The organism is Paramagnetospirillum marisnigri, assembly GCF_001650715.1.
GTDB lineage: Bacteria > Pseudomonadota > Alphaproteobacteria > Rhodospirillales > Magnetospirillaceae > Phaeospirillum > Phaeospirillum marisnigri.
Map to the genome: position 1 here is coordinate 1 of NZ_LWQT01000044.1, position 57,671 is coordinate 57,671.

Annotated in this window: 46 protein-coding genes, 2 tRNA genes and 1 pseudogene (1 of these 49 running past the window's edge); 25 read left to right on the forward strand and 24 right to left on the reverse strand. The window is 65.8% G+C overall.

Features of this window, described 5'->3' with window-relative positions:
* On the forward strand, nt 1-414 hold a 414-nt coding region (locus A6A04_RS05850), incomplete at its 5' end, for a hypothetical protein (RefSeq protein WP_216636081.1).
* A 346-nt stretch (nt 415-760) separates the two neighbouring features.
* Here A6A04_RS05850 and A6A04_RS05860 read toward each other — a convergent pair.
* The 6 genes from A6A04_RS05860 to A6A04_RS05885 form a co-directional block, all read right to left on the reverse strand.
* Nucleotides 761-836: transfer RNA gene (locus tag A6A04_RS05860), tRNA-Glu, on the reverse strand.
* Between the two features lie 71 nt (nt 837-907).
* Nucleotides 908-2,683, reverse strand: a complete 1,776-nt coding sequence (gene recJ, locus A6A04_RS05865) for a single-stranded-DNA-specific exonuclease RecJ (RefSeq protein ID WP_068490873.1) — start codon at nt 2,681-2,683, stop codon at nt 908-910.
* Complete coding sequence (gene glpX, locus A6A04_RS05870; RefSeq protein ID WP_068490875.1) at nt 2,680-3,663, reverse strand: class II fructose-bisphosphatase; 984 nt, start codon at nt 3,661-3,663, stop codon at nt 2,680-2,682. The genes recJ and glpX overlap by 4 nt, the downstream gene beginning before the upstream one ends.
* A gap of 14 nt (nt 3,664-3,677) precedes the next feature.
* A complete protein-coding gene (locus A6A04_RS05875; RefSeq protein WP_068490877.1) occupies nt 3,678-4,964 on the reverse strand; it encodes a homoserine dehydrogenase in 1,287 nt (428 codons plus the stop codon).
* Nucleotides 4,961-6,187 carry an LL-diaminopimelate aminotransferase gene (locus A6A04_RS05880; RefSeq protein WP_068490879.1) on the reverse strand — a complete coding sequence of 409 codons (1,227 nt, stop codon included), beginning with the start codon at nt 6,185-6,187 and terminating at the stop codon, nt 4,961-4,963. Before A6A04_RS05880 ends, A6A04_RS05875 begins: the two co-directional genes overlap by 4 nt.
* Nucleotides 6,188-6,215: 28 nt before the next feature.
* Nucleotides 6,216-7,268 carry an OmpA family protein gene (locus A6A04_RS05885; protein WP_068490881.1) on the reverse strand — a complete coding sequence of 351 codons (1,053 nt, stop codon included), beginning with the start codon at nt 7,266-7,268 and terminating at the stop codon, nt 6,216-6,218.
* Between the two features lie 216 nt (nt 7,269-7,484).
* On the opposite strand from A6A04_RS05885, the gene A6A04_RS05890 reads away from it, so the two are divergent.
* Together A6A04_RS05890 and A6A04_RS05895 are read left to right on the forward strand one after the other, a co-directional pair.
* Entirely contained in the window at nt 7,485-9,281 is a 1,797-nt protein-coding gene (locus A6A04_RS05890; RefSeq protein ID WP_068490883.1) for a PHA/PHB synthase family protein, read from the forward strand.
* Between the two features lie 72 nt (nt 9,282-9,353).
* Complete coding sequence (locus tag A6A04_RS05895; protein WP_068490885.1) at nt 9,354-10,259, forward strand: patatin-like phospholipase family protein; 906 nt, start codon at nt 9,354-9,356, stop codon at nt 10,257-10,259.
* A 154-nt stretch (nt 10,260-10,413) separates the two neighbouring features.
* Here the strand turns inward: A6A04_RS05895 and A6A04_RS22665 are convergent, their stop codons facing one another.
* Nucleotides 10,414-11,568, reverse strand: a complete 1,155-nt coding sequence (locus A6A04_RS22665) for a sensor histidine kinase (RefSeq protein ID WP_082914734.1) — start codon at nt 11,566-11,568, stop codon at nt 10,414-10,416.
* Nucleotides 11,569-11,850: 282 nt separating this feature from the next.
* On the opposite strand from A6A04_RS22665, the gene A6A04_RS05905 reads away from it, so the two are divergent.
* Both A6A04_RS05905 and A6A04_RS05910 read left to right on the forward strand, forming a co-directional pair.
* Nucleotides 11,851-12,339: a YchJ family protein gene (locus tag A6A04_RS05905; protein WP_068490889.1), complete on the forward strand. Its 489-nt coding sequence runs from the start codon at nt 11,851-11,853 to the stop codon at nt 12,337-12,339.
* 13 nt (nt 12,340-12,352) lie between these two features.
* A complete protein-coding gene (locus tag A6A04_RS05910; protein WP_068490891.1) occupies nt 12,353-13,105 on the forward strand; it encodes a YkgJ family cysteine cluster protein in 753 nt (250 codons plus the stop codon).
* Between the two features lie 931 nt (nt 13,106-14,036).
* Here A6A04_RS05910 and A6A04_RS22220 read toward each other — a convergent pair.
* The 4 genes from A6A04_RS22220 to A6A04_RS22230 form a co-directional block, all read right to left on the reverse strand.
* On the reverse strand, nt 14,037-14,825 hold the full coding sequence (locus A6A04_RS22220) for a hypothetical protein (protein WP_156612489.1): 789 nt from the start codon (nt 14,823-14,825) through the stop codon (nt 14,037-14,039).
* Between the two features lie 17 nt (nt 14,826-14,842).
* Complete coding sequence (locus tag A6A04_RS22225; RefSeq protein WP_156612490.1) at nt 14,843-15,280, reverse strand: hypothetical protein; 438 nt, start codon at nt 15,278-15,280, stop codon at nt 14,843-14,845.
* Nucleotides 15,281-16,009 carry a glycine zipper 2TM domain-containing protein gene (locus A6A04_RS21540; protein ID WP_082914735.1) on the reverse strand — a complete coding sequence of 243 codons (729 nt, stop codon included), beginning with the start codon at nt 16,007-16,009 and terminating at the stop codon, nt 15,281-15,283.
* Between the two features lie 101 nt (nt 16,010-16,110).
* The gene (locus A6A04_RS22230) at nt 16,111-16,710 is read right to left on the reverse strand and encodes a hypothetical protein (RefSeq protein ID WP_156612491.1); all 600 of its coding nucleotides are present in this window, start codon (nt 16,708-16,710) and stop codon (nt 16,111-16,113) included.
* Between the two features lie 263 nt (nt 16,711-16,973).
* Between A6A04_RS22230 and A6A04_RS05915 the strand changes: the two genes are divergently transcribed.
* The 3 genes from A6A04_RS05915 to A6A04_RS05925 all read left to right on the forward strand — a co-directional run bounded on the left by A6A04_RS05915 (nt 16,974) and on the right by A6A04_RS05925 (nt 20,848).
* On the forward strand, nt 16,974-18,110 hold the full coding sequence (locus tag A6A04_RS05915) for a MobA/MobL family protein (RefSeq protein WP_068490892.1): 1,137 nt from the start codon (nt 16,974-16,976) through the stop codon (nt 18,108-18,110).
* 682 nt (nt 18,111-18,792) lie between these two features.
* Nucleotides 18,793-19,314 carry a hypothetical protein gene (locus A6A04_RS05920; RefSeq protein WP_068490895.1) on the forward strand — a complete coding sequence of 174 codons (522 nt, stop codon included), beginning with the start codon at nt 18,793-18,795 and terminating at the stop codon, nt 19,312-19,314.
* 253 nt (nt 19,315-19,567) lie between these two features.
* Nucleotides 19,568-20,848, forward strand: coding sequence for a DUF3987 domain-containing protein (locus A6A04_RS05925; protein WP_068490897.1), 1,281 nt, complete (start codon nt 19,568-19,570; stop codon nt 20,846-20,848).
* A gap of 20 nt (nt 20,849-20,868) precedes the next feature.
* Here A6A04_RS05925 and A6A04_RS05930 read toward each other — a convergent pair whose 3' ends face one another.
* The 6 genes and pseudogenes from A6A04_RS05930 to A6A04_RS05950 form a co-directional block, all read right to left on the reverse strand.
* Complete coding sequence (locus A6A04_RS05930) at nt 20,869-22,389, reverse strand: site-specific integrase (protein ID WP_156612492.1); 1,521 nt, start codon at nt 22,387-22,389, stop codon at nt 20,869-20,871.
* A 15-nt stretch (nt 22,390-22,404) separates the two neighbouring features.
* Nucleotides 22,405-22,584, reverse strand: a pseudogene (locus A6A04_RS23575) (DUF6538 domain-containing protein); the annotation flags it as partial.
* A 100-nt stretch (nt 22,585-22,684) separates the two neighbouring features.
* Nucleotides 22,685-22,759 (reverse strand) — tRNA-Gln (locus A6A04_RS05935).
* Between the two features lie 48 nt (nt 22,760-22,807).
* Nucleotides 22,808-23,662 carry a 4-(cytidine 5'-diphospho)-2-C-methyl-D-erythritol kinase gene (locus A6A04_RS05940; RefSeq protein WP_068490900.1) on the reverse strand — a complete coding sequence of 285 codons (855 nt, stop codon included), beginning with the start codon at nt 23,660-23,662 and terminating at the stop codon, nt 22,808-22,810.
* 6 nt (nt 23,663-23,668) lie between these two features.
* Nucleotides 23,669-25,381, reverse strand: coding sequence for a tetratricopeptide repeat protein (locus tag A6A04_RS05945; RefSeq protein WP_068491378.1), 1,713 nt, complete (start codon nt 25,379-25,381; stop codon nt 23,669-23,671).
* Nucleotides 25,382-25,445: 64 nt separating this feature from the next.
* A complete protein-coding gene (locus A6A04_RS05950) occupies nt 25,446-27,068 on the reverse strand; it encodes an electron transfer flavoprotein-ubiquinone oxidoreductase (protein WP_068490902.1) in 1,623 nt (540 codons plus the stop codon).
* Nucleotides 27,069-27,247: 179 nt separating this feature from the next.
* Here A6A04_RS05950 and A6A04_RS05955 point away from each other — a divergent pair, with 179 nt between their 5' ends.
* The 4 genes from A6A04_RS05955 to dnaJ all read left to right on the forward strand — a co-directional run bounded on the left by A6A04_RS05955 (nt 27,248) and on the right by dnaJ (nt 33,370).
* Nucleotides 27,248-28,048, forward strand: a complete 801-nt coding sequence (locus A6A04_RS05955; RefSeq protein WP_068490905.1) for a uracil-DNA glycosylase — start codon at nt 27,248-27,250, stop codon at nt 28,046-28,048.
* Nucleotides 28,045-30,000, forward strand: a complete 1,956-nt coding sequence (locus A6A04_RS05960; RefSeq protein WP_068490907.1) for an O-linked N-acetylglucosamine transferase, SPINDLY family protein — start codon at nt 28,045-28,047, stop codon at nt 29,998-30,000. Before A6A04_RS05955 ends, A6A04_RS05960 begins: the two co-directional genes overlap by 4 nt.
* 141 nt (nt 30,001-30,141) lie before the next feature.
* Entirely contained in the window at nt 30,142-32,067 is a 1,926-nt protein-coding gene (gene dnaK / locus A6A04_RS05965; RefSeq protein ID WP_068490909.1) for a molecular chaperone DnaK, read from the forward strand.
* Nucleotides 32,068-32,227: 160 nt separating this feature from the next.
* Nucleotides 32,228-33,370 (forward strand): molecular chaperone DnaJ, encoded by a 1,143-nt coding sequence (dnaJ, locus tag A6A04_RS05970; RefSeq protein ID WP_068490910.1) that lies wholly within the window; start codon nt 32,228-32,230, stop codon nt 33,368-33,370.
* A gap of 27 nt (nt 33,371-33,397) precedes the next feature.
* Here dnaJ and A6A04_RS05975 read toward each other — a convergent pair whose 3' ends face one another.
* The 3 genes from A6A04_RS05975 to A6A04_RS05985 form a co-directional block, all read right to left on the reverse strand.
* Nucleotides 33,398-34,474, reverse strand: a complete 1,077-nt coding sequence (locus tag A6A04_RS05975; RefSeq protein WP_068490912.1) for a site-specific DNA-methyltransferase — start codon at nt 34,472-34,474, stop codon at nt 33,398-33,400.
* A gap of 114 nt (nt 34,475-34,588) precedes the next feature.
* Nucleotides 34,589-35,194: a ribonuclease HII gene (locus A6A04_RS05980; RefSeq protein WP_068490914.1), complete on the reverse strand. Its 606-nt coding sequence runs from the start codon at nt 35,192-35,194 to the stop codon at nt 34,589-34,591.
* The gene (locus A6A04_RS05985; RefSeq protein ID WP_068490917.1) at nt 35,187-36,461 is read right to left on the reverse strand and encodes a cation:proton antiporter domain-containing protein; all 1,275 of its coding nucleotides are present in this window, start codon (nt 36,459-36,461) and stop codon (nt 35,187-35,189) included. Before A6A04_RS05985 ends, A6A04_RS05980 begins: the two co-directional genes overlap by 8 nt.
* A gap of 189 nt (nt 36,462-36,650) precedes the next feature.
* Between A6A04_RS05985 and A6A04_RS05990 the strand changes: the two genes are divergently transcribed.
* The 5 genes from A6A04_RS05990 to A6A04_RS06010 all read left to right on the forward strand — a co-directional run bounded on the left by A6A04_RS05990 (nt 36,651) and on the right by A6A04_RS06010 (nt 41,743).
* Nucleotides 36,651-38,351, forward strand: coding sequence for a methyl-accepting chemotaxis protein (locus A6A04_RS05990; RefSeq protein WP_068490919.1), 1,701 nt, complete (start codon nt 36,651-36,653; stop codon nt 38,349-38,351).
* Nucleotides 38,352-38,430: 79 nt separating this feature from the next.
* Nucleotides 38,431-38,715 carry an acylphosphatase gene (locus A6A04_RS05995; protein ID WP_068490921.1) on the forward strand — a complete coding sequence of 95 codons (285 nt, stop codon included), beginning with the start codon at nt 38,431-38,433 and terminating at the stop codon, nt 38,713-38,715.
* Nucleotides 38,716-38,759: 44 nt separating this feature from the next.
* On the forward strand, nt 38,760-40,112 hold the full coding sequence (locus A6A04_RS06000) for a GH1 family beta-glucosidase (protein WP_068490923.1): 1,353 nt from the start codon (nt 38,760-38,762) through the stop codon (nt 40,110-40,112).
* A gap of 210 nt (nt 40,113-40,322) precedes the next feature.
* Nucleotides 40,323-41,210, forward strand: a complete 888-nt coding sequence (locus A6A04_RS06005) for an MlaA family lipoprotein (RefSeq protein WP_068490925.1) — start codon at nt 40,323-40,325, stop codon at nt 41,208-41,210.
* Between the two features lie 119 nt (nt 41,211-41,329).
* The gene (locus A6A04_RS06010) at nt 41,330-41,743 is read left to right on the forward strand and encodes a Fur family transcriptional regulator (protein WP_068490927.1); all 414 of its coding nucleotides are present in this window, start codon (nt 41,330-41,332) and stop codon (nt 41,741-41,743) included.
* 21 nt (nt 41,744-41,764) lie between these two features.
* Here the strand turns inward: A6A04_RS06010 and A6A04_RS06015 are convergent, their stop codons facing one another.
* The 4 genes from A6A04_RS06015 to cobB all read right to left on the reverse strand — a co-directional run bounded on the left by A6A04_RS06015 (nt 41,765) and on the right by cobB (nt 48,586).
* On the reverse strand, nt 41,765-43,861 hold the full coding sequence (locus A6A04_RS06015; RefSeq protein WP_245651091.1) for a protein-disulfide reductase DsbD family protein: 2,097 nt from the start codon (nt 43,859-43,861) through the stop codon (nt 41,765-41,767).
* A gap of 151 nt (nt 43,862-44,012) precedes the next feature.
* Nucleotides 44,013-45,905, reverse strand: a complete 1,893-nt coding sequence (locus A6A04_RS06020; RefSeq protein WP_068490929.1) for a potassium transporter Kup — start codon at nt 45,903-45,905, stop codon at nt 44,013-44,015.
* A gap of 3 nt (nt 45,906-45,908) precedes the next feature.
* Nucleotides 45,909-47,798, reverse strand: coding sequence for a potassium transporter Kup (locus A6A04_RS06025; RefSeq protein WP_068490931.1), 1,890 nt, complete (start codon nt 47,796-47,798; stop codon nt 45,909-45,911).
* Nucleotides 47,799-47,854: 56 nt separating this feature from the next.
* Entirely contained in the window at nt 47,855-48,586 is a 732-nt protein-coding gene (gene cobB, locus A6A04_RS06030; RefSeq protein WP_068490933.1) for a Sir2 family NAD+-dependent deacetylase, read from the reverse strand.
* Nucleotides 48,587-48,712: 126 nt separating this feature from the next.
* Here cobB and A6A04_RS06035 point away from each other — a divergent pair, with 126 nt between their 5' ends.
* From A6A04_RS06035 to A6A04_RS06070, 8 genes are all read left to right on the forward strand, one after another.
* A complete protein-coding gene (locus tag A6A04_RS06035; RefSeq protein WP_068490935.1) occupies nt 48,713-48,904 on the forward strand; it encodes a hypothetical protein in 192 nt (63 codons plus the stop codon).
* A gap of 56 nt (nt 48,905-48,960) precedes the next feature.
* Nucleotides 48,961-49,434, forward strand: a complete 474-nt coding sequence (locus A6A04_RS06040) for a low molecular weight protein-tyrosine-phosphatase (RefSeq protein WP_068490937.1) — start codon at nt 48,961-48,963, stop codon at nt 49,432-49,434.
* A 154-nt stretch (nt 49,435-49,588) separates the two neighbouring features.
* Complete coding sequence (locus A6A04_RS06045) at nt 49,589-50,428, forward strand: DUF58 domain-containing protein (RefSeq protein WP_068490939.1); 840 nt, start codon at nt 49,589-49,591, stop codon at nt 50,426-50,428.
* Complete coding sequence (locus A6A04_RS06050; RefSeq protein WP_068490940.1) at nt 50,425-53,154, forward strand: DUF4159 domain-containing protein; 2,730 nt, start codon at nt 50,425-50,427, stop codon at nt 53,152-53,154. Before A6A04_RS06045 ends, A6A04_RS06050 begins: the two co-directional genes overlap by 4 nt.
* Nucleotides 53,155-53,290: 136 nt before the next feature.
* A complete protein-coding gene (locus A6A04_RS06055; RefSeq protein ID WP_068490942.1) occupies nt 53,291-55,366 on the forward strand; it encodes a hypothetical protein in 2,076 nt (691 codons plus the stop codon).
* 167 nt (nt 55,367-55,533) lie between these two features.
* The gene (locus A6A04_RS06060; protein WP_245651092.1) at nt 55,534-56,724 is read left to right on the forward strand and encodes a M23 family metallopeptidase; all 1,191 of its coding nucleotides are present in this window, start codon (nt 55,534-55,536) and stop codon (nt 56,722-56,724) included.
* Nucleotides 56,705-57,208 (forward strand): bactofilin family protein, encoded by a 504-nt coding sequence (locus A6A04_RS06065; protein WP_068490946.1) that lies wholly within the window; start codon nt 56,705-56,707, stop codon nt 57,206-57,208. Before A6A04_RS06060 ends, A6A04_RS06065 begins: the two co-directional genes overlap by 20 nt.
* Before the next feature lie 74 nt (nt 57,209-57,282).
* Nucleotides 57,283-57,671 carry the 5' portion of a carbonic anhydrase gene (locus A6A04_RS06070; protein ID WP_068490947.1) on the forward strand. It continues 382 nt past the right edge of the window, so 389 of the gene's 771 nt are visible here — the first part of the coding sequence; its start codon is at nt 57,283-57,285; its stop codon lies off the right edge, out of view.

A 57,671-nucleotide genomic window follows, 5' to 3' on the forward strand; every position in this document is an offset into this window, starting at 1 on the left:
CGCCCCCGCGCCGTCCTGGCCGGGGGTTTTTCTTTGTATGGAGGACACATGAACCCGAAACGTAAAACCACCTTCGACCATGACGCCCTCGGGCGGGAGATTGCCCTTGTGGACCTCACCCGTGGCATGACCGCTGTCATTCTCAAAGCCGACTATGACGCCATCACGGCGGATGGCTGGTGTAACTGGCTCGCTAACAGTGACGGGAAGGGGAGGCTCTATCCCTCTATCGGTGTCAGCTTGAGACCCGGTGGTGGACAAGCTCTCATCAGTGTGGCCCGCTTGATCACTAAGGCTCGCCCTGGTGACCGGGTGACCTATAAGGATAGGAACCCGATGAACTTGCTTCCTGAGAACCTGAGGGTGGAACTCCGCAGGGAGAGGCGGGCACAGGATCGACGTATGGATTGCTAGAGGGTTTTCGCATGGGTAGAGAATAACTAGGCCCATCACCCTCGGAACTTAGCCATGCTATCAGCCCCCCATAGCCATCCCACGGCAAACACCCAGCTAATCACCCAGGCCCGCTATGACGTGGATATCCGCTATGACGGAGGAAGCGAAGGGGAGGTGAGTGGCTGGGGTATGTTGCTGTGGATCGGTCTATGGGTGGGCGCGTGGTTCATATGGGGCAGAAAGGGGAGGTAAGCCCAGAGAGACCCGCGAAGGGTCTGGCCTATGTGGAAGACCTATGTGGAAGTCGCATTTCCACATCGTCCATCATACTGATATTGCTAGATTTTTTGGAGTCTCTAGCGCATGGCGTCCCCAGGGGGATTCGAACCCCCGTCGCCGCCGTGAAAGGGCGGTGTCCTAGGCCTCTAGACGATGGGGACGTCGAGGCGCGAGGGCGACTTGATAGCCGCCCTGGGCGGGAAAATCAAGGACGCTTTCAAGGAATTCGGCATCAGCGCGCGAAATCGGCATCATCGATGACCAGTTGCACGCTGGCATTGCCCTGCCAGGTATCGACCCGAAGCGCTCCGGCCAGGTGAAAAGGCTCGCCGCGCGAGGCCAGCAGGGCGTGCCCCAGCTCGCTGTCGGCGGCGCGGAAGGCGATGGCTTTCAAGCGCTTGCCGCCCGCTCCCGCCAGCATGACCCGCACATGGCCCGATCCTACCACATCGGCCTTGACCACCCGGGCGGCGGCGATGGCGAAGCGGGGTTCCGGATTGCCCGAGCCGAACGGCCCCACCTGGGCCAGGGTTTCCACCAGGTCCACCGTGGCGGCTCCGGCGTCCAGGGCGCCGTCCAGTTCCAGCAAGGGCACCAGCTCGCCCTCCAACTGGGCCTGAAGCCGGTCGGAGACGAAGGCGTGGAACTCGGCCAGACGCTCGCGGGCGACGGTGAAGCCTGCCGCCATGGCATGGCCGCCCCCCGCCACCAGCAGCCCCGCCTGGCGGGCCGCGATCACCGCCGCGCCCAGGTCGAGCCCGGTGACCGAGCGGCCCGAACCCTTGCCGGTATCGCCGTCCATCGCCACCACGCAGGCGGCGCGGCCATAGCGTTCCTTCAGCCGTCCGGCGACGATGCCGATCACGCCGGGATGCCAGCCCTCGCCCGCCGCCAGCAACAACGGCCGTCCGTCGTCGGGGCGGCCTTCCACCTGCTCGATGGCGTCCAACAGCACGGCGGCCTCGATCTCCTGGCGGTCCTTGTTGTAGCCGTCCAGCCGCCGGGCGAATTCGGCGGCCTCGGCAGGATCGGCGGTGGAGAGCAGGCTGGTGCCCAGTTCGGCCTCGCCCACCCGGCCACCGGCATTGACTCGGGGACCGAGCACATAGCCCAGGTGGTAGGCGCCGGGCGCTTCCTTGATCCCGGCCACGTCGCTCAGCGCCGCCAGCCCCACATTGGCGCGGCGCGCCATCACCTTCAGCCCCTGGGTGACCAGGGCGCGGTTGATGCCCACCAGCGGCACCACATCGCAGACGGTGCCCAGCGCCACCAGATCGAGCCAGCGCAGCAGGTCGGGGGCGGGGTGGTCCTGGTACCAGCCCGCCTGTTTGAGGCCGCGGTTGAGCCCCACCGCCAGCAGGAAGGCCACTCCCACCGCCGCCAGATGGCCGTGGGGGCTGTTCTCGTCCAGTCGGTTGGGATTGACCACCGCAAGGGCCGGGGGCAGTGCCGCCTCGCCCACATGATGGTCGACCACGATGACGTCCAGCCCGGCCTCGGCCGCCGCCCGCAGCGGCTCGAAGGCGGTGGCGCCGCAATCCACCGTCACCACCACGCCGACACCTTCCGCCTTCAGGCGCAGCAGCGCCGGGGCGTTGGGGCCATAGCCCTCCTTGATGCGGTCGGGGATATAGACCCGCACCCGGGCGCCGAGGGCGTCGAGGAAATTGCGCAGCAGCGCCGAGGAGGTGGCGCCGTCCACGTCGTAATCGCCGAAGATGCCGATGGTCTCGCCCGAAGTCACGGCCGCCACCAGCCGCGCCACCGCCTTGTCCATGTCCTTCAGATGGCTGGGATCGGGCAGCAGGTCGCGGAGTGTCGGGTTGAGGAAGCTTTCGGCCTCGTCCAGGCCGATTCCCCGCGCCGCCAGGACCCGGCCCACCAGTTCCGGCAGACCGAGGCGCTGGGCCAGCGCCAGGGCCTGGCGTTCGTCCCCCGCCCGTGACACCCAGCGTCGCCCCGACAGCGAGCGCTCGACGCCAAGGAAGGGGGCAAGGGCGTGGCTCATATCAGCGGCGGGCTGCGGTCGAGATCGTGCCGGGCGGTCATGTAGCGGATGGTGCCGGTGACCGAGCGCATCACCAGGGAATGGCTGGTGGCGCGGTTGCCCGCCAGCAGCCGGGCGCCTTTCAGCACATGGCCGTCGGTGATGCCGGTGGCGGCGAACATCACCTCGCCCTTCACCATCTCGTCCAGGTCCCATTTGCGCTTGGGGTCGCCGAGTCCGGCATTGCGGGCCGCCATGAACTCGCCTTCCGAGCGGATCAGCAACCGACACTGCATGCGCCCGCCCAGGCATTTCAGCCCGGCGGCGGCCAGCACGCCCTGGGCGGCACCGCCCGAGCCCAGATAGACGTCGACGCCGGTTTCCTCCAGCCCCGCCGCCAGGGCGCCCGACACGTCGCCATCGTCGAACAGCATCACCCGGGCGCCGGTGGCGTAAAGGCGCTCGATCAGGTCGGAATGGCGGGGGCGGTCCAGAATACTGACCGTCAGATCGGCCACCGAGCCCCCCTTGGCCTCCGCGATGCGGGCCAGATTGTCCTCGGGCGACAGGTCCAGATCGATGACGCCATCGGGGATGCCGGGGCCGACCGCGATCTTTTCCATGTAGGAATGCTGGGGCACCTTGAGGAAGCTGCCTTCCTCGGTCAGCGCCACCACCGACAGGGCGTTATGGGCTCCCCGGGCGCAGATGGAACGGCCTTCCAGGGCGGTCAGCACGATGTCCACCTTGGGACCGCAGCCGTTGCCCACCCTCTCGCCGGTATGCAGCGGCTGGCCCTCGTCGTCGCCCTCGCCGTTGACGATGACGCCGTCCATGGACAGGCGGTTGAGCGCCCGACGCATGGCGCCGCAGGCGGCCTCGTCGGCGGCCTTTTCGTCGCCGCGCCCGGCATGGCGGGCGGCGGCCAGGGCGCTGGCTTCGGTGACGCGCACCACTTCCAGGGCGAGATTGCGGTCGGTGACCGCCTTTGGGTCGGACATGGCGCCCCCCGTGATTACAGGTTCTCGATACGGATCAACTGGAGATCGGCCACCGAGCCCAGGGCCTTCAGCCGCTCCACCGCCCGCAGCATGGAGGATTCGACGGTCTCGTGCACCGTCATCACCACCGGCACGGTTTCCTCTGGCGCCCGGCCACGCTGGATGACCTGCTCCATGGAGACCTGCTCGTCGCGCAGCGCGGCGGCGATGTCGGCGAAGACGCCGGGCTGGTCCTTGACCATCAGGCGGATGTAATAGGCGCTGCGATGCGCCCCCGAGGCGGCGGCGGGCTGGGCCTTGAGGGCCGCCACCGGCACGCCGAAGGTGGGAATGGTCCGACCCAAGGCCAGGTCCATCAGGTCGGCCACCACGGCGGAAGCGGTGGGACGCGCCCCGGCGCCGCGGCCTTCCAGCACGGTGCGGCCGACGAAGTCGCCCTCGGTGACGATGGCATTGAACGGGCCGCTGACATGGGCCAGAGGGAAGGACAGCGGCACCATGGCGGGATAGACCCGGGCCTCGATTCCGGTGTCGGTCTGGGCGGCGACGCCCAGCAGCTTGATGCGATAGCCCAACTCGTCGGCATAGCGGATGTCCAGCGCCGAGACGTGGCGGATGCCCTCGCACGATACCCCATCCAGGTCGATGGGGGCCGAGAAGGCCAGGCTGACCAGGATGGCCAGCTTGTGGGCGGTGTCGATGCCGTCGATGTCGAAGGTGGGATCGGCCTCGGCATAGCCCAGCTTCTGCGCCTCGGCCAGCACGTCGGCGAAGTCGCGGCCCGACTCCCGCATGGTGGTCAGGATATAGTTGCAGGTGCCGTTGAGGATGCCCATCACCTTGGTCACCCGGTTGGCCGCCAGGCCTTCGCGCAGGGACTTGATGATGGGGATGCCGCCACCCACAGAGGCCTCGAAGCCGATAGTGCCGCCCTTGGCCTCGGCGATCTGCGCCAGTTCGGTGCCGTGATGGGCGATCATGGCCTTGTTGGCGGTGACCACCGACCGGCCGCGCTCCAGGGCGGTGCGGACCACGTCCAGCGCGATGCCGCCCGCGCCGCCGATCAGCTCCACCAGCACGTCATAGTCGCAGTCCCGGGCCATCACCCTTGCGTCGGTGAAGAACGGAACGCCGTCCAGCGGCAGGCCAGTGGGCTTTTCCAGGGCGGCGGCACCCACCAGGGTCAGCGGGCGCCCGGCGCGGGCGGCCAGCAACTGGGCCTGGTCATGCAGCAACTGGACGGTGCCGCCGCCGACGGTACCCAGTCCGGCGATGGCGATTTTCAAGGAGGATTTGCTCATGAAGAGGAACTCGCGCGCTGTTTCTCGGAATCCTCCAACACCTTGCCGGTGTTGCCGAGGAAAGTCTTGATGTTGCGGACCGCCTGGCGGGTGCGGTGGCGGTTTTCCACCAGTCCGATGCGGACATGGCCGTCGCCGTATTCGCCGAAGCCGATGCCCGGCGCCACCGCCACCTGGGCTTCCCGCATCAGCAGCTTGGAGAATTCCAGTGAACCGAGATGGGCGAAGGCCTTGGGGATCGGGGCCCAGGCGAACATGGTGGCGGGCGGGCTGGGGACGTCCCAACCGGCGGCCTGCAATCCCTCGATCAGCACGTCGCGGCGGTCCTTGTACATGGCCCGGATCTCGTCGACGCAGTCCTGCGGCCCGTTCAGGGCGGCGGCGGCGGCCACCTGGATGGGGGTGAAGGCGCCGTAGTCGAGATAGCTCTTGATGCGGCCCAGGGCGGCGATGAGCTTCTTGTTGCCCGCCGCGAAGCCGATGCGCCAGCCCGGCATGTTGTAGGTCTTGCTCATGGAGGTGAACTCCACCGCGATCTCCCGGGCTCCCGGAACCTGGAGGATGGAGGGCGGCGGCGTCACGTCGAAATAGATTTCCGAATAGGCCAAATCCGACAAAATCCAGATGCCGTGATGGCGGCAGAACTCCACCACCTGGCCATAGAAATCCAGATCGGCCAGCAAGGCGGTGGGATTGCTGGGATAATTCAGCACCAGGGCGATGGGCTTGGGCACCGAATGGCGCACGGCGCGGTCAAGGGCGCGCAGGAATTCGGCATCGGGCGTCACCGGCACATAGCGGCACGATCCGCCCGCGATGATGAAGCCATAGGGATGGATGGGATAGCTGGGATTGGGCACCAGCACCACGTCGCCGGGGCTGGTGATGGCATTGGCCAGATTGGCCAGCCCCTCCTTGGAGCCCAGGGTGACGATGCATTCGGTTTCCGGGTCGATATCGACGGCGAAGCGGCGAAGGTAATAGGCCGACAGCGCCTTTCTCAGGCCGGGGATGCCCCGGCTCATGGAATAGCGATGGGCGCGCGGGTTACGCGCCGCCTCCACCAGCTTGTCGACGATATGATCCGGCGTCGGCTGGTCGGGATTGCCCATGCCGAAGTCGATGATGTCTTCCCCGGCGGCCCGCGCCCGGGCCTTCATGGCGTTCACTTCCGCGAAAACATAGGGCGGAAGCCGCTTGATCCGGTGGAACTCCTGGTCCATGGCCCTAAAATCCGTCAGTCGCCGTCCGTCAGTATTCGATGGAAACCCTGGCGCCGCTGTCGTCATAGCCGCCCGAGGACGGGTCGGCGGCCACCAGCACCTTGCGGGCGGGAACGCCCAGGCCGGTCAGGGCCTTGGCCACTGTCTGGGCGCGCCGCGACGCCACCACCTGATCATCCTCGCCGGCGAAGGAGATGGCCCCCGATGGCGCCTGGCCCAGAACGCGGACCACGCCGCCGGTCTGCTTCTGCAGGCGGGCGACCTCGCGCAGCGCGGCGCGGTCGGTGGCGGTCAGGCCGCCATCGGCACCGAACTGCAGGGCCGCGACCTCGAACGAGGCGGCGGGTGAGCGGGGCACGCTGCTGCCCTTGGGGCCGCGCACCGACTTGGGCGCTACCAACTGGGGCGTGCCGTAATCCACATCGGCGGCATAGGCGGGCCGGGCGGCGTAGGCGGCAGGGGCCACGGCGGGCACGGCATAGGTGTGGACCGGCTGGTTGTACGAGGCCTCGCTGCGCGGCGGCGGCACCGTGGCGAAGGGGTCGTTCTTGTTGGTGGCCGCCTGGGATTCACTCAGGCGGCGCTGGTAATGGTCGGACAGCAGGGTGCGCCGGGTGGGCACCTGATCGGGAATGTCGGCGCGGGGCGGCGGTCCACCGGCCACGGCCTGGGGCGGGGCGGCGGGGCCCTCGTCGCGGGCGGGCTGCAGACGGCCGCTCGGCGCCGCCTCGGCCACCTTGGTCTCGGCGGGCGGGTTCTTGCGGGCCAATTGCTTGGTCGGGTTGGGCTCGCGCTTGACCGAGTCGGCGTAGCGGGGGCCGGACGCGTCGGAATTCAAGCCGCGGGCGGGCTGCCGGCGCGCTTCCGCGCTGGCGTCGGCCACGGCGCGCTTGGGGGTGGCGACCTCGGGGGCCTCGTCGTCGCTGAAGACTCCGGCGACCCCCTTGTACCACTCCACCGGGTTCACCGCGTCGGGAACATAGGAGCACCCGGTGATCAGGGCAGCGGCGACAACCGTCTTGCCGACGATGATCGCGTGGCGTTCATGGCGACGGCGCCAAGCCTCGATGCAATCCAACATGGACGAAACGGAGCCCCCGTGTGCAAGAATATGTTTTGATCAAACCGGATTTTACGGCAAGTTCACGTTTATCAGGCCAAGGAACGAAAGTATATAGGACTGTGGCACGGATCAGACGGGAGAGGGCGGTGCGCCTCTTCCCCCTGGTCGATACCCGGAAGGCGGCGAACCGTCCGCCGGGGTTGCACTCTGGATGCACCGTAATGAGGGGTACTTATGGCTGAACAATCGGGCGCGGACACCAAGTCGATCGATCCGGCTGAGCTTTCGAAGGCGATGACCAGCATCGCTGAGCGCAGCCAGCGTATCGTCGCCGATTTCCTCACGCGCCAAGCGTCGGACCCCAAGTTCGGGTCCGCCGATCCGCTCAATATCGGCAACGCCTTCATGGAAATGACGGCCAAGCTGATGAGCGACCCGGCCAAGGTGGTCGAGGCCAATCTCAACCTGTGGCAGGACTACATGACGCTGTGGCAGAACGCCGCCCGGCGCATGATGGGCGAGACGCCCGAGCCGGTGGTCAAGCCCGACGCGGCCGATCGCCGCTTCAAGGACGAGATGTGGGAAGAAAACGAGATCTTCGATTTCATCAAGCAGTCCTATCTGCTGTCGGCCCGCTGGATGCAGGGCGTGGTGAAGGATGTGGAAGGTCTCGACGACCACACCGCCAAGAAGGTGGATTTCTATACCCGTCAGTTCGTCGACGCCATGGCGCCGACCAATTTCGTCGCCACCAACCCGGAAGTGCTGCGCGCCACCGTGGAGACCCGGGGCGAGAACCTGCTGAAGGGCCTCAACAACCTGCTGGACGATCTTGAGCGCGGCAAGGGCAACCTGGCCATCAAGATGACCGACTACGACGCCTTCAAGGTGGGCGACAACATCGCCGTCACCCCGGGCAAGGTGGTCTATCAGAACGACCTGATCCAGTTGCTGCAATACACCCCGTCCACCGAGCAGGTGTTCGAGAAGCCGCTGCTGATCGTGCCGCCGTGGATCAACAAGTTCTACATCCTGGACCTGCGTCCCAAGAACTCGTTCATCAAATGGGCGGTGGACCAGGGCCACACCGTGTTCGTCATCTCCTGGGTCAATCCGGACGAGTCGCTGGCCAACAAGGGCTTCGATTCGTATCTGAAGGACGGCACCCTGGCGGCGCTGGACGCCATCGAGAAGGCCACCGGGCAAAAGCAGGTGGACGCCATCGGTTATTGCCTGGGCGGCACCCTGCTGGCCTGCACCCTGGCCTATCTGGCGGCCAAGAAGCAGGAACGCATCGCCTCGGCCACCTTCTTCACCACCATGACCGACTTCCGCGAGCCGGGCGAGCTGGGCGTCTTCATCGACGAGGAACAGCTTTCGGCGCTGGAGGAAAAGATGGCCGAGACCGGCTATCTGGACGGCCGCGACATGGCCACCACCTTCAACATGATGCGGGCCAACGACCTGATCTGGTCGTTCGTGGTCAACAACTACCTGCTGGGCAAGGACCCGTTCCCGTTCGACCTGCTCTACTGGAACTCGGACTCGACCCGCATGCCCGCCGCCATGCACAGCTTCTATCTCCGCAAGATGTACCAGGAGAACCAGCTGATCGTTCCCGGCGGCATCGAGCTGGACGGGGTGAAGATCGATCTGTCGACCATCAAGACCCCCATCTACATGCTGTCCACCCGCGAGGACCATATCGCGCCGTGGACCAGCACCTATGCCATGACCCAGAACGTCTCAGGCCCCATCAAGTTCGTGCTGTCGGCCTCGGGCCACATCGCGGGCGTGGTCAATCCCCCGGCGGCGGGCAAGTACTGCTACTGGACCAACACCAAGAAGCCGAAGAACCCCGATGCCTGGCTGGCCGGCGCCACCGAGGTTCCCGGTTCGTGGTGGACCGACTGGCAGGCCTGGGTCGAGAAGTTCGCGGGCGCCAAGATCGCCGCCAGGGTGCCCGGTTCGGGCAAGCTGAAGGCCATCGAGGATGCCCCCGGCTCCTATGTGAAGAACCGTCTGACCTGATCGGACGGGACTTAGAGTCAAAGGCGGCGTCGACATCTGCGGCGCCGCCTTTTTTCTTGGGAGGAGGCCGGAATGGGTGTCCTGCGCTGGTTTTCCCGCTCGCCGCCGCCGCCGGTGCCGTTGCGTCCCGATCTGGGGCTGGCCCTGCAGGGCGGCGGCATTTTCGGCGCCTGGGCCTGGGGGGTGCTGGACCGGCTGCTGGAAGAGCCGCGCTTTCGCCCGATCATGGTCAGCGGCGCCAGTGCCGGGGCGCTCAACGCGGTGGTGATGGCCGCCGGTCTGGCCGAGGGGGGGCAGGAGCGGGCGCGCCAGCGCCTGCGCGAGTTGTGGACCGGCGTTGCCGACATGCCCTTCCTGAAACTGCTTGGGACGCCGGGCGCCCATCTGCAACTGGACCTGCTGACCCGGCTGCTGTCGCCTTATCAGTTCAATCCGCTCAACATCAATCCGCTGCGCGACCTGCTGATGCGGCTGGTGGATTTCGAGCGGCTGCGGCGCGATCCACCGCTGGGGCTGTTCCTGTCGGCCACCCATGTGCCCTCCGGTACGGCGCGCATCTTCCGCGAGCACGAGGTCACCGCCGAGGTGGTGTTGGCCTCCACCTGCCTGCCATCCCTGCACCACACCGTCGAGATCGACGGCGAAAGCTATTGGGACGGCGGCTTTTCGGCCAATCCGCCGCTGTTGCCCCTGGCGCTGGACAGCACTTGCCGCGCTTTGCTGCTGGTGAAGCTGACCCCCGACGCCGAACCACGGGTGCCGGTCACCGCCCAGGCCATCGCGGCACGCATGCAGCGGCTGCTGTTCAATACGCCGCTGCTGCGCGACCTGGAGGCGCTGGAGCGCATGCGCGGCCACCTGAAGCCGTTCCGCTGGCTGCCCCACGATCTGGCGCGGCTGAAGGGGCTTGAACCAGCCTGGCCATCGACGGCACCCTGGTGGATCGCGGTGACGGCCAAGCCTCGGCTTGGGAAGTGATCACCCGCCTCCACGCCGCCGGACGCGTTGCCGCCGGGGGGCTGCTGGAACGGGGATAGGAGACGAGAGGGGGTGAGCCTGGCCCATTCCATCTTCGGTGGCGGTCGCGTTCTGGTTTGAAATGGCTCGTGAAGGCCATGCGTCTTTTCGCACCCTAGACTGCGGGCGAGGCGTCCAAGAGCGTGAAAAAGAACGTCGCGCCAAGGGTTCCCGGTTTCGACTCCACCCAGATCGTCCCGCCGAAACGATGAATGATGTGTCGGCACATCGTCAGGCCGATGCCGGTGCCTTCCGCCTCGGCGGCGGGATTGAGCCGCTGGAAAATCTCGAAGACCTTGTTATGGTATGCCGCTTCGATGCCGATGCCGTTGTCGGTCACGGCGAACCGCCAGAGATTGGCTCCCGCCCGTTCCGCCGAGACCGAAATGGTGAGAGGCCGGTCCGGTGAGAGATATTTCAGGCTGTTGCCCAGCAAGTTCTGGAACAGGCTGGCAAGATGGGTCGGTTCGGCCATCACCTTCGGGAGGTCGCCGACGGTGATCGTCGCCCCGGTCGCTTCGATTTCCGGTCCAAGGACGCCAACGGCCTGGGCGAGGGCATCGGCAGCCCGCACGGGCTGCATCGGGATCGAATGGCCCCTGATGCGAGAATATTCGAGGATATCGGTGATCAGTGTGCCCATCTGCTTGGCACCATCGACGATGAAGCCAATGAACTCGTCCGCGGCCGCGTCCAGTTTGTCTTTGTAGCGGCGTTCGAGCAGTTGAGCGAAATGGACGATGTTCCGCAGCGGTGTTTGCAGATCATGGGAAGCGACGTAGGCGAACCGTTCAAGTTCGACGTTGGATTCCATGAGTTCCCGATTTCTGACCAACACCGCCATCTCGGCCTGTTTGCGGGCGGAAATATCCCGGATGTTACACTGGATAACCTTGATGCCGTCGCAGTCGTAGGAGTTGCTGACGAACTCGACTTCAATCCGCTCTCCCTTCGCTGTAATCAGCGGAAGGTCTTCGTATCGAACGTATCCCTTGCTAAGAATTTCGTCGAAATTTGCCTGGCTCGACGCAATGTCGGAGAAAGCGCCAATCTCCCATAACTTTTTGCCGAGGAAGTCGGCATGGGAATATCCCAGCATCACCATCATGTAAGGATTGACGTCCTCGATTTGCGCGGTCTCGCCATTGAGCAGCAAAATCCCGTCCTGCGCGGTCTCGAACAGACGGCGATAGCGGATTTCGGATGACACGAGCACATCGCATTCCACATTTCTAACGGGACAGAGCGGCGTGGGCTTTATGGGGGACATGACGCACCTTCCGCTCCGATAGCGTGGCGACGGCCACAGTCTGGCAGGTGCCAATGTTCCGTAGCGGCTTTTCGGTGGAGTTTATAATACACCTTTCGGACCTGATCCCGTGCAGGGGATTGTCGGTTGTCAGCCCGGCCGCGTTGCTCGTGACGCCAGGACCAGAGTGTGTCGGGCGCAGGCCCAACCCAGAATGGGCTTGTGCTTGATCGTTGTTCAGCCCTGCCGCTAACGCTATGGTGGGGCTTCCCTTTAGCCCTGCCATTGAGAGCCCCGCCAGCCATGACCACCTGCCCTTGCGGAACCGACCGCTCTCTTGACGAGTGCTGCGGCCCCATTCTTGCCGGCGCACACGCTCTGACCGCCGAGGCATTGATGCGTGCCCGTTATACCGCATTTGCCACCAGGCAGATCGGCGATTTCCTCAGGGATACCCTGGCCCCCGAAAAGCAAGGCGAGTTCAATCTGCGCGAGGTCGAGAAGTCCGCGCGGGATGCCGAGGGGCTGGGGTTTGTGGTCCGTGCCGTCACCGATGGTGGTGTCGAGGACAAGGCCGGGACGGTGGAATACGTGGCTCGCTTCCGCATCCGCGGCAAAGTGCAAATTCATCACGAACTGGCGACCTTCCGGCGGAATGAGGATGGGCATTGGTTGTATGCGAATGGAGAGGTGAATCCCAAGGGCACGCCTCTTCAGGTCAGCAAGGTCGGACGCAACGATCCTTGTTCGTGCGGGTCCGGCTTGAAATACAAGAAGTGTTGCGGAGCCTGAACGGAGGCTGCCCATGGACCGTCATTTCCGATGCACAGCCTGCGGCAAATGCTGTTTCGGCTGGCTGCCGCTGACGATCAAGGATGCGTTGGCTCATGCCCAGCGGTTTCCCCTGGCGGTGGTATGGACGCCGATCAAGCAAGCGAGCAAGGCGTTTGACATCACCGCAAGGCTCGGCATCACGGTGAGGATGCGGAACAAGAAGCAACTTGCCGTTCGAATAGTCCCCACCGGCTATATCCCGCCGTCCATGCCCTGTCCGGCGCTGACCTCCGACAATCTGTGCGGCATCCATGCCGACAAGCCGTCTCGCTGCCGCACCATGCCATTCTTTCCCTACCGGGAAGAGGCAGACCAAGCCGAGCTTCTTGTTCCCCGTGCCGGCTGGGATTGCGATACGTCATCGGCGGCCCCTGTCGTCTATCGGGACAAGGCTGTGGTGGGCCGCATGGACTTCGACCAAGAATGGGGAGAGCTTCGCGACCAAGTTCCGGTCCTGCGGGCCTATGGGGAATGGCTGATGAAGTCTGTCCCCGGCATGATCGACAATCTGACGAAGGCGGTGATGAAACCCGGTGGCGGCCATGTGGTGGTCAGTTTCGCGTCACTCCTGCGGCACCTTGACGGCGTGGATAAAGCTGCACTTGCCGAATGGCAACTTCCCGTGCTGGCCGACTACATGGCAAAGACCGCCGATCAGCCGAAGCTCGCCGAATATCACCGCAACTATGACGACTGGGCTTGGGAGATCGAGCGGCTTGCCTGAGTGTGGCTGGCCCCGCGGGGGAGCCTCGAAAGCGCGGGAAGAAAGGGGACGTTTGGGGCCGTCGTCGCGCAGCATCACCCAATAGGGCATGAACGACAAAGGGTGCTACACACGCCCGGATCGGGGGTGGCAAAAAGCGCGGATTTCCTTGCGAGGAGAAGTTGGCTGGGGCGCCAGGATTCGAAGCCAGCGCTCCCCCAAACGGCGGAAACTCACAAGGAAGCGGCAGTGCCGTCCCGATGCGTGGGCTGCATTGCTACACAAGGCTGCTACACAGTCCCGTCAATGCTTCGATTCTACTGGATTGAATGACCCGAGCCAATGGTCCCAAGTGGTGCCGGTGGATAGGCAGGATTGCTCGGCAGGACGCGAGGTCATTGTGCTGGCCAGAACACCCGTCGCGCGGGCCGATGGTCGATGCTAATGACACCGCCTGATAGCGCATTCGCAGGGCGGTGCCCCCTGCTCCCCGAAAATCTAGGGCCGGGTCTTATTTTTCGGGCTCATGGGCGCTGATTACCGGGACTTGGTATGAGTTCCCAGACCTCATCTCGCCAAGACGTCTGAATGTCCGGATGGTCATCAAAGATATCGGCCAATGAGGCCGCGAAGACGAAAATCCGCTCTCCGGTCGCCTGCGCTTCCCGGTTCCACTTTGGCGGGTCTGCCCAAGTGGCAGTCCGCATACGATTGCCGACGACCGCCTTGCCCCATTTGATGGCTCCCCGGCCCTGGGCTTCTACCTGTGCTTTTGCCTAGCACCGATGACGTCCCGGCGACCAGATTGTGCATCCTCGCCAAGGGTTCCATGTCGCCGTGGTCCAGTTTATGCCGGTGGTGCGGCCCATTTCGTGCCTCAATCCGACAGTGACCTGCGGCGAACCTCTCCGGTCATGTCATGGGTCATGACCGGAAATCAGGGCTATCAGATCTAGGGGCTACCCCAAATCCCCTTTTTCTGGCTCTTGGCCATTGCCTCCGCTTCAATCAGACGTGGCGGCGCTTGCAGACTTGTTTTGGCAAATCCTGAAAGAAGCGCTACTTCAGCCAAGTCGGCTCCATTGCGTTCCTTGGCAAAGCAAGACCATTCCTCATTGCCTTGGGGCAGGCAATCGATAACGCCAGCGTGCGCCACGTAATCTCTAAAAGCGTTGTCGGCCTGTGCTACATTTGAGGGAACGATGCCAAGAAGCCGAACAACGGAACCATCAAAATTCAGCGTATCCGCGCGTGTCAGCACCGGCCTCCCCGAAATGGGCTTTTGCTGCAAATTTGGCCGTCTTTCCGGCTCGACGAGAGCCGGTTGGGGCTGCGCTTTTGGGACCGGCGTAGCCGTTACGCCGACAGGGGGGGGGGCTTTTCTCTCGGCCTCAATCTTAGGGGCATTATTTTTTTGCGAATTTGCGGCGGAACCGACAATTGAAGCAAGATTAAATGCGCCAACCATACCCATTATTACGGGAGATGTGAGGGCTCCAACTATGGAAAGTATTATTCCAATGATTGACAAAACACGCCCCGTTCCTGGCTTCATCAGGCCAAAAATACCGGCAATAAATCCTATCGGGGACGTCACAATGGAAAATATAAATACACTTATTCCGCCGAATACAATAGAAAGTATTCCGGCAACACCAACAGTAGATGCTGGCTCTTTTATGATTACAAACTGAGGCTGCTGCGGTGCAGCATTCTGCGGCTGACTAACTTCTTCGGACATTTTCACCTCCAAACTGCTTATCGCGCTATGCGCCAAATGCCTTTTCCGTTTGTTCGCGCAAATTCTTCTGCCTCAATAAGCTGCTTTGAGGCTGATGACGTTGTTCTTGCCAAGCCGGAAAGGACAAGAACTTCAGCGAGATTGTTTCTGCCTTCAATTGCTGAACAACTCCAACCATCGGCAGACTCGTAGCAATTCACCGCACCAACCTGCGCTAAATAGGCTTTTGACGCCGCCAACGCATCCGGAGAACTATTCATCTCTATCCCAGACAATTGAATGGTCGTCCTCTGAACAAGGAGGGCCATGCCATCAGTCAGCATTGGATTTCCGGACACAAACCGGAATTTATCCTCCGGAGCATTGTCTGGTCCGCGATGAAAAATCGCCATGGCTCCAAGCACCCCTCCGACGGACAGGGAAAGAGCCACGGCGATCTGTAGCCATAATTTCATTTAGCCAGACGCCACCGTCCATTTAGCGTCGGCTCCCTTACAGGCCAGCGAGACCTGCTCACTCTGTTTCCCAGATGGATCAACGATAACCTGACGAATTTGGCGGCAAGTGCGCCCATCAGCCATGACCTGAGGATTGGAAATCGGTTCCGACCACCCCCACATCCCGGAACTACCCTCCGAACGAACGGCGGGCTCAACCACCTTCCATTGGGCTTGGTTTGTCGTGCTAGGCTGGGACGTTGTTTGAGAGGGCGCCTGAGACGGGGCCTTGGCTGCACTCTTTTGCTGCTTCGTCGCGGGGGCTGTGCCGGCCGAAGACGTTTTCGAAGTGCTGGACGTCGAGCCGGACGAATAGATCGTCGGAACAATGATTTCCTTGGAGGCCTGTGGGGCAGCTTGTGGCTGGGCATTCTGCGAGCCCCAGGTGACCTGTGTTCCGGTTGGCTGTTCTGCGGCGACTTGGTTAGTCGCGGCAACCGCCTGTTTATCATTGCAGTCAAGCAGACCGCCGATTTGATTTCCGATAAGAGACCCCGCAGCCACACCTGCAATAGTCGCCAAAATATTGCCAGAGCCATGCCCAAACTGGTATCCGATAATTCCTCCTGCCAGGGCTCCCAAAGCAGTCCCGCCGATTTTGCAATTATCGGAGAACGCGCTGTTCATGGTTTGGCAGCCAGATAGTGCCAGGGGAGCTATCAACAAAACGGCGAAACGAGTCTTCATGGATTGAGCTCCAGCATTAGAAATGCTCGACGAACGCGATTGTCAGCGCCGCCTGGGTGGGTTAGACACTTGGGCGCACACCAAAAGAAGCGGCGCTAGGCTTACCTATACTGAACGTTGATGTTTCTTCCCGTGGCGTTGATCGTTACCGGGCAGGGCCGTGCGGGAGAGTTGTTGACAAGGCAGTGATTTGGCCATTCCTGCGCGCCACCAGGATGCATTTGGATCCCAGTAATCCCGCCGCAGTCAAAAGCGCCATTGGTTGTTAATGTTCTGATTATCGACTGACCTGGCCCAATCTCCCCCATTTCAATCCATCCTTCTTGAGGCTGCCCATACTTATTTATAGGGGTGATGGCAAGGCTGCGAATATTAATGAATGAGTTGGTGTCATTTCTAATTTGGGCATTTGTTTTACACGCCATCTCGCTCCCTCCCCCAAATTTAGGGTAGGTTTCGACGTAGAACATTACCGATAGAGAACCGATGGAATTTATCCCGGCGGGCTTCAATGACAAAGGGGTGCCAGCGACTCCACCTCCAATCGCTTGTCCAAGGATTTGCCCCAGCGGATTATTCTGCTGAGCAAAGGCGGCCACAGGCAAAGCCACGGCGATAGCGGCCAATATAAGAGACCTCATTTGCATCACCCCTGCATAGATACCAAATTCATCGAGAAGAATGACTCGGTGTGAGGTCATTGGCAATATTCAACACCAAAAATGACTGATTTTGGAGTCAAGTTTAAGTGTTCGCCTGTAGGTTAAGTTGGGTTCTCGAGATAGTAGGGTGGCGCCGCCTTTGAGGCATTGGTCGCTAATTTTTTCATGTTGATTGTGAAAATTATCTCAGAAATACCGGAAACGACACTACGTCTCTCAAGATTGAAGGGCGCATTTAGGCAAATAGGACAGGCCCATTTGCGTGCGCCTCCCGCCTACCGGCGGTCGATCCGGGGTGCGCCGTGGCGATCTACTCTTTCAGCGTCAAACCGCTTCCGGTCGGCAAGGTCGGCCCGGCATTGGCCTACCAGACTCGCCAGCCGATGCGACTGGATGGCGAAACTTTCCGGCCCTCCAAGACCGGTGGCTTGATAGCCGAGGGCGTCGTGTGGCCGCCGGGCGTTTCCGGCGACCTGATCGTGGGCGGGCGAGATGCCCTATGGGCCGCCGTGCTGGACGGCGAGCGCGTTCGCAAGCGCGGGCCGCGACAAGGCGACATCCGGCGACGGGCCGTGGCGGGTCGCACGGCCATCGCGGCTCTTCCGCATGAACTGTCCGCCGCCCAGCGCCATACGCTGGTGGAGGAATTCTCACGGGAGATCGCGGACAGATACGGGTGCGCCGTTGATTACGCGCTCCATGCTCCTGATGCCGCCGGAGACCACCGCAACCATCATGCCCACATCGCCCTGACCGAACGGGTAATCTGCGGCGATGGAACCGGCCCGAAAATAAGAGCTTTCGGCGGTAGCGACCGAGCCGAGGAACTGCGTCGGATACGACAGGCGTGGGAAGACTGCTGCAACCGCCATCTCGCACGCGCCGGGGTCGTGGATCGGATCGACGCCCGGTCTTTGGCGGCGCAGGGTATCGCACGACGCCCCACCCGGCACCGTGGCCCCGGACAGACCGCTATCGCCCGCAAGCGCCCGGATGTGTCGTGGGCGGTGGCCATGGTGCCCCACGACAGGCGAGCCATGCGACACGACTCCCGCACCGCCGTCTTGGCGCTCGCCCGCGCCGTCCGGCTCGCCGATGACGAAGCCTCTCGGCTGGCCGCATGGAAGGCATTGCTCGCCAACTCCCGCGACGCCATCAAAATGGGTCTCGCCCAAGGCGACGCGCTGGAACTGGCTAAATGGGCGCAGCGAACTGAGGCCCCAGCGGACGGTCCAAAACCTCCGGCACGGTCCTCCGGCACTCGTCTCGGCCGACACGTCGGCCATGTGCTGGCTGAAGCCGCCAAGCCAATCAGCGATGCGCGTGTCGGAAAGATCGAGGCCGAGAAAGACCAGGCAGACGGACTGGACCCAATCCTTACCGCACTGACTGCCGCGAGCGTGGAGGCGCGGCGGCTCCTCCGCCATCGGGCACGGTAAAGCCAGCGGATTGGATTACCAGCAGAACCAGTTGCAGTTCGGCTGCTGTCAATTCTCCGAACGCCCCGTTGCAATGCCAGCGGTGGAGATATGCCGCCAGCCGCGCTCTGTTCTGGATCGGGATGCTTGAGTCGCGCAGTTTGTCGAGAGCACCGGGCAACATCGCCGCGACGCGGTTGCCGACTGTGTATTCCACGTTTCGGCGCTGCGCTACCCACCATTCTGGACGATTTGCCCATCTTTGGGCGTCGGTAATCCCGCCGTCGGCCCAGAATTCGGCATCGCCCGGCCCTTCGTCCCATGGGATGGGACGGCGCATTGCGGCGGTTAGGCTGCGTTTGGACTGTGGTTCGGATGCATTGGGTTGTGCGTGGTGGTCCATGGTGTCCTCCGTGAGCGGTTGCCTTCCATCAAGACATAGGGCGACCTTCAAGGCCGGGGAGGGGCACCAAAATGATCGTCGTCTGATTTTCGGCTGGTCATGACCCCAGTCATGACCCTGGCAATCATGCATTGACGGAGGCTTGACGTGCCTCAAAGAGCAATCAAAACATGAAAAACAATATTTTTAATCTACCCATTGCGATGAGCATTCACGACATCTTCTCCTATGTAAGCAGATGGAATACCCACTGCAAAACCATGTCAGGACAACCGTCCTGACAATGAACGGAGAACAATTATGAACAGCACTGTCACCGCAGAAATGCATCTGGAACTCGGCACAATGAGCACCCCAGGAGCCGCTGACGACACATCCGCGAACCTGCCCCTGCATATCGCCGAGACCATAGAGGAGGCTGAGGCCATGGGGCCGTCCTCGGTCTTGGTCGATGACGCGCTCGACGATGACCGCCTCGCCCGAGGCGGGGTGGTTCCGGTAAAGGCGTATCTCCGGACGAAGGCAAGCGCGGAAGCGCTTCGCCAACGACGAAAACGCGAGCGGCAGGCGGCCAAGGGGACCAAGCAGGTCGCGGTTGCGGCTCCGTCTGATGACGCCAGCCGGGACGCCATCAAGGTCTTCGCCGCCGCCATGCGCGACAGCGTTCTCGCCCCCGATACTGTCCGGCGGCTGGTCGAGGCTGATCCCGCCTTCGTTCAACAGGCTATTACCTTGGAGCCGGTCATGGTCATGCGTCTGGGCGAGGTTCTGCGCCATGGAGGCATCCGCGCCCGCATGGTTCGCGGCCTTCTCCAAGCCTGATGCCGGTAGATAATCGGCTTCTTCCGCCGCCGCGGTCTGGAAAGACTGCGGCGGCTCTCTTATTGGCTGCTGACGCTCTGCTGACGCATCAGAATGACCAGAAACCCCAGGACTTCCGCGGGTATAAGCCCAGATTACCGACGCTGACGCCACCCCTCAAAAATAATTCGCGCCGGGGGCTGGGCGGCTGCTGACATGGCCCTATGTCGACGTCTGCGGGCACTTCCGTCCGCAACGAATGGGGGACGCCAAAATGAGGAAGAAGACGCAGACCAAGGTCGAGAAAGACGACCCAAGGCAGTTGGACCTTATCGCGCTGATCGAGGCCGGCGGCCTGACCGGCGAACGCCGGGAAGCGCTCCGGGGGATACTCGCCACCACGGCCACGCCAAGGACATGGCGCGGCGACACCATTATCCCGCCGGGTTCATTGCTGGACAGGGTGGTCGATCTGTTTGCGCGCACCACCGATTTCCCCCTCGAACTCCCGGCGTTTGTCGTGCTCCATTCCTTGGCGGCATATCTGCTGGACAAGGGCGTTGAGGCCAGGGTGGCAGGAAGCCGGGTTCAGCCTGACCTGTGGTCGGTGCTGCTTGCCCCAAGCGGGGCGGGCAAGACCAAGACGGTCTCGGTCATTGAGCGGGTCATGCCCCTGCGGCTATTCCCGGAAGCGGCATCCGCAGCGAAGTTCATGGAGGCCCTTGCCGAAAACAACCGCGCGGCATGGTTTCAAGATGAGTGGGCGCAGACCTTGAAACGGATCGAGACCCAGACCTATTGTGAGGAACTCAGGGAATACCTGCTCAAGCTGCACGACGGCAAGCCACTGGCACGGCGCACCGTCAAGGGGAGCATTGAAATCAATGATCCGGCCTTGGTCATCCTTGGCACCACCGTCCATGACACATTCCTCGACAACGTATCGGCAGAGTCGATGCTTGACGGCTTCTCCCAGCGCTTCGGCTTCATCGTTGGCGAGGCCGATCCGAACCGGACGCCGGACATGTTTCCGATTTACCGGGTCGAGGAATCGGACAACCTAGCACCGCTTCATATCGCGTGGAAAGCCATCGCCGCCCTGCCGCTGCACCCTGAATACGTCGTCTCGCCAGAGGCGGAGGCGGCATTCGCGAATGGATTTCAGCACCAGTTCCAGCAGAATCGGGAAATGCCTTCATCGTTTTTTCGCCGGGTCATGTGGCGGGCGTTCAAATACGCCTTGGTCTATCACGTCCTGCTGGGCAAGGCCGATCCGATTGTCGATGCCGAGGACATCGGCTGGGCAGTTCGCGTCGCCGCCATGCACTTGGCCGACGCCCGGCGACTGCTGGACGGCTACCGGCTGACGGAGTTGGAGGCACTGATCGTCAAGGCCGAGACGCTTCAAGCCCGCCTTGGCCGCCGTCCGACCAAGCGCGAGTTGGTCTCCGGCGTCCGCGGAATTCGCAACGGGGCCATGGCGAACTTTGTGCTAGAAGTCATGACCCCAGTCATGACCGGCAACGCTTCCAACGTTCAGAGGGTGGCGGCGTAAGCCGCCCCACTCTGCGGCTCCTACGTTTTTTCAATGAGCCCAAGGTCGAGGCCGTAGGCGGCGTAGTCCAACCTCTCGATCTGCTCAGCAAGGGCGGCAATACCGTAATCGGTGTAGTCGTTCGTTTGCTGTGCCCGTTCGAAAATCGGTAATTCTTCGTCGTGTCCGGCAAGTGCCGCGACCGTCAGGGCGTCGACATTAGCCCGCGTCCTCATGCTGGTGATGAAGGTGCGCCGCAGGCTGTGAAAGTCCATCAACGGCTCGTAGAGTTCGCAGTGCCGCCGATAGTCGGTGAAGTGTGTGCTGTACGTATCGCCCAACTTCTTCATCCGCCCTGTCGGCCTCAACTCGGGCCAGATGCGCTGCCCCGCCTTCTTATGGTCGAACAGGTCGAGGAAGCCGAACCCCGCCAGCACCGAATGGACTGGCACCCGTCGAATGCTGTTGGCCGTCTTGACGCGCCGCTCCCCCTCGCCGTGGATGTGGATGAAGCGAAAGCCGCTGGAATCGGCGACGAGGTCTTCGTGGTGCAGTTGGGCCAGTTCTTCCAGCCGGGCGCCGGTCCAGAGAGCCGTAATCGGTAGCCACCAATAAGCATCACGATAGATGTGGTCGCCTTCCTTGTGCCGCTTTGTGAAATCCTCCGGCCTGCTCCCCGTTCCCTGCCAGATGGGTGTGGCGAACAAAAGGTTGAGTTGCTCCATAGGCCACGACTTGCGCTTTTGAGCCGAAGGCACGCCTTTGCTCAATTTGATGCCATCAAACATCTCGTCGATGGCGTCGCTGGTCGTGAAGTTGAGATGCCGCCGCGCCGTGTTGAAGAAGCCCTTCACATGCTGGACATGCTTGCCGATGGTTGTTGCGCTCAAAGTCATCGGCCCGCCCGCCTTCTCCGACATGCGGGCAGCCTTCGCAAACAGATCTTCGATGGAAGCGGATTTGTCGCTCGGCGATTTCCCTAGCGATCTTGGGAGGCGTTCTAGTATCAGGACATAATTGAGGATATCCGTCCGCCCGTAATCCGCCAGACGTTTGTCGCCGGTGATCCGGGCGAACAGGGAAATGAAATTCACAATATGGCGTTGGCTGTCATCAGCCAGCCGCTTCTCCTTGGTGTAGGTATCGGTCAGAAACTGCATCACCGTGGGCGTGGTGGCGCTATGACGCGGCAGGCCGAGCCGACGGCTCAGCGCGGCGACAATCGCCTCGCCCTGTCCGACGATAGCTGAACCTTCCAGTTCGTCTTTCTGTCGTTGCAGGTCGTCTCGGTCTCGTTGCAGGCCAACCACGCCGTCGCGCACTTGCTCCAACTGTTTAAGTCTATCTTCGGAAACTGTTTCGGCTAAATGGCCGAGCAGAACCCCGCATTGCTTTCCCAACTCGCGGGCAGCCTTTTCAGCCTTCTCGCGTCTTCCCTGTTCCTGCTCCATTTCCCGAACGGCAGCGGTGGCGAGGTCAAACAAATCCCCGATGGCGGCTTCGCGGTCGCTGGGACTCATTGCCGCTAGTTGAGCGAGCCATTCCTCCTTGGTGTCCGCCATCCCTCTCAACCCCTCGAAGATATCCAGGACGCGGCCATATAGGCGATGCGCACGCCACTTGGCCTTCCTTGGACAGGCCGTCGCCAATGAGCGATGGATTTCCCCCCGTCCGATGACAGGGACCAAATCAGAGGGCACGCGGCAGCGCAAGTGGTAGATGCCGCCCCGGCGCAGGGTATGCTGGACAACCGGCATTGGGGTCTCCGTGGTTGCTCCACGGGACTGCTACACAAGGGTGCTACACACGCCCGGATCGGGGGTGGCGAAAGGCGCGGATTTCCTTGTGAGAGAGAGTTGGCTGGGGCGCCAGGATTCGAACCTGGGAATGCCGGTACCAAAAACCGGTGCCTTACCGCTTGGCGACGCCCCACCAGCGCGGGTCGGCACCATAATCCGAACCGCGATGGGTTTCAACGCCCTATCCCAGCAAAGGCGCCGGGGCGATCCACCAACCGGGATGGGTGGTCTGGAGCGAGGCGGCGGCGGCGCGGGCCTCGGCCTCCTCGGCGTAAAGGCCGAAGCAGGTGGCGCCCGATCCCGACATGCGGGCCAGCAGGCAGCCGGGCCCGGCGGCGATGGCGGCAAGCATCTCGCCCACCACCGGTTCGATGCTGATGGCGGGGGGCGTCAGGTCGTTGCGCCGGGCCGCCAGGGCCTCGGCCAGGGCCTTGGCGTCGGCGGGGCTTTCCGTCAGGGGTTCGGCGGCGGAGAACGGCCCGGTGCGAGCCTTGAACACCGCTGGGGTGTGCAGCGGCACCATGGGATTGACCAGCACCAGCCAAGCGGGGGGCAGGGGGGGGGCGGGTTCCAGCACCTCGCCGATGCCGCGCATGCGGGTGGGGCGGCCCGACAGGCAGACCGGCACGTCGGCGCCGATGGACAATGCCAGCGCCGCCAGCCGTTCGGGGGCAAGCTCGACCCGCCACAACTGCATCAGGCCGGTCAGGGTGGCGGCGGCGTCGGCGGAGCCGCCACCGATCCCGGCCGCCACCGGCAGGCGCTTGGTCAGCAAGATGGTGGCGCCAAGGCTGGTGCCGGTGGCCTCGGCCAGCAGCCGGGCCGCCTTCAGCACGATGTTCTCGCCCTCGTCCGGGATCAGGGCGGCGGTGGGGCCGGTGATGTCCAGGGTCAGGGTGTCGGCCGGTTCCATGTCCAGGGTGTCGCCCACCCCGGCGAAGGCCACCAGCGAATCCAGCAGGTGATAGCCGTCGTCGCGCTTGCCGACCACATGCAGCGACAGATTGACCTTGGCGGGAGCGAAGACAGTGATCATGGCGGGCTACTTCGAGGCTTGGGCCGGGAGCTGGCCGGTGGAAATCCTGGCCTTCAGGCCATCGATCTGGTCGGGTTCCGGGTCCAGCGACATGGCGCGGCTCCACTGGTAGCGGGCCTCGTCATAGCGACCCACCTGCCACAGGGCGTCGCCGAGATGCTCGTTGATGGTGGGGTCCTCGGCCTTCAACTCGGCGGCACGTTCCAAATGCCTGACCGCCGCCTGGAACTCGCCCATGCGATAGAGCGCCCAGCCGAGCGAATCGACGATGGCGCCGTCATTGGGGCGCAGTTCCACCGCCCGCTCGATCAGCTTGCGGCCTTGTTCCACGTTCAGGCCCTGGTCGACCCAGGTATAGCCGAGATAATTGAGCACGTCGGGCTGGTCGGGCTTGAGCCGCAGCGCCTCGAGGAAATCCCGCTCCGCCCGGTTCCACTGCTTGGAACGCTCCAGGGCGATGCCCCGGGCGTAAAGCAGGGTCCAGTTGCGGGGATCCTTGGTGTCCACCCGCGCCAAGGCCCGGTCATAGGCGTCGGCCGCCTCGGCATAGCGCTTGTGGCGGCGGAAGATGTCGCCCAGCGCCATCAGCGGATCATGGCTGTCCGGGCGTTCGGCCGCCAGGGCGCTCAGTTCGCTCACCGCGTCGTCGCTGCGCCCCAGCTCGTCCAGGTTCACCGCCAGCCGCAACCGGGCGAAGCCCGACACCTGCGACGATTTGGGGATGGCGCGGTAGATGTCGTTGGCCTCCTCCAGCCGACGCTGGTGGCCCAGGGTGTCGGCCACCAGGATATGGGCCATGGGGAAATTGGGGCGCAGCGCCAGGGCCATGCGCGAGAACACCAGCGCCAGATCATGGGCGGCGCCTTGGCGCAGCAGCGAAGCGGTGTCGAACATGGCCTCGGCCAGGCCCTCGGTGGGGGTGTTGACCACCGCGGGCGCGGCGGCGCCCAGGGCGAACTGGCGGTCGCCGTCAAACAGGGCGCGATCGTTATGTTCCAGGCGATAGCGCAGATACAGGGCGCGGGCGGCCTCCATGCGATCATGGCGCTGATAGAAGGCGCCGACCGTCTCGACGGTGCGCACACTGGTCTGCGCCGCCAGGGCGGCCTTGAAACGTGTTTCCGCCTGATCCAGGCGTCCCCCCAACTCCTCGATCAACCCGGCATGGAAGTCGTAAATGGGGGCGAAGGACGCGGTCTCGGGGCTGGGGGCCAGCAGCGCCACCGCCCCATTGATGTCACCCTGCCCGGCCTTGGCCCAGGCGGTGAGCAACGGTCCCAGGAAGCCATTGATACCCTTCTTGGGCAGCACCGAGAACCGCTTCTCGGCGGCGGCGTAGCGGCCATCGCGGAAATCGCGGGCCCCCATCAGCATGGAGGGCAGGGCGGAATCATTGTCGATGATCAGCAGCCGCTCGGCGATGGCGGCGGCCTCGTCCATGCGGCCTTCCGCCACTAGCAAGGCGAAGGCCCGCTGTTGCAGGTCGATGTTCTCGGGGTCTCGCCGCGCCGCGATGGACAGGAATTCCGCCGCCGAGCGGGTATCGCCATGGCTCTGGGCGAAACGGCCGGCCAGATAGGCGCCCAATCCGGGTTCGGCCGACAGGACGGCGATGTCCCGGTCGGAGGCATCCTGGCGGGTACCGGACTGGGGCACGCAGCCCGACAGGGCGGCGATGACCACCGCGACGGCAGGCAGGCGACCAAGGAAAGTGACCATATTCTCCAACCAGACCGGGATGAACGATTCCGGCGCCCCGTCACGGAGCGCCGGAGTCCCAGCTTTACATGTTGGGATAATTCGGTCCACCGCCACCTTCGGGAACCACCCAATTGATATTCTGGGTCGGGTCCTTGATGTCGCAGGTCTTGCAGTGCAGGCAGTTCTGGGCATTGATCTGCAGGCGCGGATTGGAACCGTCGTCGGCCCTGACGATCTCATAGACCCCGGCCGGGCAATAACGCTGCTCGGGGGCGTCGTAATGCTCCAGATTGATGGCGATGGGCACCGCCGCATCCCGCAGTTTCAGATGGGCGGGCTGGTTTTCCTCGTGGTTGGTCGAGGAAATGAACACCGAGGACAGCTTGTCGAAGCTGACCACCCCATCGGGCTTGGGATAGACGATCTTCGGGCATTCCGACGCCTTCTTCAGCGCCAGGTGGTCGGCATGGTGGTGCAGCGTCCACGGCATCTTGCCCCGGAACAGATAGGTCTCCAGCGCCGCATAGGCGATGCCGCCCCACAGGCCCCAGTGGAAGCTGGGGCGGATATTGCGCACGGTGTGCAGTTCGGACCACACCCAGCTCTTCTTCAGATGCTCGGGATAGGCCGTCGCTTCCTTGGGGCCGTCGGCCAGGGCCAGCAGCGCGGCCACCGCCTCGGCGGCCACCATGGCCGACTTCATGGCGGTGTGGGTGCCCTTGATCTTGGGCACGTTGAGGAAGCCGGCGGTGTCGCCGACCAGAACGCCGCCGGGGAAGGTCAGCTTGGGGATGGACTGGAAGCCGCCTTCCGACAGGGCGCGGGCGCCGTAGGAGATGCGCCGACCGCCCTCGAACAGCGGCCGGATGGCGGGATGGGTCTTGAAGCGCTGGAACTCGTCGAAGGGCGACAGATGCGGATTGGCGTAGTCGAGCCCGACCACGAAGCCCACCGCCACCTGGTTGTTTTCCAGGTGATAGAGGAAGGAGCCGCCATAGGTCTGGGTATCCAGCGGCCAGCCCACGGTGTGCAGGATGGTGCCGGGCTTGTGCTTGGCCGGATCGACCTCCCACAGCTCCTTGATGCCGATGCCGTAGGTCTGGTCCTCGCAATCCCGGCGCAGGTCGAAGCGCTCGAACAGGGCCTTGGTCAGGCTGCCGCGGCAGCCCTCGGCGAAGATGGTCTGGCGCGCCCACAACTCGACGCCCGGCGTGTGATTGTGGGTGGGCTGGCCGTCCTTGCCGATGCCCATGTCACCGGTGGCCACGCCCTTGACCGAGCCGTCATCGTGGTAGAGCACCTCGGCCGCCGCGAAACCGGCGAAGATTTCGACGCCCAGCGCCTCGGCCTGCTGTCCCAGCCAGCGGGTGAAATTGCCCAGCGAGACGATGAAGTTGCCGTGATTGTTCATCTGCGGCGGCGTCATCAGGCGGATGGCCTTGGACTGGGTCAGGAACATGAAGCGGTCGTCGGTGGCCGGGGTCAGCAGCGGCGCGTCGCGTTCCTTCCAGTCGGGCAGCAGTTCGGACAGCGCGCCGGTCTCGATCACCGCGCCCGACAGGATATGGGCGCCCACTTCCGAGCCCTTTTCCAGCACGCAGACAGTGAGTTCCGCATTCAGCTGCTTCAGCCGGATCGCCGCCGCGAGGCCCGAAGGCCCGCCGCCCACGATCACGACGTCGAATTCCATGCTTTCACGTTCCATGACGACCCCAACACAAAGATCGACCACGGGCATCCACGCCCATAGGTCCTGACAGGACGGCTGCCTCTATAGCATGAGAATTGTGGCAGTTTCGATCCCTTATGGCAAAAAATCGGCAGCGAAATACCGAAATATGCCGGGTGGTCGCACAGCTTCGCGCCGCGTGATAGGCTGCCACCATGGAAACGCAGAGCCATCCCATCGACATCCTGCGCTGGTACCTGGAGGCCGGTGTGGACGAAACCATCGGCGAGGTGCCGGTGGATCGCTATGCCGCGCTGAAACAGGCCCAGGCCAGCCGGGCCGCCATGGTCCAGGCCGCCCATCCCCGCGCCCCGGCCACTGCGCCGGACGTCATGCCGCCCGTGGCCATTCCCGGCACCACCGCCCATCTGGCGGCCGCCTGCCGCAGCTTGGCCGAGTTGCGCGCCGCCATGGAAGGCTTCGACGGTCTGGCGCTGAAGCAGGCGGCGGCCAGCACCGTCTTCGCCGATGGCAATCCCGAGGCCTCGGTCATGTGCATCGGCGAGGCCCCCGGCCAGGAGGAGGACCGCCAGGGACTGCCCTTCGTCGGTCCCAGCGGCCGCCTGCTCGACCGCATGCTAGGCTCCATCGGGCTGGACCGGACCACCGCCTATATCACCAATGTGGTGCCGTGGCGGCCACCCGCCAACCGCAAGCCCACCCCCGACGAGGTGGCGGTGTGCCTGCCCTTCCTGTCGCGGCATATCGAATTGGTGGACCCCCAGGTGATCGTGCTGTTCGGTGGCGCCGCCGCCTCGGCGGTGCTGGCCAAGGCCGACGGCATCAACCGGCTGCGCGGCAAGTGGTTCGAATTCAATTCGCCGGGCCTGCCCCGGCCGGTGCCGGTGCTGGCCACCTTCCACCCCGCCTATCTGCTGCGCACCCCCGAGGCCAAGCGCGCCGCCTGGCACGACCTGCTGATGGTCCATCGCAAGCTGAGCCAGGGGCAGCATTGAGCGGGGCGGCCCAGGCACTGGCCCAGGCGGAGGCTCTGTTGCGGGCGGGCAACGCCGCCGAGGCGGCCAAGCTGTGCCAGCGCCTGCGCAAGGCCCATCCCAAACTGGCCGAGGCGGCCAAGCTGGCGGGCATGGCCGCCTATCTGCTGGGTCGCCATGCCGAGGCCGAGACCGCGCTGGCCGCCTATGTGAAGCAGGTGCCGAACGACCCCGGCGGGCTGGTCAATCTGGGCAACGCCCAGCAGGCGCTGGGCAAGGCGGCCCGCGCCGCCGACAGCTTCCGCCGCGCCCTGGCGCTGGTGCCCGATGCCGCTCCCATCCACTACAACCTGGGCAGCGCCCTTCACGATCTGAACGATTGCGCCGCCGCCGCCGATTCCTTCGGCCGGGCGGTGGCGCTCAGGCCCGATTACGGCAAGGCCTGGGCGGCGTTGGGTATGGTCCTGGCCGAGACCGGCCGGGCAGCCGAAGCGGCCGAGGCCTATGGCCGGGCGGTGGCACTTGACCTCGGTTCGGCCCGGCTACGCAGCAACCTTGGCAGCGCGCTGCAGGATGCCGGGCGGCTGGACGAGGCCATCGTGGCCCATGAGGCGGCGGTGAAACTGGCCCCCGACAGCCCCGAATGTCACAACAACCTGGGCACGGCCCTGTTCGCGGTGGCGCGCCAGTCCGACGCCATGGCCGAATACCGCGCCGCCCTGGCCCTGGACCCCATGGACCTCAAGGCGCATCGCAACCTGCTGGCCGCCGCCATCTATCTCGACGATCTGACCGATGACGATCTGGCCGAGCTGCACCGCCAGTTCGGCCGCAGCTTCGCCCGGCCGGTGCGGCCCTTGCCGCCCCGGCCCCCGCGCCGCGAGATTCGCATCGGCTATCTGTCCTCGGACCTGCGCGCCCATCCGGTGGCCGGGAACCTGCTGCCGGTGGTGGCCCGCATGGACCGGGCCGGGTTTCCCGCCTATTTCTATGCCCAGATCGCCCGTCCCGACGCCATGACCGAGAAATTCAAGGCGATCGCGGCGGGCTGGCGCGACATCACCGGCCTGAGCGACGCCCAGGTGGCCGAACGCATCCGCGCCGACCGGATCGACATCCTGGTCAGCCTGGCCGGGCGTTTCGACGAGAACCGCCCCACCGTCTGCGCCGAACGGGTGGCGCCGGTCCAGCTCAGCCTGCACGAGGTAGCCACCAGCGGCCTCGACCAGATGGATTACCTGATCGGCGACCCGGTGCTGCTGCCCAAGGGGGGCGCCGAGTTCTTCACCGAGCGGCCTTTGCGCATGCCGCATTTCTACATCGCCGATATGCCCGACGACCTGCCGCCGCTGCGCGATCCGGCGCCATCGCCGGGGCCGGTGTTCTGCTGCTTCAACAATCCCGCCAAGATCACGCCTGCGGTGCTGGCGGTGTGGGGCCGCATCCTGAAGGCCCTGCCCGAGGCCCGGCTGGTGCTGAAATACCAGACCCGCTATGGCGCCCGGCAACTCTCCGACCGCTTCGCTCGTCTGCTGGCGGAAGCCGGGGCCAGGCCGCATCAGGTGGAAATGGTAGCCGAGGCGGAAAGCTATGCCGCCTTCATGGATCGCTACAACGACGCCGATTTTGCCCTCGATCCCTTCCCGTTCTCGGGCTCCACCACCAGCTTCCAGTCCCTGTGCATGGGGGTGCCGGTGGTGACCTGGCCGTGGCCGCGCATGATCAGCCGCTGGACCCGATCCATCCAGAAGCCGCTGGGGCTGGACGAATTCACCGCCGCCTCCGCCGATGACTATGTCGCCGTGGCGCTGCGGGCGGTGGCGAACCGCGAGCATTGGCGCGCCCAAAGAGCCGAGTTGCGGGCGCGGCTGTTCGCCTCGCCGCTCTGCGACGGCGCTACCTGGGCACGCAACCTGGAACGGCTGCTGCGCGCGGTGTGGCGGCGCCATTTGGCACGGACGCGCCTTCCATAGTTGCGCGTTCCCAAGGCCACCCTATATAAGGCCGGTGGGATGATACTCCGTCCCAAGGATTTCAACGCGATGGGGCTCTAGCGGGCGGCTGCTGAAACCGTCAGGGCCGCTTCAGAACCGCCGAACAGGAAAGAGGACGACATGAGCAAGGTTATCGGCATCGACCTGGGCACCACGAATTCGTGCGTCGCCATCATGGAAGGCAAGAACGCCAAGGTCATCGAAAACGCCGAGGGAATGCGCACCACCCCGTCGATGACCGCCTTCACCGAGTCGGGTGAACGCCTCGTCGGACAGCCGGCCAAGCGCCAGGCGGTGACCAATCCGACCAACACCCTGTTCGCCATCAAGCGGCTGATCGGGCGTCGCTTCGACGATCCCATCACCAAGAAGGACATGAACCTCGTCCCCTACCACATCGTGGCGGGCGACAATGGCGACGCCTGGGTCGAGGCCCGCGACGCCAAGTACAGCCCCAGCCAGGTCTCCGCCTTCATCCTGGGCAAGATGAAGGAAACCGCGGAAGGCTATCTGGGCGAGAAGGTCACCCAGGCGGTGATCACTGTTCCGGCCTATTTCAACGACGCCCAGCGCCAGGCCACCAAGGATGCCGGCCGTATCGCCGGCCTGGAAGTGCTGCGCATCATCAACGAGCCCACGGCGGCCGCCCTGGCCTATGGCCTGGAAAAGAAGTCGGCGGGCACCATCGCGGTCTATGACCTGGGCGGCGGCACCTTCGACGTCTCGGTGCTGGAAATCGGCGACGGCGTGTTCGAGGTCAAGTCCACCAACGGCGACACCTTCCTGGGCGGCGAGGACTTCGACGCCCGCATCATGGACTACCTGGCCGACGAGTTCAAAAAGGAGCAGGGCATCGACCTGCGCAAGGACCGCCTGGCCCTGCAGCGCCTGAAGGAAGCCGCCGAGAAGGCCAAGATCGAGCTGTCCTCCTCCATGCAGACCGAGGTGAACCTGCCGTTCATCACCGCCGACGCGGCGGGCCCCAAGCATCTCAACATCAAGCTGACCCGCGCCAAGCTGGAAGCCCTGGTGGAGGATCTGGTGGCGCGCACCGTCGAGCCCTGCAAGGCGGCGCTGAAGGACGCGGGCGTCAAGGCCAGCGAGATCGACGAGGTCATCCTGGTGGGCGGCATGACCCGCATGCCCAAGATCCAGGAAGTGGTGAAGGAATTCTTCGGCCGCGAGCCCCATAAGGGCGTCAACCCCGACGAGGTGGTCGCCATCGGCGCCGCCATCCAGGGCGGCGTGCTGAAGGGCGAGGTCAAGGACGTCCTGCTGCTGGACGTGACCCCGCTGAGCCTGGGCATCGAGACCCTGGGCGGCGTGTTCACCCGCCTGATCGACCGCAACACCACCATCCCGACCCGCAAGAGCCAGGTGTTCTCCACCGCCGAGGACAACCAGACCGCCGTCACCATCCGGGTGTTCCAGGGCGAGCGCGAGATGGCCGCCGACAACAAGGTGCTGGGCCAGTTCGATTTGGTGGGCATTCCCCCGGCGCCGCGCGGCGTGCCCCAGGTGGAAGTGACCTTCGACATCGACGCCAACGGCCTGGTCAACGTCTCGGCCAAGGACAAGGCCACCGGCAAGGAACAGCAGATCCGCATCCAGGCCTCGGGCGGCCTGTCGGATTCCGACATCGAGAAGATGGTGAAGGAAGCCGAGGCCCATGCCGCCGACGACCGCAAGCGCAAGGAACTGGTGGAAGCCCGTAACCATGCCGACGGTCTGGCCCATACCACCGAGAAGAGCCTGAAGGAATTCGGCGACAAGACTCCCGCCGATATCAAGGCCGAGATCGAGAAGGACCTCGCCGCCCTGAAGACCGCCATGGAAAGCGACGATGTCGAGGCCATCAAGGCCAAGACCGAGGCCCTGATGCAGTCGTCCATGAAGCTGGGCGAGGCCATGTACAAGGCCCAGGAAGCCGCCGGTGCCGCCGATGCCGGTGCCCAGCCGGGCGCCGGGGCGGCCGAGGGCGGCCATGGCGACAAGGTTGTCGATGCCGACTTCGAGGAAGTCGACGGCGACAAGAAGGGCAAGTAGGAAACCACCCCCTCTCCCGCGCCAGCGGGAGAGGGAGGGGCCCAAGCCTGCGGCTTGGGAGGGTGAGGGCCGGGGATGGTGAACGGCGGTATCCGCCCTCACCCGCTCGCGATGCTCGCACCCTCTCCCGCCAGCGGGCGAGGGTTGGGGGCGAGATGGCATGAGCAAGCAGGACTATTACGAACTTCTGGCCGTGGAACGCGGCGCTTCCGCCGACGATATCAAGAAGGCCTATCGCAAGATGGCCATGCAGTATCACCCGGACCGCAATCCGGGCGACGCGGCGGCCGAGCAGAAGTTCAAGGAAATCAACGAAGCCTATGACGTCCTCAAGGACGAGCAGAAGCGCGCCGCCTATGACCGCTTCGGCCATGCCGCCTTCGAACAGGGTGGCGGCGGTGGTGGCGGCGGCTTCGGCGGTGGTTTCGGCGGTGGCGGCTTCGCCGACATCTTCGACGAGATGTTCGGGGAATTCATGGGCGGCCGCCGGGGCCAGTCCTCGGGCCGTGGCGCCGACCTGCGCTACAACATGGAAATCTCGCTGGAGGACGCCTTCGCGGGCAAGTCCACCACCGTCAAGGTGCCGTCCTCGGCGGTATGCGACGACTGCAAGGGCACTGGTGGCAAGGACGGCTCGCAGCCTGCCACCTGCTCGGCCTGTCACGGCCATGGTAAGGTGCGGTCCCAGCAAGGCTTCTTCACCATCGAACGCACCTGCCCCACCTGCCAGGGCATGGGCAAGGTCATCAAGGACCCCTGCCGCAAATGCGGCGGCACCGGCCGCACCCACAAGGAAAAGACCCTGTCGGTCACCATTCCCGCCGGGGTGGAGGATGGAACCCGCATTCGCCTGGCGGGCGAGGGCGAGATCGGCATGCGCGGCGCTCCGGCCGGCGATCTTTACATTTTCCTATCCATCCAGGCGCACCGCATCTTCCAGCGAGACGGCGCCAATATTTTCTGCCGGGTGCCGATTCCCATGACCACGGCGGCCCTGGGCGGCGCCATCGAGGTGCCCACCATCGACGGCGGCAAGGCCAAGGTCACCATTCCCGAAGGCACCCAGAGCGGGCATCAGTTCCGCCTGCGCTCCAAGGGCATGAGCGTGCTCAGAAGCCCGGCGCGCGGCGACATGTTCATCCAGGCGGTGGTGGAAACCCCGGTCAACCTGACCAAGCGCCAGATCGAGCTGCTGAAGGAATTCGACAAGAACGGCGAGGGCGAGAAGGCCAAGAACTCGCCGGAAAGCCACGGCTTCTTCGCCAAGGTGAAAGAGCTGTGGGACGACCTGAAGGACGGCTGAGCGGGCGCGGGCGCCCTCGCCCGCTCTTTAGTGCAACTCCGCCCGGATCTTCTGGCGCAGCACGTCGATGGGCATGAACTCGTCGTGGCCCGCCTGGAAATGCCAATAGGTCCAGCCGTTGCAGGCCGGGGCGTTCTGCACCAGGGCGCCCACCTTGTGGATGGAACCGCGATGGATGTCGGTGATCAGGGTGCCGTCGGCGCGGACCTTGGCCACCTTGTCGTGGCGGGTGCCGCCGAACAGCAGGTCGCCGGGATTGAGCAGGCCGCGTTCCAGCACCGAGCCGAAGGGAATGCGGGGCTCCGAGCGCTTGGAAATGGCCATCAGCACCGAGGGATCGGCCACCGGGATCACCTTGGCGATGCGTTCCTTGGCCGCCGCGATATATTCGGGGTCGCGCTCGCAGCCGATGAAGTTGCGGCCCAGCTTCTTGGCCACCGCGCCGGTGGTGCCGGTGCCGAAAAAGGGGTCCAGCACCACGTCGCCCGGCTTGGTCGACGCCATCAGCACGCGATAGAGCAGGGATTCCGGCTTCTGGGTCGGGTGGGTCTTCTTGCCGCCGCTCTTCAGCCGCTCGCCGCCGGTGCAGAGCGGCAGGGTCCAGTCGCTGCGCATCTGCAGGTCGTCGTTCAGCGCCTTCATGGAATCATAGTTGAAGGTGTAGCGGGTCTCGGCCGATTTGGCGCACCAGATCATGGTCTCGTGGGCATTGGTGAAGCGGGTGCCCTTGAAATTGGGCATGGGATTGGTCTTGCGCCAGACGATGTCGTTCAGCATCCAGTATCCCAAATCCTGCAGGATGGCGCCCACCCGGAAGATGTTGTGGTAGCTGCCGATCACCCACAGGGCGCCGTCGTCCTTGAGGATGCGGCGCGCCGATTTCAGCCAGGCCCGGGTGAAGGCGTCATAGGCGGCGAAGTCGGAAAAGCGATCCCACTCCTCGTCCACCCCTTCCACCTTGGAGTTGTTTGGGCGCAGCAATTCACCGCCCAATTGCAGGTTATAGGGCGGATCGGCGAAGACCAGATCCACCGATTTGGCGGGCAGCGAGTCCATCATGGCGATGCAGTCGCCGGAAAGAATGGTGTTCAGCGGCAGGGTCATGGGACTCGGGCTCGGATTGACTTAGGAGACTCAATTTGAGTCAAACCTGAGAATCCGTCAAGAACCTATTGGAATCACACGATTCATTGCCACAGGTTGTGGATAACCCCCCGCTCAAGGCGGCATATATTGCGCCACCGGGGCGAAGGAGCGGCGGTGATGGGGGGTGGGGCCGAGCCGTTTCAGCGCCTCCAAGTGCTCAGGCGTGCCGTATCCGGCGTTGCGCTCCCAGCCATAGCCGGGATGGGCCAGGGCCAGTTCGGCCATCAGGGCGTCGCGGCGCACCTTGGCCACCACCGAGGCCGCGGCGATGGACAGCGACAGGGAATCGCCCTTGACCACGCAGGTGACCGGGCAGGGCAGGCGGGGCGGACGGTTGCCGTCCACCAGCGCGTGCCCGCAAACCACGCCCAGGGAATCATGGGCCCGACGCATGGCCTGCAGGGTGGCCTGCAGGATGTTGAGGCGGTCGATCTCGTCGACCGAGCATTCGCCGAAGCCGACCCGGGCGGTCTCGGGCACCAGTTCCGCCAACTCCTCCCGCAGCCGCTTGGACAGCGCCTTGGAATCGTCGAGGCGCTCCAGCAGGCGGGCGGGCAGGCGGGTGGGGTCCAGGATCACGGCCGCCGCGATCACCGGCCCGGCCAGCGGCCCGCGTCCCACCTCGTCGATGCCGCAGACCACGCCGCCCAGGGCGGCTTCGCGGGACAGGTCAGGCATCCCCGCCCCTCCGCCGCGCCAGCAGCCGTGCCCGTCTGGCGGCCCGCGCTAGGGCATTGGCCTCGCGGCCGTACAGCCCGTTCATCAATTCGCGGAAGGAATGAATCTGCGAGGCGGCGAGTCCGTGCATGCGGCGCATGGTGAACAGCCAGAATGGCGACAGCACCAGCGACAGCACCGTCACCGCCACCACCAGCTTGGTTTCCTGGGTGGTGATCAGCCGCCCGGCCTTGCCGGTCTCGGCCAGCAGAAAGGAGAATTCGCCGATCTGGGCCAGGGCGACGCCCGCCAGGAAGGCGCTGGGCCAGTCCTGGCGCAGCAGGCGCAGCGCCGCGATGTTCAGCCCGGTCTTGAACACCGTGACCATCAGCAGCAACAGCAGCACGCTGCCCAGATTCCGCCAGATGAAGCCGAAATCCAGCAGCAGTCCGATGGACAGGAAGAACACCATCAGCAGCACGCTTTTCACCGGCTGGGCGCGTTTCAGCAGCACCTCGCTCTCGGCGGTATTGCCCAGGATGATACCGCCCAGGAAGGCGCCATAGGCGGGCGACAGGTTGAGCAGGCCCGACAGGGCAGCGGCGCCGAAGCACCAGGTCAGCGCCGCCAGGGTGGACAGGTCGACATCATGCACCAGCCTCGATGTCAGGGGCAGGTGAAGGCGGCGGCGCGACAGCACCGCGAACAACAGGGCCAGCAGCGCCATGGACAAGACCACCCGCCCGGCGTCCATGGCCTCGAAGCTGCGGGTCTCCATGGCTTCCAGGGTCAGGATCATGGGCACCACCGCCATGTCCTGGGCGATCAGGATGGCCACGGTGGTGCGGCCCACCGGGGTATCCAGCTCGTCCGAGCTTTCCAGCACCTTGATCACCACGGCGGTGGACGAGATGGCGACGGCGCAGCCCAGCACCACCGCCATCCCCAGGCTCCAGCCCATGACATGGCGCAGCAGCAGGGCGGTGCCGACGCTGCCCGCGATCTGCAAGACGGTGACGAACAGGGCGGTCTTCCACACCGCCATGAAGCGGCGCAGGTCCAGGCGCATGCCCACCACGAACAGCAGCATCAGCACGCCGAACTCGGCCAGCACCGAGATGGCCTCGCGGTTATTGGCCAGTCCCAGCCCCGACGGTCCCAGGGCGACGCCCGCCAGGATATAGCCGACGATGGCGGGCTGGCGCAGCCGCGCCATCAACCCGCCGCACAGCATGGCGGCCATGGCGACGATGGCGGCGGCGGTCAGTTCCGGGTGGTGAATATCCATGATTGGGTCTCTTTAGCACAGCGGCACGGTCCCGTCTAAAGCAGGGATGTGGCGGCAATATGGCACCTGCCGTTCATAAGCTATTGCGGAAAGGTTCATGATTCTGCCACATTGCCTGAAAATTAGGCTTATCTGAAGAAACGCTCAACAATTGGGCGTTGTGGTCGCGTTCGCCGAAGGGGATAGATAATGGTAGGCAGGATCAGCATCGCCACGATGACCAATCTGTTCGGGGTGACGGTTGTCCTCGGCTTCATCGCCATGGTCGGCACCAGCCTGTGGGCTATCGACGAATTGAAGGTGGGGGGGCCGGTCTACCAGCGGATCGTCCTGGGCAAGGATCTGGTGGCCGATATCCTGCCGCCGCCGGAATACGTGATCGAAGCCTATCTGGAAACCAGCCTGTTGCTGGCCGATCCCTCGGAGCTTCCCCAACGCAAGCAGGCCCTGGCCAAGCTGCGCAAGGACTATGACGATCGGCACGACTACTGGGTGGCGCAGGACTTCGACCCCCAGATCCGCGACCACCTGACCAAGGATGCCCATGGCCCGGCCATGCTGCTGTGGCAGGCCACCGAGACCCAGTTCCTGCCCGCGCTGGAAAAGGGCGACCTGGACGCGGCGCGCGCCGCCTATGCGATCATCTCCAAGGCCTATGGTGCCCATCGGGTCGAGATCGACCGGGTGGTCAAGGACACCGAGATCCTGACCGCCGAGACCGAGAAATTCGCCGCCGCCCGCGAATCCTCCTTCATGGCGGTGCTGTGGACGGTGTCCGGCCTGGTGCTGGCCCTGACCCTGGCCGGGGTGGTTGGGGTGATCACCGGCATGGTGCGGCCGGTCAAGGCCATGACCGCGATCATGGGCAAATTGGCGGACGGTGACTTGTCGGTGGCGGTTCCGGCCCTGGGGCGCGGCGACGAGATCGGCGCCATGGCCCACTCGGTGGAGGTGTTCAAGGAGAATGCCCGCAAGATGGAGTCCCTGCGCCGCGAGCAAGCCGAGCACGAGGCTCGTTCCGTCGCCGAACGGCGTCAGGCGCTGCACGCCACCGCCGACCATATGGAGCGCCAGGTGGTCGAGGTGATCGGCATCGTCGCCTCGGCGGCTTCCGAGCTTCAGGCCAATGCCCAGGGGCTGTCCTCCATTTCCGAGCAGACCATGGTCCGCAGCGGCGCGGTGGCGGCGGCCAGCGAGCAGGCGGCGGCCAATGTGGCGACGGTGGCGGCGGCCAGCGAGGAGCTGTCGGCCTCGTCGCGCGAGATCGCCTCGCAGGTGGTCACCGCCAGTTCCATCGCCCAAAGGGCGGCGGCCGAGGCCGCCACCACCGACGAGTTGGTGCGCGGCCTGGCGGAAGCGGCGGGCCGTATCGGCGAGGTAGTCAGCCTGATCAACGACATCGCCGCCCAGACCAACCTGCTGGCGCTCAACGCCACCATCGAGGCGGCCAGGGCGGGCGAGGCGGGCAAGGGCTTCGCCGTGGTGGCCAACGAGGTCAAGACCCTGGCCAGCCAGACCGCGCGCGCCACCGAGGAGATCACCGGCCAGATCGTCGGGGTGCAGACCCGCACCGACCAGGCGGTCTCCGCCATCCGCAACATCGCCGAAATCATCGAGCGCATGAACGCCATCTCGGCCTCCATCGCCGAGTCGGTGGAGCAGCAGGGCGCCGCCACCCAGGAGATTTCCCGCAATATCCAGCAGGCCCATGCGGGCACCAGCGAGGTGGCGGAAAATATCGGCGGCGTCAACGAAGGCGCGCGCTCCAGCAGCGAGGCGGCCCGCGAGGTGCTCGAGGCGGCCGCCGAACTCAGTCACCAGGCCGAAACCCTGCGCGGCACCATGCATCAGGTGCTGAACGGCATCCGCGACGAGGGTTCGGCCGCCTGACGGGGCGGCCCAGCCCCCATCTTCCCAGACTTCCCGTCCCGTGCTTAAATCCAGGGATGGGAGAGTTGGGAGAGCGCGGTTGAGCGAGTCCAAGACCGTTCGCGTCGTCATCGAGGGCCGGGTCCAGGGCGTGTGGTATCGCGGCTGGACCATCGAGCAGGCCGCCGCCCGGGGATTGGCCGGATGGGTGCGCAATCGCTCCGACGGCTCGGTGGAGGCGGTCTTCCATGGCCCGGCCGTCACCGTCGACGACATGGTCCATGCCTGCCATCGCGGTCCCCCCGCCGCTTCCGTTGCCCGCGTCTCGGTGGAACCCTCCGTCGAGACGGTGGGCCACGACTTCCACCAGCGTCCCACCGCATGACTCTTCGCCTCACCCGCCGCCAAGTCCTTGCCGGAGCCGCCGCCATGACCCTTGCCAAGCCCGAAGCCCAAGCCGCCGCCCGCCAGTTCCCCAAGGATTTCTTCTGGGGCGCCTCCACCGCCGCCTATCAGATCGAGGGCGCCTACGACACCGATGGTCGGGGCATGACCATCTGGGACAAGTTCACCGCCGACGGAAAGATCATGGATGGGTCCAGCGCCAAGGTGGCCTGCGACCACTACCACCGCTATCCGGAAGACATTGCCCTGATGAAGGCGGCGGGTTTCAACGCCTATCGCTTCTCGCTGGCCTGGCCGCGCATCATCCCGGCGGGAACCGGCGCGGTGAACCCCAAGGGCCTCGATTTCTACGACCGGCTGGTGGACAAGATCCTGGAGGCGGGCATCCGCCCCATGGCCTGCCTCTACCACTGGGACCTGCCGCAGCCGCTGGAGGACAAGGGCGGCTGGCAGGGGCGCGAGATCGTCGGCCCCTTCGCCGAATACGCCGCCATCGCGTCGAAGCGCCTGGGCGACCGGGTCAAGGACTGGTTCATGCTGAACGAGCCCAATGTGGTGGCCATCATCGGCTATGGCATCGGCGAGCACGCGCCGGGCTACAAGCTGGGCGAGGACGGCATCCTGAAGGCGCTGCACCACCAGAACCTGGCCCAGGGCGCCGCGCTCCGCGCCATCCGCGCCGAATATCCCAAGGCCAATCTGGGCACCGTCATCAACCTGCAGCCCTGCCGCTCCCAGGACGACGACCCGAAGAACAAGGCCGCCGCCATCCGCTGGGACGCGGTGTGGAACCGGGTGCCGCTGGACGGCGTCCTGCGCGGCGCCATTCCCGACGTGCTGGCCGAGAAGATGGCCGCCATCGTCAAGCCCGGCGATCTGGAGGCCATCAAGTTCCCCCTCGACCTGCTGGGCATCAACTACTATTCCCGCATGACCATGAAGCACGAGGAAGGCCATCCCTTCGACGTGTTCTGGGGCGATGCCCATTGCGACCGCTGGACCGCCATGGCCTGGCCGGTGCAGCCGGACGGGCTCTACGACTTGCTGCGCGAATTCAAGGAGCTCTACGGCAATCCGCCGGTCTTCATCGCCGAGAACGGCGCCGCCTATGACGACGTGGTCAGCCCCGATGGACAGGTTCACGATTCCGAGCGGGTGGCCTTCATCCGTGACCATGTGGCCGAGGTCGGCCGCGCCCTGGGCGACGGCTGCAACGTCAAGGGCTACCTGGTGTGGTCGCTGCTGGACAATTTCGAATGGGCCTATGGCCTGTCCAAGCGGTTCGGCATCGTCCGGGTGGATTACGACACCCTGAAGCGCACGCCCAAGGACAGCTATAAGTGGTTCGCCGAGGTGATTCGAACCGGGCGAGTCTAGAGTGCGATGGCATTGGATCGGGCGTCCGCGCCATGATCCCAATGTCTGAATCTCCCTCTAATCTATTGATGGAGTGGCGGATTCAGCTGTGATGGTTGACCGCATGGCGATTCAACATCAAGGCATCCGGCTCTGACGCCCCTTGACTCCGCCTGCCGGTCCATGCGAACGACACATCCGGCCGAAAGGGGTCGGCAGGAGGGACGAGAAATGTCGCGAGGTTTGGTTTCCATTGCCGCGGCCGCGGCGATCGTCATGCTGGGGGCTTGCGCCACTCTTCCCGATGATCCGGAGGAGCGGGCGGAGGCCGAGGCCGTCAACGATCCGCTGGAGCCGACCAACCGCGCCGTCTACGACTTCAACAGCGCCCTGGACAAGGCGGTGATGGAGCCCGTCGCCGAAGCCTATCGCGAGAATTTCCCCGATTGGTTCCGGCGCGCCGTCCATAATTTCCTGGCCAATCTGGAAGAACCCTATATCGCCGGCAACGATCTGCTGCAGGGCAATCCCGAGGCCGCCGCCGACGCGCTGGGCCGCTTCATGATCAACTCCACCTGGGGCCTGTTCGGCACCCGTGACGTGGTGGCGGAAACCGGCGGCGCCAAGCCGCACAAGACCGATATCGGCGTCACCTTCGCCGTCTGGGGCGTTCCCGAAGGTCCCTATCTGATGCTGCCGTTCTTCGGCCCGGCCAGCACCCGCGACGGGGCCGGGCGCGCCGCCGACTTCTTCGCCCATCCCACCGGCCATGTGCTGGGGGCTTATGGCCTCGAAGCGGCGGGCTATGCCCAAACCGGCGCCAGCGTGCTGGATTCTCGGACCGAATACCTGGACCCCATCAAGGAAATCCGCCGGACCTCGCTGGACGAATACGCCACCTTCCGCTCGCTGTTCCGCCAGAACCGCGAGGCGACCATCAACGCCGCCCTGGCCGGGCACAAGCGGCCCGCCGCCGAGGTGCCGAGCACGGCCGTCCCGGCGGCTTCGGGGGCCACCCCGGCCGCCGCTCCCGCCATTCCGGCACCCGCCGGGGCCGGTCAGCCGGGCGACCCCGACGCGCCGTCCAGCGCCGTGGAATTCATCGATCAGAAGAAATAGGAGCCACACCCCTCCCGCCTATGCCGACCGGCCAGGGAGGGGTGAAAAACCTTGAAGGCTTTATGGGAATTTGCTTTCCTTCAGATAATAGTAATTCCAGCTTGTCAGCAGGTGACGACATGGCCGCCATTGAGCCCGTTCGCGTGGACAGTGACCGTCTCCGCGAGGCAGGTATTCGCCCCACCAGCCAGCGCCTGGGGGTTATGCGGGCCATCCGCGAGGGTGGTCGCCGCCATTTGACTCCGGAAAGCTTTCATCGCGAACTCAGCGATGCCGGGATCCGGATGTCGCTGGCCACGGTCTACAACACCTTGAACAATTTTGCCGAAGCCGGCTTGCTGCGCCGTGTCGGTGTGGGCGACCGCACTTGGTTCTGCACCAATACCGGCGAACACCACCACTTCTATGACGTGGTCAGCGGCCAGTTGGAGGACATCCACGGCCCGCAGCCCCAGGTGATCGACCTGCCCCAGGCGCCACCGGGCATGGCCATCCAGGGCATCGACGTGGTGATCAAGGTCCGCCGTATCTGATCGGGCTGGATGGGGCGCCGCTCAGCGCCCCGCCCCCACGCCCGCCGCCCGGTCCAGGGCGCCCAGGACATCCGAATCACTCAACAGTTCCGGCAAGGCGATGCCGTCCGGCGCCGCCGGACCATAAACCGCGTTGAACGGAATGCCGTAGCGGCCGAATGACGCCAGATAGCGGGCGATGCCGTCATCGGGCCGCGTCCAGTCGGCCTTCATGGCCACGGTCTGGGCGGCGCCCAGCCGCTTGGCCACCGGGCCGCGCTCGATGACCGCCGCCTTGTTGACCTTGCAGGTGATGCACCAGTCGGCGGTGACGTCGACGAACACCACCTTGCCCTCGCCCACCAGCCGGGGAATGGCGCTGGCGTCGAACGCCACCCAGGCGACGGAGCCGGTATCGGCCGAGCCGCGCGCCGCCTCGCCGCCGTGGAAAGGCGCCGCCACCGCCAGACCGGCCAGGGCGGCGACGCAAGCCATCACCGCCGAGCGTGACGATGGCGGCAGCCGGGGCTTCAGCGCCAGGATCAGCACCGCTCCCGCCACCGCGCCGCCCGAGACCAGCGCCACGGCGATGCCCGCCTGCGCCGCCAGCACGCTCAGCAGCCAGACACCGGTCGCCGCCAGCGCCAGGCCCAGCAGCTTGCGCACGGTGATCATCCAGCGACCGGGACGGGGCAGGCGCAGGGCCGCGTCGGGCCACAGGGCCACCGCCAGGAAGGGCGCCGCCATGCCCAGGCCCAGGGCGGCGAAGATGGCGATGATCTCCACCGGACCACGCGCCAGGGCAAAGCCGATGGCGGTGCCCAGGAACGGCGCCGAGCATGGCGTGGCCAGCACGGTGGCGAAGGCCCCCGACAGGAAATGCCCCAGCACGGTGTGATGGCGCCCGCCGCCGCCCGCATTCATCAGCCAGCCGGGCAGGGGGATCTCGAAGGCGCCCCACAGATTGGCGGCGAACAGGGCCAACAGCACCACCATCACCGCCAGGAAGCCGGGCTGCTGGAACTGGATGCCCCAGCCCACCGCCTGGCCCGCCTGCTTGACGGCGATGGCCAGGGCGGCCAGGGCCAGGAACGAGACGAAGATACCCGCCGCCGAGGCGATGAAGCTGGCTCGCACATGGCCGCGTTCGCCGCCGCCATGGCCCAGGATGCCCAGCAGCTTGATGGACAGAACCGGCAGGACGCAGGGCATCAGGTTGAGGATCAGCCCGCCCAGCAGCGCCACCGCCAGCATGCCCCACAACCCGGTTTCGGGTGGATTGACGGTGGGGGGCGGGGCTGGCATGGCCAGGGGGGTGACGCTGGTCTCCAGGCTGCGCAGCCCGTCGGTCACGGTCACCCGCAGCGTCTGGCCCGCCAGTGGCTTTTGCACCGTGCCGGGGGTGACGGGAATCTCCAGCAAGGCGGAGCGGCGATCGCTGGACAGGGTGACGCGCGGTTGGCCGAACCCGGCCACCTCCTCGGCCTCGACGAAGGCGTCGGGCTCGGTCAGGGGCTCGCTGGCGGCCAGGGACAGGCGCAGCACGGCGCCGTCGCCCTCGCCGAAGGTCTCGGGCCGCTCCAGGGCGAGGCCGTGGCGGATACCGTCGCCGGGGACCAGGGCGGCGAAGCGGCTGATCACATGGGCGGCCTCGGACGGCAGCGCCGCCCCGGCGGGCAGGTCCAGGGCCAGTTCCGCCTTCTGCGGTACGCAAATCTGCGAGCAGGCCAGGAAATCCACCGCTAGGCGCGCCGCAACCGGCTGGCCGGGGGTGATGACCGGCACGTCCAGCGGCAGCACCACCTCGCCCACATAACCGTGGTTCTGCAGTCCCGCCAGCACGAAGCGGTGGGGGGCGGGCCAGCGGATGGCGGGCTCGCCCAGATTGGCCGACCCGGCCCAGTCCAGCCGGGGGGGATAGCCGGCGTCGCCGGGGCTGCGCCAATAGATCTTCCAGCCGGGCTGAAGTTGGAACTGCACCCCCAGGCGCAACTCGGCGGCTTGTCCCACCGAAGTGGTGGCGGCCACCAGCCGCACCCGGCCGGATTCGCTGGCGGCCCAATCCGATTCACCCGGAGCGGCGGCGAAGACTGCCGTCATTCCCAGCCACAGCATCAACACAGCGAGCAACACGCGCATGATGGCCTTACAATCCGTATCTGTCATTCCGAGCGCAAGCGAGGAATCTCCGCTTGGGATGGCGGTTTCCCACTGGAACAGCCGAGCCAGAACGGGATTCCTCCTCCCGGTGGTCGTCGGAATGACCCATCACATGGGGGCTTCTCCGCCCTTACATCTGGACCTGAATGCCCAACTCCACCACGCGCCCGGCGGGAATGCGGAAGAAGTCGGTGGCCGAGACCGCGTTGCGGCCCATCACCACGTAGAGGCGTTCCCGCCATTCCGCCATTTCGGGATGGACGGACGGGACCACCGTCTCGCGGCCCAGGAAGAATGATGTATCCATCATGTCGAATTCAAGTCCGAAGGCCTTGCACAGCCGCAGCACCTTGGGAATGTCCGGCTCCTGGAAGAAGCCGTAGCGCACCGTGATGCGGTAGAAGCCCTCGGCGAGGCCCTCCACCACCACCCGGTCGCGGGCGGGGATGCGGGGAATGTCTTCGGTCACCACCGTCATGAACACCACCCGCTGATGCAGGGCCTTGTTGTGCTTCATGTTGTGCAGCAGCGCGATGGGCACGGTATCGGGATCGCCGGTCATGAAGATGGCGGTGCCGCGCACCCGGAGCGTGTTCTCGGAATCCTTGACCTGCTTCAGGAACAGGTCGAGCGGCATGGCGCCCTCGGCCAGGCGCTTGGCCAGGATGACGCGGCCGCGCCGCCAGGTGGCCATCAGCAGGAACATGATGGCGCCCACCGCCAGGGGGAACCAGCCGCCATGGGCCACTTTCAGCAGGTTGGCGCCAAGGAAGGCAAAGTCGATGGCCAGAAAAATCACGCCGAGACCGATGCACAGGCCCAGCGGCCATTTCCACATGGTGCGCGCCACCACCAGCGCCAGCAAGGTGGTGGTGGCCATGGTGCCGGTCACCGCGATGCCGTAGGCGGCGGCGAGGTTGGACGAACTCTTGAATCCCACCACCAGGGCGATGATGCCCAGCAACAGCCCCCAATTGGCGCGCGGAATGTAGATCTGCCCCTCTTCCTCGTCGGATGTGTGGCGGATGTCCAGCCGGGGCGAATAGCCCAGCTGCACCGCTTGGCGCGACAGCGAGAACACGCCCGAGATCACCGCCTGGCTGGCGATGACCGTGGCCAGGGTCGACAACGCCACCAAGGGGTACAGCGCCCAGTCGGGGGCCAGCAGATAGAAGGGATTACTGACGGCCTCGGGTTGGTCCAGGATCAGGGCGGCCTGACCGAAATAGCTGAGCGTCAGGGCGGGCAGCACCAGGACGAACCAGGAAAGCTGGATGGGCAGCTTGCCGAAATGCCCCATATCGGCATAAAGCGCCTCGCCGCCGGTGACCGCCAGCACCACCGAGCCCAGCACCACGAAGCCGATCCAGCCGTGATTGACCAGGAACACGGCGCCATAGGCGGGATTGATGGCGGCCAGGATACTGGGATGGCCGATCACTTCGATCAGGCCGAGTGTGGCGATGGTGATGAACCACACGGTCATCACCGGGCCGAACAGGCGGCCGACGATTTCGGTGCCGTGGCTCTGGATGGCGAACAGCACCACCAGTACCGCCAGGGTGATGGGGACCACGAAGGGCTGGAACATGGGGGTCCCGACCTCGAGGCCCTCCACCGCCGACAGCACCGAGATGGCCGGGGTGATCATGCCGTCGCCGAAGAACAGCGCCGCACCGGCCAGTCCCAGCGAGGCCAGCAGGCCGGTGCGTCTCTTGTCGGTACCGGTGGCGCGCATGGCCAGTGCCAGCAGCGCCAGGATGCCGCCCTCGCCCCGGTTGTCGGCACGCATGACGAACAGCACGTATTTCAGGGTCACCACGATGATGATGGCCCAGAATACCAGCGAGGCGATGCCGTAGATGTTCTCGGGGGTCAGCGGCGCCCCATGGGCGGGATTGAAGCATTCCTTCAAGGTGTAGAGCGGGCTGGTGCCGATATCGCCATAGACCACGCCCAGGGCGGCCAGTGACAGCCCCGCCAGGCGCTTCATATCGGTTTTGTCTGGGGTGTCGGCTGCCATGGCTTAAATCTCGATCTGGCTGCCCAGCTCGACCACGCGATTGCTGGGGAGATGGAAGTAATCCATGGCGCTGGTGGCCATGCGGGCCAAGGCGGCGAACACCTGATCGCGCTTGTCGGCCCAGCCCTGCTTGGGCAGCGGGATCAGAGTCTCGCGCGAGACGAAATAGGACACCGACATGGGTTCGTAGAAGAAGCCCAGCTGGTCCGAGCGGGCATGGGCCAGCGCCTTGGGAATATTGGGCGATTCCATGAAGCCGTAGCGCAGGAACAAGCGGTGGAAGTTGGGCGCCAGCAGGCGGTGTTCCAGCCGGTCGGCCTCGGGCACGAAGGGCCGCTCCTCCACCTGGACGGTCAGCAGGACCACCCGTTCGTGGATGATCTTGTTGTGCTTCATGTTATGCAAAAGCGCGATGGGCACGCCCTCGGAGGTGCCGGTCAGGAACACGGCGGTTCCGGGCACCCTTGGCACCCGGTCGGACAGCGAGGCCAGGAAATCCTCCACCGGGAAGGCCTCGGCGCGCAGCTTGGCCAGCAGGCGCTGGCGGCCGTGTTTCCAGGTGGCCATCACGGTGAACAGCAGGCCGCCCGCGATCAGCGGGAACCAGCCGCCATCGGGAATCTTGATGGAATTGGCCAGGAAAAAGGCCAGGTCCACCACCAGGAAGCCGCCGACCATGATCTTGACCTTGCGCGGATTCCATTTCCAGATCAGCAGCATCACCGTCCCCACCAGCAGCGCGTCGATGACCATGGTGCCGGTTACCGCCACGCCATAGGCAGCGGCCAGATTGCTCGAGGTCTGGAAGCCCAGCACCAGGGCGATCACCAGCAGCAGCAGCAGCCAATTGACGAAGGGCAGATAGATCTGGCCCATCTCGTCCTTGGAGGTGTGGATGATCTCCATGCGCGGCAGCAGGCCCAGCTGGATGGCCTGGCGGGTGACCGAGAAGGCGCCCGAGATCACCGCCTGGCTGGCGATGACGGTGGCCAGGGTGGCCAGGATCACCAGGGGCAGCGCCATGGCGGTGGGCGCCAGCTTGAAAAACGGATTGGCGATGGCGGCCGGATCGCTGATCAGCAGGGCGCCCTGGCCGAAATAGTTCAGGATCAGGGCGGGCAGCACGAACATGTACCAGGCCAGCCGGATGGGCAGGCGGCCGAAATGGCCCATATCGGTGTAAAGCGCCTCGGCGCCGGTGACGCACAGCACCACCGAGCCCAGCGCCAGGAAGGCGGTCCAGCCCTCGCGGAAGATCAGGGCGATGGCATGGTGGGGCGACAGCGCCGACAGCACCGATGGCGCCAGGGCCATGTTCTTGACGCCCAGCACCGCCAGGGTGCCGAACCAGACCAGCATCACCGGGCCGAACAGCTTGCCCACCAGATCGGTGCCGTGGGACTGGATGGCGAACAGCACCACCAGGATGGCGATGGTCAGGGGGACGACCCACTGTTCCAGGTTGGGAGCGGCGATCCGCAGCCCCTCCACCGCCGACAGAACCGAGATGGCGGGGGTGATGATGGAATCGCCGTAGAACAGGGCGGCGGCGAAGATGCCGAGCGAACTGACGATGATGGGCAGGCGGCCGTGGCCCTCGGCGGCGCGGCTGACCAGCGCCAGCAGCGACAGCGATCCGCCTTCGCCCCGGTTGTCGGCACGCATGATGATGATGACGTATTTGAACGAGACGATGATGGTGATGGCCCAAAACATCAGCGACAGCACGCCCAGGATGTTGGCCTTGTCCAACGCCATGGCATGGTGGCCGGCGAAGGTTTCCTTCAGGGCATAGAGCGGGCTGGTGCCGATGTCGCCGAATACCACCCCGATGGCGGCCAGCATCAGGGCGGGCACGTTCCGGGACTGGCCGTCGCCGGGGTGAGCCGTCATATCAGGTGTCCCCTGTAGTCTCTAACCGCACATGCCTACCCGGAATGGGCCAGGAGTCAAGCATCCTGAGAATGCATCAATTCGTCGACGAAGGCCGGAACCAGCTCTGAGGCAGGGCCTTGGCGGATTTCATGGAACAGTGAGGCGCCTTCGGAGGGCTCCAGGTTCAGTTCGATGGTGTGGGCCTTGCCCCGTCTCCTGACCTGGGCCACGAACCCCGCCGCCGGATAGACATGGCCCGAAGTGCCGATGGAGACGAACAGGGCGCAGTCGTCCAGGGCCTGGAAGATCAGCCCCATGTCCAACGGCATCTCGCCGAACCACACCACATGGGGGCGCAGCAGTCCGGGACGGCCGCAATCGGGGCAGGCATGGCCGGTGTCCAGGTCGCCGGTCCATTCCATGGGACGATTGCAGCGCCTGCAGCGGACCTTCAGCAACTCGCCATGCATGTGGATCAGGCGGGTCGATCCCGCGCGCTCGTGCAGGTCGTCGATGTTCTGGGTCACCACCAGAACCGGGCCATGCCACTCCCGCTCCAGCCGCGCCAGGGCGTCATGGGCGGGATTGGGCGAGATGCCGTCCTCGGCCAGGCTGCGGCGCCGGGCGTTGTAGAAGGCGTGGACCCGGGCGGGATCGCGCTTGAACCCTTCCGGGGTGGCGACGTCTTCCAGTCGGACCTTGCTCCAGATTCCGTCCTTGTCGCGGAAGGTGTCCAGGCCAGATTCCTTGGAAATACCGGCGCCGGTCAGCACGACGATGGGGGCGTCCTTGGGGATGGGGGGCATGCTCGGATCGGCCTATGACTTCAGTCGAGAGTGATTGTCACAACTGGAGTCTTCCAGTCGGTGGCGAAACCGTCAATATTCAAAGCTGCAAATAAGCCCCACCAAAGGGGCGGGGGAGGAAGCACGATGTCCGAGACGTCAATATCCCCGGGAGGGGAGGAAATTTCCGCGCGGACGCAAAAGCCCAAGGGATGGCTGGCGCGGGCCTTCGGCAGGTCCCAGGGCGTCGAGGCGCCGCAGACCGGCCGCAATTTCGACTTCAATGCCCTGCATCGGTCGCTGACCACCCTGGAACGCCAGGCCAAGAGCGGCGAATAGTGCTTGCGGCGATCCTGGCGAGGGGATAATCCCGAAGGCAGGAGGATCGTGCGGCCATGGTCAAGATTCTGTTCGTCTGCACCGGCAATATCTGCCGGTCGCCCACCGCCCACGGTGTTTTCCGCGATCTGGTGCAAAGCCAGGGGCTGGACGGCGTCATCGCGGTGGATTCGGCGGGAACCCATGCCTATCACGTCGGCCAGCCACCCGATGACCGCTCGGTAGCGGCAGCCAGGCGGCGCGGCGTCATCCTGGACGATCTGCGCGCCCGTCAGGTGGAGAAGGCGGATTTCGACAGCTTCGACCTGATCCTGGCCATGGATCGCGGCCATCTTGGGCTGTTGACCAGCCGGTGTCCGCCGGTGCGGCAGGACCGCCTGGCCCTGTTCCTGTCCTTCGCGCCCCAGTTGCGGCTGCAAGACGTGCCGGATCCCTATTACGGTGGCGGCGACGGCTTCGAGCGGGTCCTCGACATGATCGAGGCCGGATCGGCGGGCCTGCTGGAGCATATCCGCAAGACATTGCTTTAATGGAGCGAGCCGATGAATCGCCTCGCTTGTCGTCCCTCAATCGCCGGGCGGGATTCTCCGAATCCCTTGGCTTTCGCCGCAGGAGCGGCGCCGACCCTTGGTCGCAACTCCTCGCCGATGAAGGCCTTCATCGGTTCGTCGGCATGATTGTCAGATGACCCACTCCGCCCGCTTCCAGGCTCAGGCCCTGGCGGCACGGCTGCCGCCGCTGCTGGTGGCGGCGCGTCGGATCGCGGCCACCGTGGCCCTGGGGGTTCATGGCCGTCGCCGGGCCGGGCCAGGGGAAATCTTCTGGCAGTTTCGCCGGGCCGGGCCGGGCGATGCCCCCGCCGTCATCGACTGGCGCCAATCGGCCCGGGGCGACCATCTGTTCGTCCGCCAAAGGGAATGGGCGGCGGCCCAGACGGTGTGGCTGTGGCGCGACGGCTCGGCCTCCATGGACTGGCGGTCGGCGGCGGCGCTGCCCACCAAGGCCGAGCGGGCGGAACTGCTGGTGCTCGCCCTGGCGGCGTTGCTGCTGCGGGGCGGCGAGCGGGTGGCGCCCTTGGCGGGGGCCGGTTCCCCCCTGGGCGGGGTGACGGCGCTGGAGCGGTTGGCCGAGGCCCTGGCGGGCGACCATCCCCCGGCCCTGCTGCCGCGCAAGGGGCCAGTAGTGCTGATGGGCGATTTCCTGGCGCCGCTGGCCGAGACCGAGGGGCTGGTCCGCAGGATCGGCGGGCGCGGCCATCTGCTCCAGGTGCTGGACCCGGCCGAGGAAAGCCTGCCCTATGACGGACGGGTGCGCTTCGAGGGCATGGAAGGCGAGGGCGCCGTGCTGGTCGGTCGGGTCGAGGGTGTCCGCGCCGACTATGTCCGGCGCATGGCCGAACATCGCCGGGGCCTGGCCAGCTGTGCCCGTCTGGCGGGATGGAGTTTCGCCACCCACCGCACCGACCAGCCGCCGCAGCAGGCGCTGCTGGCGCTGTATCGCCAACTGGCCGAGGCCGGGCCATGAGCTTCCTGCCGGGTCTGGCCTTCGGCGCCCCCTGGGCCCTGGCGCTGCTGGCCTTGCTGCCGCTGTTGTGGCGGTTGCTGCGGGTGACGCCGCCCGAACCGCAACGGGTCCGGTTCCCCGCCATCTCCCTGCTGTTCGGTCTCGGGCGGCACGATCAGACGCCGTTGGCGACGCCTCCCTGGCTGCTGCTGCTGCGTCTCGCCCTGGCGGCGGTACTAGTGCTGGCGGCGGCGCGGCCCGTGATCGATCCCACGCCGCCGCCCCGGGGATCGGCTCCGGTGGGCGCCCTGCTGCTGGTGGTGGATGACGGCTGGGCCGCCGCGCGGGACTGGAGCGCCCGGCGGGCTTTTCTCGACGAGCACCTGGAGCGGGCGGGCCGCGAGGCTCGGCCGGTGATCCTGCTGGGCACGGCGCCGCCGCCCGATGGCGGCCCGGTGACGCCGGGACGCGTCATGACCGGCGCCGAGGCGGCGCGTCAGCTGGCGGGACTGGAGCCCAAGCCCTGGGCGCCCGATCGCCGTGCCGCCGTCGAGGCGCTGCGCCAGCTTCCCGAGGAGCTGCGCATCGGCCGGGTGGTATGGCTGCATGACGGCATGGACGGTCCCGGCGCCGCCGATCTGGCCCGGGGACTGCAGTCCCTGGGCGGAGGCCTCGACATGGCGGCGGGGGCGGCCGGGCGGCAACTGATGCCGCCAGAGGAAGGCGCCGCCGCCGACCGTCTGGTTCCGGTGATCCGCAGGCTGTCCACCCCTCAGCCCGAGCGGCTGGCGGTGCGGGGCCTGGATGCCGCCGGAACGGTGCTGGCCAGGGGCGAGGTGATGGTGGAAGGGGGGCACATGGAGGCGCCGCTGCCCCTGCTGCTGCCGCTGGAGCTGCGCAACCGGCTGGAGCGGCTGGAGATCGAGGGCGAGCGCTCGGCCGCCGCCACGGTGCTGCTGGACGAGCGCTGGCGCCGTCGCGCCGTCGGGCTGGTGGCCGCCGAAAACACATCCGGGGCGCCGCTGCTGGACCGTCTGCACTACTTGGACCGCGCCCTATCCCCCCATGCCGAGCTGCGCCGGGGCGGATTGCCTGACCTGCTTGCCGAGGACGGGCCGGGGGTGCTGTTCCTGGCCGATCTGCCCCTGACCGCCGGACCCCTGGCCGAGCGGCTGGCGGCCAGGATCGAGCAGGGCGCCGTGGTGATCCGCTTCGCCGGTCCCGATTTCGCCCGGGCGGCGGCGGCGGGAGGACCCGGTGGCGACCCGCTGCTGCCGGTGCGGCTGCGCCTGGGCGGGCGCGCCCTGGGCGGCGCCATGTCGTGGACGGTGCCCATGTCGCTGGCCCCCTTCCCCGAGACCGGGCCGTTCCATGGACTGGCCATCCCCGACGAGGTGGTGGTGCGCTCCCAGGTATTGGCCGAGCCGGCCCTGGACTTGGCCGAACGGAGCTGGGCATCCCTGGCCGATGGCACGCCCCTGGTGACGGCCCAGCGACGCGGCCGGGGCTGGCTGGTGCTGGTCCATAGCTCGGCCAATGCCGATTGGAGCAACCTGCCGCTGTCGGGCCTGTTCGTGGACATGCTGCGACGTCTGGTGGCCTTGCCGGTGACCGAGGGCCGAGCCAGGGAGTCGGGGCCGTTGCCGCCGCGCGACTTGCTGGATGGCTTCGGCCGTCCGGGTCCGGCCTCGGGCATCGCCGCCGCCTTGCCCGGCGGCACGGAGATGCCGCCCGCCGGTCCGCGCCATCCCCCGGGCTGGTACGGCCTCGGCGATGGCCGCGCCGCGCTGAACCTGTCGCCCCGGCTCGATCCGCCCATGCCGCTGCCGCTGCCGCCCGGGGCCCGCGCCCTGAGCCTTGACCCGGCCAGCGCCGCCATGGATCTGGGTCCGGCCCTGTTGCTGCTGGCGCTGCTGCTGCTGCTGGCCGACGGGCTGGCGGTGCTGGCCCTGCAAGGGTGGTGGCGCCGAATCATGCCCTTGGCCCTGCTGTGCCTTGCCGTTCCGCTTGAGGCCCAGGCGGCGGACGCCTTTGCCCTGGAGGCCGGTCAGTCCACCCGGCTGGCCTGCATCCGCACTTTCGACGCCGCCGTGGACCGCGACTGCCTCGCCGGGCTGAGTGGCCTGTCGCAGGTGCTGACCCTGCGCTCCACCGCCAATATGGCCGCGCCGCTGATGGTGGATCTGGAGCGCGATCCGGTGGTGTTCTTCCCCCTGCTCTACTGGCGCATCACCCCGGGCCAGAAGGCGCTGTCGGCCCGGGCGGCCGAGACGCTGAACACCTATATGGCGCGGGGCGGGCTGGTGGTACTGGATACCGCCGACGAGGGCCATCCGGGCGCCGGTCCCGATACCGCCGAATTAAGCCGGTTGCGCGAGCTGGCGCGCGGCCTCGCCCTGCCGGGGCTGGAGCCGCTGGGGCCGGACCATGTGCTCAACCGCGCCTTCTATCTGCTGAAATCGGCGCCGGGGCGCTGGGACGGCACCACCGTCTGGGTGGGGCGCGCCGATGGCGCTTCCGACGCCCATGACGGAGTGTCGCCGGTGGTGCTGGGCGGCAATGACTGGGTGGGGGCCTGGGCGGTGGACGAGCGCGGCCGACCGCTGCATGCCCTGACCCCCGGCGGCGAGCGCCAACGCGAGATGGCCTATCGCTTCGGGATCAATCTGGTGATGTACGCCCTGACCGGTAATTACAAGGCCGATCAGGTACACCTGCCCGCCATCCTGGAAAGGCTGGGCCGATGAGCGAGGCGAAGCCGAAGCGCGGCGCCGTTGAGCCGCCCGGAGCGCAGCGGAGGAGCCCCTCAGCAGGAGCAGTGCTCCTGCGAGACCTATGGGAAGGGGCCGTGAGGCCCCGCCCGGCGCCTGAGGGGCTTGAACAATGAACGAGGCATTCGAGGCCATACGGTTCGCCCCCCTGCTGCCCTGGCCGCTGCTGGCCGGGCTGGCGGTGCCGGTCCTGGTGGTGGCGCTGGCGGCGGCGCGCGGGCGGAGCCTTGCCGGAGCCCTGCGGCTGGTGGTCGGTCTGGTACTGCTGGCGGCCCTGGCCGGTCCGCGTCTGGTGGAGGAACAGCGCCGCCCGCTGGCGGATATCGCGGTGGTGGTGGTGGATGACAGCCTGTCCCAGTCCATCCTCGACCGCGCCGCCCGCACCGAGGCCGCCCTGGTCGAGCTGCGCGCCCGGCTGGAGCGGCTGCCCGGCCTGGAACTGCGGGTGGAGCGGGTCGGCCCCACTCCCGGTGTCGACGAGGGCACCCGCCTGTTCGCGGCGGTGGAGCGCGCCCTGGCCGACACGCCCCGGCGACGGCTGGCCGGGGTGGTGATGATCACCGATGGCCGCGTCCACGACGTCCCCGCCGATCTGGGGCGCTCGCTGGGGGTGCCGGTCCATGCCCTGCTGAGCGGATCGCCGGGCGAGCGCGACCGCCGCCTGGTGCCGGGCAAGGTTCCCGCCTTCGGCCTGGTGGGCAAGAGCGCGGTGTTCGGCTTCCGGGTCGAGGATAATGGCGGCGGCGGCGGCGAGGCCATGGTGACGCTGCGGCTGGATGGCGAACCCCATGCGGTGATCTCGGTGCCGCTCAACCGCGACGCCACCATGGAGGTGCCGCTGCGCCATGCCGGGGCCAATGTGGTGGAACTGGAGGCCGAGGCCGGGCAGGGCGAGCTGTCCCTGGTCAACAACCGCGCCGCCGTCTCCATCTCGGGGGTGCGCGACCGGTTGAAGGTGCTGCTGATCTCGGGCGAGCCCCATGCGGGCGAGCGCACCTGGCGCAATCTGCTGAAGGCCGATCCGGCGGTGGATCTGGTGCATTTCACCATCCTGCGCCCGCCGGAAAAGGACGACCGCACCCCCATCCGCGAATTGTCGCTGATCACCTTTCCGGTGCGCGAACTGTTCGAGGACAAGCTGGCCGATTTCGATCTGGTGATTTTCGACCGCTACCGGCGGCGCGGCGTGCTGGCCTCGGCCTATTACCGCAACCTGGCCGACTATGTCCGCAAGGGCGGCGCCCTGCTGATGGCGGTGGGGCCGGAATTCGCCGAGCCGGGCGGGCTGGCCGAATCCGAACTGGCCCGGGTGCTGCCCGCCCTGCCCACCGGGCGGCAATTGGGAGTGGCCTTCCGTCCCCGGCTCACCGAGGCCGGGCGCCGCCATCCGGTCACCGCCGGGCTGCCGGGAAGCGGTGCCGGAACCGGCGAACCGTCCTGGGGCGGCTGGATGCGTCAGATCGAGGTGGGCGAGCCGCGCGGCGCCACCCTGCTGACCGGGGCGGCCGGTTTGCCGCTGATGGTGCTTGACCGGGTGGAGGAGGGACGGGTGGCCATGATCCTGTCCGATACCGCCTGGCTGTGGGCGCGGGGCTGGGAGGGCGGCGGCCCCCATGGCGAGATGCTGCGCCGCCTCGGCCATTGGCTGATGAAGGAACCCGAACTGGAGGAGCATGCCCTGAAGGCCGAGATCATGGGCGGCCAGTTGACGGTGACCCGGCGCAGCCCCCAACCGGGCGCCGCCGAGGTGACGGTGACCGCGCCAGACGGCAAGGCGCAGCTTCTGGCCCTGGCGGATCTGGGTAACGGCAGCGCCATGGGGCGGTTGGCGGTATCGCAACCAGGGCTCTGGCGGGCAGCCGAAGAGGGGGGGCTGGTGGCCCTGGCCGCCGCCGGGTCGCCCTCGCCGGTGGAACTGGCCGAGCTGACCGCCTCGGATGCGCGGCTGGGGCCGGTGGCGGCGGCAACCGGTGGCGGCTTGGCCTGGCTGTCATCGGGCGGCGTGCCCGAATTCCGTCGGGTGGCCTCGGGGGCGGTGGCCTCGGGGCGGGGATGGATGGGATTGGCCGAACGGGGCGACCATGTGGTCGATGGCCTGCGCGAGACCCCGCTGCTGCCCGCCTGGGCCTTGCTGGTGCTGGGTTTGGGGGGATTGCTGGCGGCATGGTGGGCCGAGGGGCGGCGATGAATTTCGCCTTACATCTGGCGATTCGATTTGGAATATCGGAATTGCTGATGTAAGGAGTTCTTACCTATAGGTTAACGCGACTGGTTCTGGCTACACTGGCCGCGCCCGAAAACCGGGCCAGTCAGCCGAACGGACGGGGGGACGTAAGGACAGTGACGGACGAGCGATTGATCCCCGCGGCAGGCAAGCGAGCCAAGGCGCTGAAACGCGCCGTCGCCTGGATCATTCCCGAATGGCAGGTCTTCATCCGGCGCCCCGATGGCAGCGCCGAGCAGTTCACCTTTACCCGCAAGCGCCAGGTGATGATCCTGGCCGGCATGGTGGTGATCATGATCTGGGCCGCCATCGTCTCGACCCTGCTGACCCGGCAGCCGGAGGAATTGGCGGTGAAGGAACGTCATCTGGAAGAGATGATGGCCGCCACCCGCGCCGCGCAGCACCGGTTGGTGTCGTCCCAGAAGATGGTGGCCGACATCGCCCGCGAGGTGGACATGGTCCACACCAATATCCTGGTGCTGGCCGAGACCAATGCCGCCCTGGCCAAGGACCACCAGTCGACCAAGTCGGTGGTGGCCGCGCCACGCACCCGCACCCGCTCCGAGCCCGCCTGGAACGACGACGGCCAGCCCGCCAGCGACGAGGCCCGCGCCGTGCGCGATCAGGTCCGCCGTCTGGAAAGCTCGCTGGAGCGCCTGAAGGTCGCCTATGCCCAGGCGGTTCAGAATACCAGTGACGCCACCTCGTCGAAAATCTTCGATGCCGAGCGGGCGCTGTCCAAGCTGGGCATCGATGCCCGCCAGATTTTCGACCGCCAGCAGCAGCGCGAGGGCGGCCGCGGCGGTCCCTTCATTCCCCTGGTCACCTCCACCAGCGATACCGGCCTGTCCGGCTTGCTGGATCGGCTGGATCGGTGGAGTGGCGTCAAGGCGGTCATGAACAAGATGCCGCTGGGCGAGCCGCTGCATGCGGACTACGACATCAATTCCGGTTTCGGGACCCGCTCGGACCCGCTCAATCGCCGGACCGGCGTTCATGAAGGTGTCGATCTGGGCGCCCCCCATGGCACCCCGGTCTATGCCACCGGCGAGGGCGTAGTGGACTTCGCCGGTCCCTGGGACCGCTACGGCCTGACCATCGACATCAATCATGGCAATGGCGTGTCGACCCGTTACGCCCACCTGTCGCGCATCAAGGTGAAGGAAGGCCAGAAGGTTACCCGCTCCACCGTGATCGGGCTGCTGGGCAATACCGGGCGCTCCACCGGTCCCCATTTGCATTACGAGGTCCGCCTGTCGGATACTCCCAAGGACCCCCTCAAGTTCATCGCGGCAGGTGAAAATGCTCCCAAAGCTTGGTAAGGCCATCAACGCGGTTTCCGCGGCCACCCATGGACATCGCCATTCCACCGCCAACGGCTTGCCGCTGTCGGTGATCGGGCCCGATGTCAAGATCGTCGGCAACATCTACACCCAGGGCGAGATGCAGATCGACGGCCATGTGGAGGGCGATATCGCCTGCCAACGACTGCTGGTGGGCGAGGGCGGCCGCATCTCGGGCGAGGTCACCGCCGAGACAGTGCAGGTTCACGGCGAACTGACCGGCAAGATCAACGCCTCGTCGGTGCTGATCACCAAGTCGGGCCGCGTGACCGGCGACGTCACCCAGGACAGTCTGGAGATCGAGGCCGGGGCCAGCATGGAAGGCCGTCTGATCCGCCGTTCCGCCGCCGCCAAGGCGCTGGAAGCCGCCGCCGCCCATAAGGGCAATGGCGGAAGTGAACCGGCCCAGCTCGCGCCGCCCGCCACCCCCGATATCACCCAGGAAGCCGCTGGCAACGCCTGACTCCGACGTTCCCCCGCTGGACGCCCCCTCCCGTCCAGGATAGGCTGACGGTCCAGACTGTGGGAGGTTGGGTCATGGATCGTCGTTCTTTCCTGCGTCATGCCACCGGTGCGGCCTGTCTGTGCGGCACCTGCGGCGGTGGCATCAGTCAGGCCATGGCCTCGGAAGCGGCTCATTGGGCCTATCAGGGCCATGGCGGCCCCGCCGAATGGGGCGGGTTGGCGCCGGAATACGCGGCCTGTTCCATGGGCAAGGAGCAATCGCCCATTGATCTGACCAAGCCCATCGCCGCCATCACGGGCGATCCCGTACCGGCCTGGCGGCCCTTGCCGCTGAAGGTGACCAATAACGGCCATACCATCCAGGTGGATGGTGTCGGCGGCGGCACCCTGGCCCTGGACGGCAAGTCCTACGACCTGCTGCAATTCCACTTCCATCATCCCAGCGAACACACCGTCGACGG

Excerpts from the sequence above, each read along its gene's own strand:
- A6A04_RS21540 (WP_082914735.1), bottom strand. The coding sequence starts at position 16,009 with ATGAAGACTCGTTTCGCCGTTTTGTTGATAGCTCCCCTGGCACTATCT.
- recJ (WP_068490873.1), bottom strand. The coding sequence starts at position 2,683 with ATGAGCCACGCCCTTGCCCCCTTCCTTGGCGTCGAGCGCTCGCTGTCG.
- A6A04_RS05925 (WP_068490897.1), top strand. The coding sequence starts at position 19,568 with ATGAGGAAGAAGACGCAGACCAAGGTCGAGAAAGACGACCCAAGGCAG.
- dnaJ (WP_068490910.1), top strand. The coding sequence starts at position 32,228 with ATGAGCAAGCAGGACTATTACGAACTTCTGGCCGTGGAACGCGGCGCT.
- A6A04_RS22665 (WP_082914734.1), bottom strand. The coding sequence starts at position 11,568 with ATGTCCCCCATAAAGCCCACGCCGCTCTGTCCCGTTAGAAATGTGGAA.
- A6A04_RS05940 (WP_068490900.1), bottom strand. The coding sequence starts at position 23,662 with ATGATCACTGTCTTCGCTCCCGCCAAGGTCAATCTGTCGCTGCATGTG.
- dnaK (WP_068490909.1), top strand. The coding sequence starts at position 30,142 with ATGAGCAAGGTTATCGGCATCGACCTGGGCACCACGAATTCGTGCGTC.
- A6A04_RS06065 (WP_068490946.1), top strand. The coding sequence starts at position 56,705 with ATGCTCCCAAAGCTTGGTAAGGCCATCAACGCGGTTTCCGCGGCCACC.
- A6A04_RS06005 (WP_068490925.1), top strand. The coding sequence starts at position 40,323 with ATGTCGCGAGGTTTGGTTTCCATTGCCGCGGCCGCGGCGATCGTCATG.
- A6A04_RS05955 (WP_068490905.1), top strand. The coding sequence starts at position 27,248 with ATGGAAACGCAGAGCCATCCCATCGACATCCTGCGCTGGTACCTGGAG.
- A6A04_RS05910 (WP_068490891.1), top strand. The coding sequence starts at position 12,353 with ATGGACCGTCATTTCCGATGCACAGCCTGCGGCAAATGCTGTTTCGGC.
- cobB (WP_068490933.1), bottom strand. The coding sequence starts at position 48,586 with ATGCCCCCCATCCCCAAGGACGCCCCCATCGTCGTGCTGACCGGCGCC.
- A6A04_RS05895 (WP_068490885.1), top strand. The coding sequence starts at position 9,354 with ATGGGTGTCCTGCGCTGGTTTTCCCGCTCGCCGCCGCCGCCGGTGCCG.
- A6A04_RS06000 (WP_068490923.1), top strand. The coding sequence starts at position 38,760 with ATGACCCTTGCCAAGCCCGAAGCCCAAGCCGCCGCCCGCCAGTTCCCC.
- A6A04_RS06010 (WP_068490927.1), top strand. The coding sequence starts at position 41,330 with ATGGCCGCCATTGAGCCCGTTCGCGTGGACAGTGACCGTCTCCGCGAG.
- glpX (WP_068490875.1), bottom strand. The coding sequence starts at position 3,663 with ATGTCCGACCCAAAGGCGGTCACCGACCGCAATCTCGCCCTGGAAGTG.
- A6A04_RS06040 (WP_068490937.1), top strand. The coding sequence starts at position 48,961 with ATGGTCAAGATTCTGTTCGTCTGCACCGGCAATATCTGCCGGTCGCCC.
- A6A04_RS05920 (WP_068490895.1), top strand. The coding sequence starts at position 18,793 with ATGAACAGCACTGTCACCGCAGAAATGCATCTGGAACTCGGCACAATG.
- A6A04_RS05975 (WP_068490912.1), bottom strand. The coding sequence starts at position 34,474 with ATGACCCTGCCGCTGAACACCATTCTTTCCGGCGACTGCATCGCCATG.
- A6A04_RS06050 (WP_068490940.1), top strand. The coding sequence starts at position 50,425 with ATGAGCTTCCTGCCGGGTCTGGCCTTCGGCGCCCCCTGGGCCCTGGCG.
- A6A04_RS05985 (WP_068490917.1), bottom strand. The coding sequence starts at position 36,461 with ATGGATATTCACCACCCGGAACTGACCGCCGCCGCCATCGTCGCCATG.
- A6A04_RS06020 (WP_068490929.1), bottom strand. The coding sequence starts at position 45,905 with ATGGCAGCCGACACCCCAGACAAAACCGATATGAAGCGCCTGGCGGGG.
- A6A04_RS05950 (WP_068490902.1), bottom strand. The coding sequence starts at position 27,068 with ATGGAACGTGAAAGCATGGAATTCGACGTCGTGATCGTGGGCGGCGGG.
- A6A04_RS22220 (WP_156612489.1), bottom strand. The coding sequence starts at position 14,825 with ATGTCCGAAGAAGTTAGTCAGCCGCAGAATGCTGCACCGCAGCAGCCT.
- A6A04_RS06015 (WP_245651091.1), bottom strand. The coding sequence starts at position 43,861 with ATGCGCGTGTTGCTCGCTGTGTTGATGCTGTGGCTGGGAATGACGGCA.
- A6A04_RS22225 (WP_156612490.1), bottom strand. The coding sequence starts at position 15,280 with ATGAAATTATGGCTACAGATCGCCGTGGCTCTTTCCCTGTCCGTCGGA.
- A6A04_RS05880 (WP_068490879.1), bottom strand. The coding sequence starts at position 6,187 with ATGGACCAGGAGTTCCACCGGATCAAGCGGCTTCCGCCCTATGTTTTC.
- A6A04_RS06045 (WP_068490939.1), top strand. The coding sequence starts at position 49,589 with ATGACCCACTCCGCCCGCTTCCAGGCTCAGGCCCTGGCGGCACGGCTG.
- A6A04_RS05905 (WP_068490889.1), top strand. The coding sequence starts at position 11,851 with ATGACCACCTGCCCTTGCGGAACCGACCGCTCTCTTGACGAGTGCTGC.
- A6A04_RS05980 (WP_068490914.1), bottom strand. The coding sequence starts at position 35,194 with ATGCCTGACCTGTCCCGCGAAGCCGCCCTGGGCGGCGTGGTCTGCGGC.
- A6A04_RS05945 (WP_068491378.1), bottom strand. The coding sequence starts at position 25,381 with ATGGTCACTTTCCTTGGTCGCCTGCCTGCCGTCGCGGTGGTCATCGCC.
- A6A04_RS05875 (WP_068490877.1), bottom strand. The coding sequence starts at position 4,964 with ATGAGCAAATCCTCCTTGAAAATCGCCATCGCCGGACTGGGTACCGTC.
- A6A04_RS05930 (WP_156612492.1), bottom strand. The coding sequence starts at position 22,389 with ATGGCGGACACCAAGGAGGAATGGCTCGCTCAACTAGCGGCAATGAGT.
- A6A04_RS22230 (WP_156612491.1), bottom strand. The coding sequence starts at position 16,710 with ATGACCTCACACCGAGTCATTCTTCTCGATGAATTTGGTATCTATGCA.
- A6A04_RS05890 (WP_068490883.1), top strand. The coding sequence starts at position 7,485 with ATGGCTGAACAATCGGGCGCGGACACCAAGTCGATCGATCCGGCTGAG.
- A6A04_RS06025 (WP_068490931.1), bottom strand. The coding sequence starts at position 47,798 with ATGACGGCTCACCCCGGCGACGGCCAGTCCCGGAACGTGCCCGCCCTG.
- A6A04_RS05885 (WP_068490881.1), bottom strand. The coding sequence starts at position 7,268 with ATGTTGGATTGCATCGAGGCTTGGCGCCGTCGCCATGAACGCCACGCG.
- A6A04_RS06035 (WP_068490935.1), top strand. The coding sequence starts at position 48,713 with ATGTCCGAGACGTCAATATCCCCGGGAGGGGAGGAAATTTCCGCGCGG.
- A6A04_RS06055 (WP_068490942.1), top strand. The coding sequence starts at position 53,291 with ATGAACGAGGCATTCGAGGCCATACGGTTCGCCCCCCTGCTGCCCTGG.
- A6A04_RS05990 (WP_068490919.1), top strand. The coding sequence starts at position 36,651 with ATGGTAGGCAGGATCAGCATCGCCACGATGACCAATCTGTTCGGGGTG.